Below are 57,671 nucleotides of genomic sequence, written 5' to 3'. Positions count from 1 at the left end.
AATTAAGTCCTGTGGCTTCAATTTATATTTGTTGACTAAGATATCATGCGAACGGCGGGCAATTTCCAATTTACGTTCTGCAGTAACCCCCATGCCGGTTTCATCAATAGTCCCGACAACAACGGCAGCCCCGTAGCGGTGAATTAACGGTACTACCGCTTGGAAACGCTCTTCGCCGTCCTCAAGGTTAATGGAGTTAATAATCGCTTTTCCCTGCGAGTACTTCAACGCCTTTTCAATAACCTTTTCATCTGTTGAGTCGATGACAAGCGGCACCTTTACCTTTTTGACGACTTCAGTGATGAATTTTTCCATATCGATAAGCTCTTCACGGTCCGGATCAGCAAGACAGATATCAATGACGTGAGCTCCGCCTTTTACTTGGGCCCGGGCGATTTCTGCCGCTTCTTCAAATTTACCTTCAGCTATCAAACGTTTAAATTTACGTGACCCAATAACATTGGTCCGTTCTCCAACCATGATCGGCCTTAAAGTTGGATCATCGTAAATGAACGGTTCAATTCCTGAAACCATATGATGGGAGGATGGCTGGAATTCCCTTAGCTTGTAATCCTTCATTGCATCGGCAATGGCGCGAATGTGATCAGGGGTCGTACCGCAGCAGCCGCCTACAATATTGAGCCAGCCATGAGCGGCAAAGTCACCCAGCTTTTTCGCCAGTGTTTCCGGTGTCTCATGATAGTGGCCCTCCTCGTCAGGCAGGCCAGCATTCGGATAGCAGCTGACTGCCGTTCCAGACAGATTGGCGAGCGAGCGCACATGGTCCTGCATAAACTCTGGTCCTGTTGCGCAGTTCAACCCAACAGCCACTGGATTCATATGTTCGATGGAAATATAAAAGGAATCAATCGTTTGTCCCGCCAAAGTCGTTCCCATTGGCTCGATTGTTCCAGAAATAAACAGCGGCAATGTTTTGCCGGTTTTTTCAAACGCTTTTTCGATGCCGACATAGCCAGCCTTAACATTCAGCATATCTTGAGAAGTTTCTAAAAGGAGCAGGTCAACTCCGCCGTCAATCAAGCCAATAGCCTGTTCCTCATAGGAGGCAGCGAGTTCATCAAAGGTTGTTCCGCCGGTAACGCTTAATGTCTTTGTCGTCGGTCCCATGGAGCCGGCCACATAGCGAGGCCAATCCTCGCTGGAAGCTGCCTGAGCTTCCTTCACAGCAATCATCGCAGCAATTTTATTGATTTCATAAGCTTTATATCCAAGCTCATACTCATCTAAGACGATGCTGGTGGCACCGAATGTGTTAGTCTCGATGATATCAGCTCCGGCCTCTAAATATTCGCGGTGAATGCGCGCAATAACTGCTGGAGCAGTTAAATTGAGATTTTCATTACAGCCCTCGTACTGTTCACCGCCAAAATCATCGGCAGAAAGACCTGCTTGCTGCAGCATCGTTCCCATCGCACCGTCCATGACAAGGATACGTCTTTTTAACTGCTCAATAAATGGTCTTTTCGACATAGCTGTTCCCCCTCAGTTCACACGCACGCTGCCTTGCATAAAGGGCCAGTTCAGCAGTAAGCTCATAGCGTAAAAATGGTGTGATTAAATAAATTCCATTAAATAAATCTAAGGCTGCATCGATTAGCCCCTTGGTAATTTCAACGCCTTCTTTTGCCGCTTGGAGCGGGTTATCATGAAGCGCGGCCATCCGTTCACGAATGGAGTCGGCAATTTTAATGCCTGGCACTTCATTATGAAGGAACTCCGCGTTTTTACTGCTCGTAAGCGGCATTAAGCCGATGTAGATTGGTGCTTTTAAATGTTTCGTATGTTCATAGACTTCAAGCAGTTTTTCTTCGGAAAAAACCGGCTGGGAGATAAAATAGTCGGCCCCATGCGTAATTTTCTTCTCCAACCGTTTGACCGCTTTTTCCACTGAGCGGACATTCGGGTTAAAGGCTCCGGCAATGCTGAACGCCGTTTTCTGGCCCAAGTCCTTTCCGGAAAAAGATAAACCTTCATTTAATTGTTTAATCATTTGAATCAGTTCAAATGAAGAAACATCATAAACGGAAGAAGCCCCCGGAAAATCGCCTACACGCGCAGGGTCGCCAGTGATTGCCAGAACATCATGCATTCCTAACGTGTGTAAACCCATCAAATGGGATTGCAGACCGATAATGTTGCGGTCCCGACAGGATATATGGATAAGCGGCCGTATTCCTAGTTCTTTTTTTGCTAAATAGCCTAAAGATTCATTGGAAATCCTCACTTGCGCAAGAGAATTATCTGCTAGTGTAATCGCATCAATTCCTGCTTCCTTTAAAACCTTTGCCCCTTCAAAAAACTTCGTTGTATCAAGCTTTCTTGGAGGATCTAATTCCACGATAACTGATGGCCGTTCCTGCACAATATCTTGAAGAGGGGTGTAGTCCCGCTTGGCAGGACGATCTTCAACTATGATTTTCTTTGGTTTTAATTCTACTATTTTATCTGTTATCGGAGTGCTGTTTTTTAATTCGGTGGCAAATGCCCTGATGTGTTCAGGTGTTGTGCCGCAGCATCCTCCTAAAAGTCGGACACCTTGCTTGCGGAATTCAGCCGCAGACCTGCGGAAGTAATCGGCATCACCATCATAATGAAACTTTCCATCCGTATAAGCAGGGAGACTGGCGTTTGGATAGGCTGAAAGAAAGGCTCGCTTAGGCAGCTCGATTTGTTCGAGCGCAACCAGCATATGATGCGGGCCAAGCCGGCAGTTTAGGCCGACAACGTCAGCGCCTAGCCCTTCAAGTCTCTGCAGAGCATCATTGACAGGAGTACGGTCCTGCAAAATTCCCGGTTCTGCAAGGGAAACTTGCGCAACAATTGGCAGATTGGTTTCCTTTCTGGCGATGGTCAGGACGGTTTCAAGCTCTTCCAGGTCGTAAAAGGTTTCGAGTAAAAGGCCGTCAACTCCCTCTAATAAAAGGCAATACAGCTGCTCGCGAAAGCTCCGTTTAATTTCTTCTATTGAAATGGATTTGGGCTTGATGCCGCGGTTGCCCCCCAAGGTCCCAAGCACATAGGCACGGTTCTCGGCAGCTTTTTTGGCATTTAGTACAGCGGCACTGTTGATGTCCTTGACTGAATCCTCCAGCCCGTATCGTCCAAGCTTTAAATAGTTGGCCGCATAGGTGTTCGTTTGAATAATATCGGCACCGGCATCTATATAGGCTTTATGGATATTCTGAATTTGCTCAGAGCGGGAAAGATTCAATTCTTCAAAACAGGAATCTTTGCCATAGGAATAAAGCATTGTTCCCATGGCCCCGTCGGCAATCAAAATTTGATTTTGTAATTTTTCTAAAAAACTCATCGTTATTCTCCTTGAGAGAGCTTATTCACCTGCAGCTTTTCCAAAGCTTGTGAAAAGTCCTTAATCAAGTCTTCAGGCTTTTCAAGTCCGACTGAAAGTCGCAGCAGGCTCCCAGAAGAGAAGGCAAACCCTTGGGTTCCGCCTTCGAGTTCTGCAATAATATCCTCCAGAGCTTCCCGGGTTGGATTTAAGCTGCGGGCGTAATCGTATTTTCCAAAACTGTCAATTTCAAACTGATGAAAGGTAGATGCATGCTGGATCGGGACACTGACTGCTCCTGTTTGTGCATCCATTTTATGCCGATTATGAAGAAGTCTAGTTTCAAAACTAAATTCTTCGTGTTCCATCACACATTAACTCCTTCAACTAACTTAGCAAAAGCCTGCTCTAGGTCAAAAATAATATCCTCTGCATCTTCAATTCCTACAGAAAAACGCAATAGACGGTTACAGACACCTTGTGCAATTCGGATTTCTTCCGGGATATCAGCGTGGGTCTGGGTCGCTGGATACGTGATAAAGCTTTCGGTTCCGCCAAGGCTTTCAGCAAACGAAATCAGTTTTATGTTTTGTAGGAACGGATTTACCCACGTTTCATCTTTAATACGGAAAGAAACCATTCCGCCTCTTCCTGGATAAAGGACATCTGTCACCGCATCGCTATTGGAAAGAAACTCAACAACAGCCTTAGCGTTTTTCTCATGCCGTTCCATACGGAGCGACAATGTTTTCATCCCGCGCATTAACAACCAGGAATCGAAGGGGCTTAAAACGGCACCCGCACCGTTATGATGGAAGGCCAATGCTTCACAAAGTTCCTTACCCTTCGCGACAATCAGTCCAGCTAGAACATCATTGTGGCCTCCAAGGTATTTCGTTGCACTATGAATCACGATATCTGCACCAAGTGCAATCGGCTGCTGCAGAAGAGGGGTATAGAAGGTGTTGTCCACAATTAACAAAATGTCATGCGATTTGGCAATTTTTGCAATGGCGGCAATATCGGCTTCCTGCATAAGCGGATTAGTTGGTGTCTCCAAGAAGATTGCTTTTGTATTTGGTGTAATGTTGTTTTCAACCTCTTCAGGACAACAGGTATTTACATATTGGCTTTTCAAGCCCCACTTTTGAAAGCCTTTTTCGAGCAAACGGTAGGTTCCGCCATATAAATCCTCGCTGACAAGCCATTCGTCACCAGACTGAAATAAGGAAAGAATTGTTAAAATGGCCCCCATTCCAGAGCTGCAGGCAAAGCCCTGATCTCCACCTTCTAAATCGGCGATGGTTTTCTCAAGCAACTGGCGTGTCGGATTTCCGGTTCGAATATAATCAAAGCCTGTTGATTGTCCAATCCCCTCGTGCCGGAATGCAGTTGAAAAATATACTGGGGGATTAACGGTTCCTGTTGTAGTTTCACTGCGGTTCCCAATTTGAGCAAGTTTCGTATCGATTTTATACATTGTTGTCTACACTCCTTTTTGATATTAAAAAAAGGCCTTCTATAAGAAGAAGACCTTTGCATGTACAATACATCTGTCACTCTTCTTATCTCGCAAATTAGTAACAATTTGCAGGACTTAGCACCGTTTCAATGTTAAAGACATTGAAGGTTGCTGAGGTGTCACCGGGCCCTTCCCTCAACCTCTCTTGATAAGAACATATTAATATTTTGACTATTTATAAAATTTACTACACTATATGAATGGTGTCAATGTATTTTCTTTATTTCTTGTTTAAGTTGTTGAAGTAAGCGTTTTATTGATTTTTTTCCCAGATTTTGAATTTAATATAGTTAATGTATTCTCGGAAATCATCTTTATTTATTCCGTCTTCAATTGCCTTTTCAATAATTTTCTTCCATTCTTCGTCCAGTTCATTTTCGCTGGGGGATAAATCATCATTATCAAGTCCAGTCAGCAAATATTCTAAAGTGACATCTAAAGGTCTTGCCACTTTTTGTAAAAAATAAATGGATGGGTTTTTATTAAGGTTCCGCTCGATGTAACTTAGATATGATTTTGAGACGTTCGCGAGTTCAGCAAGCTCAGTTATCGAAAAATTTTTTTGCTTTCGTAATTTTTTTATTCGTTCACCAATCATAGTAATCTCCCTTATTCCCTAATTTCAATTGATTGTTTGTTCCAGGAACCGGCCTGAAAGAAACTAAGAATAATTAATTTTGACTGAAACGATGAAGATCGCCAAAAGACTTGAATATAAGATTTAGAGGAAAAATTAATCTAAATAAATAGGTTTCTAAAAACTTTGATATTGGAAGGTCGAATTTGGTGAATATGTAAAATAATTATTTTTCCACAGTTAAGAATATTATAACTTACTTTTAGTTCTCTTTAAAGAACAAATCGAAAGAGAGCTATACAATATTTTTACTTGATTTTCATAAAGAAGAGGTTAAAGGCTGTGCAATATAAAGAATTGCAGTAAATATTTTATGGATATTTCAATAAAAAAGTGAGTCGAAAAATTTAACCTTAGTTGTTCTTTACCAAGAACTATTCGTTTGTTATAATGTTAATAATGAAAGAGGGATTCATATTAATAAAAGTTAGGAAAAAAGATTTAGGTAAAATTGACCAATTTATATTATTGGTATTTTTTTAATAATTACGTTCTTTATATAGCACGTGTTTTGTTGTCTAACGAACAATCGCAATTTCTATTAATAATGGGTGATGTCTCCTTACCACTATCAATGGAGGCACTCGGTCATGCTGTGGGTTGAGAAGAACCTTAGACGCTTGTCGTCGATAGTGTGATGTGAGGGGGGGTTGGATGCCCTGTTTTACCATTAAAGCTTTTGCTTAGGCGGGATTCAAGAACTCTTCTAATCAAAAGCTTTAATTTAATAATCAGCATTAACATGTTATTTATTGCACCTAAAAAGGGGGGGGATTATGACCTACCGACAGAGATTGTCTATATTTTTTTTGGTTGATTCTTGTATCGTCATTAGTGTTATCTTTTTCAGCCGATTTCTGGTTGATGCAACTACAAATGTGTTCACCGTCTTGAATTTATTTACTTCAATCGCCATTTTATTAAGTCATCATACTTTTTCATTTATATTTAGGCTTTATAAAAAAGCCTGGCAATATGCCAGTATAGGGGAATCCATCCTTATTTTAAAGGTAGTTACATCTACTATCCTAATGGCGGCTGTTTTGCAGAAGCTGTTTTTCTATAAAGTTGATTTCAGGCTCTTGGCTGTCATTTGGTCCCTTCATATTTTGTTTATTGGCGGATCCAGATTTTGCTGGCGGATGTTTCGTGATTCCCTCATTATAAAAAATCAAAATAAAAATCGAACACTCATTATTGGAGCAGGGGAAGCAGGAACAATGGTTGCAAGACAGCTACTAAAAAACCGCGACACAAATCTTCTTCCAGTGGGATTCATTGATGATGACACAAAAAAACAAAAGCTTGATATTCTGGGGATTCCCGTTGTCGGGGGAGTAGATTCGATAGAACAGTCTGTTCAAAATTTAAAAATTGAAAATATCGTCATTGCTATTCCATCACTTAGCCGAAAGCAATTGAACGTGATTTTTCAAGAATGTGCAAAAACGGCCGCAAAAACGCAAATCCTTCCAATGCTCGAAGACCTGGTTACTGGTAAGGTTTCAGTCAATCAATTTCGAGATGTTCTGGTTGAAGATCTTTTGGGAAGGGAGCCAATAGAGCTCGATATTACCTCAATTTCAAAAAACATCACGGGTAAAACAGTGCTAGTAACCGGTGCCGGAGGATCGATTGGGTCAGAAATTTGCCGGCAGGTCGCTAATTTTAATCCCAATACATTAATTCTTTTAGGTCACGGTGAAAACAGTATTTATTCAATTGAAATGGAACTAAGAGAAAGCTTTAGGGGAGCACCTATACAATTCTTAACTGAAATTGCAGATATTCAGGATGAAGTAAAAATGAAATCTATTATGCAAATTCATAAACCAGATGTTGTGTATCACGCAGCTGCCCATAAACATGTACCTTTAATGGAACGCAACCCTGAGGAAGCAGTTAAAAATAATTTAATTGGCACAATAAATATTGCAAATGCTGCATCTGCAAACAACGTAGAAACATTTGTCATGGTTTCCACCGATAAAGCGGTGAATCCAACTAGTGTTATGGGGTCAACCAAAAGATTAGCAGAAATGATTATTCAATGGATGGCACAAGAAAGCTCAACAAAATTTGTTGCCGTAAGGTTTGGGAATGTTTTAGGTAGCAGGGGAAGCGTTATTCCATTATTTAAACGGCAAATTGAAAGGGGAGGTCCTGTTACCGTTACCCATCCGGACATGGTCCGGTATTTTATGACTATACCGGAAGCTTCTAGACTGGTCATTCAGGCTGGGGCCCTTGCCATGGGCGGGGAAATATTTGTGTTAGATATGGGGGAACCAGTAAAAATAGTCGACCTTGCTAAAAATTTAATCAAGTTATCTGGAAATTCCGTGGAGGAGATAGGGATTGAATTCACAGGTATTAGACCGGGTGAAAAGCTGTTTGAGGAACTATTAAAAGATGAAGAAGTAGGTCAGGAGCAAATTTATCCGAAAATTTATATAGGAAAATCCTCAAATTTATATATCGAGGAAATAGAAGAATTGATTACTCATTTAGATAGCCTTGAAAGACATGAGCTTCGGGAATACCTTTTAAAAATTGCTAATTATAATGCTTACTCCCAACCGGTTCCTGTCCATTCGATTTCTTGATAGATTACGTGATGTTAAGCTTTTCAAAAACGGAGCATCATAGATTTATAACGGTTACAGGAGATTAAGTTTTGGGGGTGTTTATTTTGCTGAAAACAACCAAGAAAAGTAGAGTCCTTCTATCTCCTCCCCATATGAGCGGGGTAGAAATGAAATACATCCAAGAGGCATTCGAATCTAATTGGATTGCTCCGTTGGGTCCAAATGTAGATTCATTCGAAAAAGAAATAGCAAGTTTTGTAGAGGTCAATGGGGCTGTTGCCGTAAGCTCAGGAACAGCAGCCATCCATTTAGCTCTTTTATTATTGGGTGTTCAAAAAGGGGATATTGTGTTCTGCTCTAGTTTAACATTTGTTGCATCTGCTAACCCCATTTTGTATCAGGGGGCAGACCCAGTTTTTATTGACTCGGAACCGGACACCTGGAATATGTCTCCTGTAGCACTTAAGAAAGCATTTTTGGATGCTGTTTCTACAGGTAAACTACCAAAAGCTGTCATCGTTGTAAACCTTTATGGGCAATCTGCCAGAATGGATGAAATTGTTTCCCTTTGCCAGAACTATGGTGTTCCCATCATTGAAGATGCGGCAGAGTCCCTGGGAGCAAAATATAAAGGAAAAGCGAGCGGAACTTTTGGAGAGTTTGGAATCTTTTCATTTAATGGCAATAAAATTATTACTACTTCAGGCGGCGGCATGCTAATTTCCAATCATTTTGATGCACGAAACAAAGCCAAATATTTGGCAACGCAGGCCAAGGATCCTGCCCCATATTACCAGCATAGCGAAATAGGATATAACTATCGAATGAGCAATATTTTGGCCGGACTTGGGCGCAGTCAGTTAAGTGTTTTGAATGAAAGAGTTCATGCAAGAAGAGCTATCTTTAATACCTATCAGCAGGAGTTATCCCACCTTCCAGGTATTTCTTTTATGCCGGAATTAGAGAATACATTTTCTACTCGGTGGCTGACTGCATTAACGATAAATGAAGGTGAAACCGGTGTCTCCATAAAAGACTTACTTGCCCACCTCGAATCGGAGAATATTGAAGCAAGACATGTTTGGAAACCGCTTCATATGCAGCCGCTTTTCAGCGAGTGTAAGTATTATCCGCATGACGAACATGACAGTGTTTCGGAAAAACTATTTAAAACAGGAATATGCTTGCCTTCCGGTTCGAGCATGACATTAGAGGAACAAATGAGAGTGATTACCTGTATAAGACAAGTTATAGACTCTTAATTAAATATTTTGAAACCTGAAGTGGAAGGAAAATATTATATTCCGGTTTTTTTTATTTATAAGGCAACAAATCTATGTTTTAACTATTTAAGATTAGTTAGGAATTACTCATAAGGGGGCATGGATAAATGATTGATATACATTGTCACATTCTTTCTGGACTTGATGATGGTCCCCAAGGTATTACTGAGTGTCTTAATATGGTGAATGCAGCAGTAGAAGCTGGAATCACTCATGTATTTGCAACACCACATCATTTGAATGGACAATATGAAAATTCAAAGAATGTTATTATGGGCCGTGTCAATGAGTTAAATCAGTATTTACTTAAAGAAAATATCCCTCTTACAGTACATTTTGGTCAAGAGTTAAGGATTCATCGGGAAATATTTCTGTCGCTAGAAATGGATGAAATACTCACCCTTGATAATAAAGGTAAGTACTTATTATTAGAACTTCCTTCGGGTGAGATACCCACTTACACTCTGGATATTGTCTACGAACTGCTATTAAAAGGGATTACACCTATTATTGTACATCCTGAACGTAATAGGGGATTTATTGAGGACCACAATCGCCTATTAGAATTGGTTCAGGAAGGAGCGTTAACACAGCTTACGGCAGGAAGCATAATTGGTCATTTTGGCAAAAAGGTTAAATCCTTTGCTGAGAAAATCGTTGAACATAATTTGACACATTTAATTGCCGGTGACGCCCATAATACAACAACAAGGGGATTCCTACTTCAGGAAGCATATAAAACTATCAATAAAAAGTTCGGTATTGACCGCACTTTTTATTTTAGAGAAAATGCTGAACTTCTTCTAAACGGTCAACAAATATATATCGAAAAGCCAGTTTCTATAAGAAAATTTTTAGGTATCTTTAAAATCTAAATATATATAGATAAAAAACTCACTAATTTGAGATGGGTTACTTTTTGGGGGAAAAGGTACTTATTAATTTTTTGAAGGGAAAATTACAATTCTTCTAGAAGGAGCTCTTACTACTAATATACGAGGAGAATTAGTATGACAAGATTATTAATCGTTGGTGCCGGCGGTTTTGGTAAAGAGGTATTATTCTGGGCTAAACAAATTCAAAGGGAAAATAATTTATGGGAAGAAATAGGCTTTATTGATGATAACCTGGATGCTCTTAAAGGGATAGACATTGAAAATAGTGTAGTATCCACAATTGAGCATTATGAACCCCATGAAGATGATTATTTAATTTGTGCGATTGGGAACACAGCAGATAAAGTTCGTATTTGCGATCAACTTTTACAAAGAGGTGCCAAATTTACTAATTTAATTCACCCTACAGCGATAGTGGCAGAAAATGCGGTATTAGGGACAGGTGTCATATTAGCCCCTTATTCAAGTGTTTCTACCAACGCTGCGATTGGTAATTTTGTTACATTAATGAGTTACTCAATTATCGGTCATGATGCAAGAGTAGGTGATGGTTGCATAATTTGCGACCACTGTAATGTAATGGGCAACGTCAGTATAGAGGACTCTGTCTTTCTAGGTGGAAGTGCAGCCGTTTTACCAAATATTCATATACAAAATAATGCAACAGTAGGTGCTGGAAGTGTAGTAACACGTAAAGTAAAAGAGTATACAACAGTATTCGGCAATCCAGCTATAAAGGTTTTTTAATTATTTTAAATTAGAAAGGGAGTTCAAAATGAATAAAGAAGACTTTATTGTAAAAATTGCTGAAGCCTTATATGAGGAGGAAACGATCTTAACTAAAGATACCATTTTAGATGATTTGGATGGATGGGACTCCTTGGGCAGATTGGAGCTTTTTGCCCTAATTAAAGAGGAATTTGGAAGAACTATAGACCCTGAATCTCTTCGGAACTGTGAAAAGGTGGGAGACATTATTGACTTAGTAGAAGTAGGTTTAAAGGTTTAAAAAAAGATGATTTTGAAAGAGGAGAAATTTAATTTGAAAATCAATGCATTAGAATATTTAAGAGAGGCAGCAATAAAATTCCCCAATAAGCCGGCAATTATTGACGGAGAAAGAAGTATCACGTTTCATGAATTGAATTTAAGGTCAAAATGGTTAGGGTTTATTATTAGCTCGCAAATAACAAAGCGTAATCAACCCATTGGGGTTTTTTTGCCAAAAGGATTAGATGCGATTGTTTCCTTCATGGGTGCGCTCTATAGCGGGAATTTTTATGTACCTTTAGATGTTAAATCCCCCAATACAAGAATAAATGCCATAATATCTAATCTTAATCCTTCAATCATAGTTACAAATAAACATTATAAAAGTATGTTACTTTCTCATGGCGTACCAGAACATATAATAATACAAGTTGAGGAAATAGACGAGGAACCAGGTGACTTTGATCAGATATTTGGAGATGACATTACTTTTAATATTATTGATAAAGATCCAATTTATACAATTTTTACTTCCGGGTCAACGGGAATCCCGAAAGGTGTCGTCGTCTCACATAGGGGTGTTATTGACTATATTGATTGGGCAAAAACAACTTTTAATGTAGACGAGGAAACGATTATTGGAAATCAGGCACCTTTTTATTTTGATAACTCAACTCTGGATATTTATCTTTCCATAGCAGCCGGCTGTACTTTAGTAATCATTCCGGAACATTATTTTGCATTTCCAGCAAAATTAATGGAATACGTTTATGAAACGAATATTAACTTCATATTTTGGGTACCTTCCATTTTAATAAATATTGCGAACTTTGATATATTAAGTCAAATTCAGAATGGCAGCTTAACGAAAGTATTATTTGCCGGGGAAGTAATGCCTAATAAGCAACTTAATTACTGGAGAAAAAAATTACCTAATGCCCTATATGCAAATTTATATGGTCCTACTGAAATTACTGTTGATTGCACTTATTATATCGTAGATCGCGAGTTTGATGATAACGAACCATTACCAATTGGAAAGCCTTGCCGTAATACTAATATTATTATTGTAAACGATGACAACAAGGAAGCCGGGGTTCACGAAATTGGTGAATTATGCGTAAGAGGTTGTTCTTTGGCCCTGGGCTATTGGAACGATCCTGAAAAAACAAATGCAAGTTTTATCCAGAACCCTTTAAACAGCAACTATCAGGAAAGAATATATAAAACTGGTGACTTAGTCTATCTAAATGAAAATAAAGAAATTATTTATGTCGGTAGAAAAGATACACAAATTAAACATATGGGCTACAGGATTGAACTTGGGGAAATAGAAATGGCGTCTTTAAGCCTGGAAACAATTTTTAATACGTGTGCGTTATATGATCATGAAAAAAAAGAAATTATTTTATTTGTTGAATCAGAAAATCAATTACCTGTTTCTGAAATTAGAAAACAGTTGCTGAATTTGCTGCCTAAATATATGATGCCAGCCACAATAATCCAACTAAGTAAATTGCCCTTAAATTCTAATGGGAAAATCGACCGGGTTTTATTGAAAGAGACTTACATGAACAAGGGATTTCCAATTGTACGATAGTGATTGAAATGTGTGTAATAATTACTTGGCATCGTTTTATCTGAATGTATCAAGAATTATTGAAAGGGCAAACATTTATAATTTTATTTTTTTTAAAGGAGATTATTATGGAAAAGGTTTTAAGAATGTTAGAAGAGATACGGCCTGAATTTGACTTTCGAAATACCAGCAATTTCATTCAAAATGGGCTCCTGGATTCACTGGATATCATTACTCTTGTTTCAATGTTGGATGAATTTTTCCACATATCAATAAATGGAATTGATATAATTCCCAATAATTTCGAAGATATCGAATCTATCAACAAACTAATATTAAAATGTGGTGGTACTCTATGAACCTAACTTTCCATAATAAAAAAATAACTGGTATATTGACAGTTCTTCCAAAAAATGAAGTAAAGTTTGATGATGAAGCGGCTAATTATAACTTTCCTATAGAAAAATCCTTAAGATTGAAAAAAATCATGGGATATAATAAGCATCGAATCGTCACAGGAGAGACATGTGTTTCGGACTTATGCGTTTTTGGCATGGAACATTTAATCGAATCAAATCTTTTAAAAAAAGACGACATAGACGCTTTAATACTAGTAACACAGACTCCTGATCATTTCATACCTCCTACAAGTAACATTATCCAAGGGAAGCTTGGTTTAAAACATGACATGATTTGTATGGACATTAATCAAGGATGTGCAGGATATTTATTGGGCTTGATTCAGGCTTTTATGCTTTTAGATCAAGACTCCATTAAAAAGGTCGTGTTATTAAATGCCGATGTATTGAGCAGAAAGACTTCATCAAAGGACCGAAACAGTTATCCGCTAGTAGGGGATGGAGCTTCTGTAACGATTGTTGAAAGAGGAGATCAAAACGTTCCAATATATTGCAACTTAAAAATGGATGGAAGCAGAGGGGCGTCTTTAATTATACCTGCCGGAGGTTTAAGAATGCCTTCTACGCCGGAAACTAGCAACTTGGAAGACACTGGTGATGGTAACCTTAGGAGTAAGGATGATTTAATTATGGATGGAACAAGTGTTTTTAATTTTGTTCAAACAGAAGTTCCGCCAATGGTAAGAGATTTATTTGAAATAAGTGGAGTTAACAAGGACGATGTCGATTATTTTATGTTTCACCAACCAAATAAATTTATGCTTGAAAAGTTAGCGGATAGTATGGAAATTCCTTACGAGAAAATGCCAAATAATATTGTTTCAAATTTCGGGAACTCAAGTAGTGTGACGATTCCGACAACCATTATATTTAATCTCGGGGAGCAGTTGCTTGATAGATCATATAAGATTTGTCTAGCTGGTTTTGGTGCAGGGTTGACATGGAGTTCAATGATGATTGAATTAGGGAATTTAGAATTCTGTAATATCATTGAATATTAGATTTGCTTAATCTGGATTGGGGAAATTTTCTATGTATATTGGCATTGATATTATTGAGGTAAATAGAATTTCCAAGCTTCTTGATTATGAAAAATCATTAATAAATATTTTCACTAATAATGAATTGGACATTGCAAATAAGCTTGGGGCAAAAAGAAAAATAGAAACTTTGGCTGGAAAATTTGCAGCAAAGGAAGCTACGGTAAAGGCACTTGGAAGCGGATTTAATGAATGTATTCGTCCAAGTGATATTGAAATCTTAAATAATGAAAATGGAATGCCTTTCCTGATACTGCACAATGGACCTCTTGAACATTCAAAAAAAATGAAAATCCAAGAATATAAAATCTCAATTTCCCATAATAAAACAACGGCTGTTGCGGTTGTGGTGCTGTTATAAATTTAACTGAATATGAATCATTATAAAAAATGTTTGGTGGCCACTTATTTTGAACAAATATATTGGAGGACAATATGGATACCGCAGTGAGTTTAATGGATATTTTCAAAACCTTGAAGAAGCGCTGGAAGTTAATTGTGCTTTTAACATTGACGGCTGCATTAATAAGCGGTGCTGTTTCTTATTTCGTAATGAAACCTGTTTATCAGGTATCGACACAAATTCTGGTTAATCAAAAAAATGCGGATAACCAGCTTGATCTTACTCTATTACAAAGTAATGTAAATTTGATTAATACGTATAGTGATATTCTGAAAAGTCCAGTTATTTTAGAAAAAGTCATTAATAATCTTAATCTATCTCAAAGTGTGGAGGAACTGAATAAAGATATTTCTATTACCAATCAAGCAAATTCGCAAGTCTTTACTTTAAATGTAGAAAATGCAAATGCCAGTGTAGCTGTCAAAATCGCAAATACATTGTCTGAAACATTTCAGCAGGAAATTAAAGGAATTATGAATGTGGATAATGTGAGTATTCTTGCAAAAGCCGAACTAAAGAGGAATCTTGACCCTGTCAGGCCTAAGCCGTTGTTAAATATCTTAGTGTCGGTCGCATTAGGTTTAATGGCTGGACTAGGGATTGCATTACTTTTGGAATTTTCTGATAACACATTAAAGGATGATCAGGATGTTACTGAATTAGGGCTGCCGGTTCTAGGGTCAGTTCAGAAAATGCCAGTGGTTCATAAAAAGGTGAAAGGAAAATCAATTACACCTTCAGTGAGGAGTGAAACAGTTGTCTCGTCGGGGGAAAAATAATTATAAAAGAATGGTAAATTTAATTACACAGTATGATTCTAATTCAGCCATTTCTGAACAGTATCGGCTAATTCGAAATAATTTACACTTTTCCTCTGTGGATAAGGATATCAAAACAATCGTTGTAACTTCACCGGATGCCTCGGAAGGAAAATCTACAACGTCTGCCAATTTGGCCATTGTTCTTGCTCAGAAAGGAAAACGAGTAATACTTGTGGATACAGATTTAAGGAAACCCACTGTACATCATTCATTTAGTACAAGTAATTTGGATGGTCTCACTAGTGTACTTACAAAGGACATTAACTTAAAACAAGCAATTTCGAAGACATTTATAGCAAATTTGGACATTTTAACATGCGGACCGATACCTCCAAATCCCTCAGATTTATTGGATTCAAAAGCGATGGAACAGGTGACGGATAAGCTAAAACAAACCTATGATTATATTGTTTTTGATACTCCGCCAATACTTTTGGTTACAGATTCGCAAATTATTGCAAGTAAAAGTGATGGAGTCGTGATGGTTGTTACCAGTGGGAAGACTAGAAAAGACAGGGTAATAAAGGCAAAGGAAATATTAGAAAAGGCAAACACTATGATACTTGGTGTTGTTGTAAATGGGGTAGAGACAAAGAAAAGTGATTACTTTGGTCATTACGCTTAATGGAAAGCTCAAATGAATTATTATTATTAGAATTTCCTTTGGTGATGTCCATAAATCCCAACAATGATAGCTGAGATATGGTATTTGACAGGCGCTAAATAAAATAAAGGCGGCACTTTAATGAGAACAAAAAAAGCTTTTTATATAATAATTTCCAATCTGTCTTACCAACTGGTTTACACGCTAATTTGGCTGGTTTTACCAAGGCTGTTTATGACCGTTTATGGATCGATAATAAACGGTCTAATCTTATCAATTAGGCAATTTCTTAATTTTTTTAATATTGTTGAAGCTGGAATTGGACTTGCGTCGATAACCGCTTTGTTAAAACCATTAGCTTCTAACGATAAAACGGCTGTAAATCAGATTCTTTCCTCTACAAAAATATTTTACATACGGGCTGGTTATATATTTTTAGGTTTAATCACATTGCTCGCATTTATTTATCCTTTTTTCATTGCCAATCAAGTAAGCTTCCCAATATCATTTTCCCTGATTCTGATATTGGGAAGCAGTAATTTTTTGGATTTCTTCATTATCGGCAAATATAAAGTACTGCTTACAGCTGACCAAAGGGTTTATGTGCTAACAAATATCCAAATTATTAGTCAGCTATTAAATTTGGTATCCTACGTGGTCTTAATTAAATGTGGATTCAATATCCTTCTCGTAAATGGTATTGCAACCTTAATGTTTACATCGAGAACCTTTATGGTATTTGCCTATGTCAAAAAAAATTATTCCTACGTCAATTTTAAAGAAAAGCCAAATACCGCTGCATTAGCGCAACGCAGGGAGGTTTTTATTCAGCAAATTGCAGGTGTTTTTGTATATAATACCCCAGTTATTATCATTACAATCTTTTTGGGGCTTAAGGAAGTCAGCGTTTATACAACTTATAATATGGTATTTTCCGCGATTGTTTTATTGGTTAATTCCTTTTCTAGCGCATTATTCGCAGGTTTGGGGGATTTGCTGGTAAGAGGTGAAAAACAAAGAGTTATTGAGGTTTTTACTATTTTTGAATCGATGTTTTATGCGATTATTGCTTGGGTTTTTACGACGACTATTTTTCTAATCATTCCATTTATAAGAATCTACACTCATGGTGTTTCAGATGCCAACTATATACGGCCTAATTTAGCGATTTTGTTAATTGTTGTGGGGGTTATCAACAATATTAGAACACCTGCCTCTACACTCATTAATTCTGCTGGACATTTTAAAGAAACAAGGAATGGTGCAATTGCTGAAGCAATTATTAACCTTATGGCATCACTAATTTTAATTGGAAAATTTGGTACCGCAGGTGTACTGATTGGTGCATTTTGTTCTTCCATATATCGGACAGCAGATATCATTTTTTATGCTTCTAGAAAAATATTGAATCGTTCAGTAAAACCTACCATTTTTAAATTGGGTATCAATTTTGCTTTGTCATTAGTTGCTGTACTTCCTGTTCAATGGCTGTTAAAAATAAATCCGGAAAATGCTTATGAATGGGTTGTGTATGCTGTAATTCTATCCATATGGAATTTAATAGTCATACTGACCGGCAATATCATTGTCGACCTAAAAATGTCAAGAAACGTGTTCCATAGATGCAAGGTAGTTCTCTCAAGAAAAAGAGGCGTTACAACTGAAGAAATGTAAAGAATTAAGAAAGGATAAATATCCAAAATTCTAATATAGGAGGGGAGGTTGAGGGACATCTATAGTTTAACTGCCGTTAATCATAAGGAAATGGAAAGAAACCTCTTTTATTATTTTGTGGTTTTATTTTCCGTTTTTTTTAATCAAACGAGTATAGTTGGGGGAATTAATTTTTCATTAAGTGATTTAATTATTCCCTTTCTACTTTTTTTCGTGATCTGTAAAGGAATCAAAGTCCCCGGTTACCATTTCGTGTACTTTTTGTTTTTGTCTGTTGTTATCATTGCAACTTCTATTTTCTATACCCCTTATAAATTCGGCGTTGTATCAAACTTAAGTTCAACAATGAAAGAATATATAAAACTGGCTGTAGAATTTATGTATTTGTTAGTAGGGTACAATTTAATTCAAGAAAAAATGGTCCGCTTATCATTAAAGTGGTATTCATATGCTGCTCTATTCATAGGAATATTGGGGGTATTCATTTATATCCTGGGAATGAAATTTCTTTTTCATATATATAATTTTGGTATATTTGATCGTTATAACGGTTTTATGAATGATCCCAACTATTTTGCTATTATTCAAATCAGCGCTCTGCCTTATTTTCTACGCTCCAAAAATATTTCATTTAAGGCCAAAATAATCATTTATGCCATAATGACAGTCAGTGTTTTTCTGTCAGGATCAAAAACAGGGTTTATCACATTATTCCTCTATACAATGCTTTTTGTTTTAGGAGAGGTATTAAAAAACAAAATGAGCAAGAGGGCAATTTTATTTGGGTTTTCTGCCATATTCTTTTTACCAATCTTAATTGCGGCTGTACAATTTATCGGTTCAAATTTTAATATAAATTTGGACAAATTCGTACAATTTCAAAGAATTTCCCTTCTTTTCACCAATTTTGATGCAGCCTTAAATCATAATGGTTCGGGAAGATTACCAATATGGATGGCAGGTATTCAGCTTATTAGTTTGTCTCCTCTATTTGGAGTCGGAGTAGGGAAGTATTTGGAGGTTTCTGACAAAGTTTCAGGAATTGAAGAAGTTGCTCATAATACGTATATACAAATCTACTCTGAATGGGGAGGGGTATTTGCAACAATCCTTTTCTTGTATTTAGCAGCTATTTTGTTAAAAGTTACAATTAGCAAAAAAATCAAGAATGTGATCAATATTGTATTAAGGGATATATTAATCATTTTGTTGATTGGATCAATTGCTATCTCCTTAAATAATGCAAGAATGTTTTGGTTTTTCTTAGGTGTGTTGGCTTATAGGATGAATCAGATACAAGCAAAAAACTAAATTGCAATGTCGTATTATTTCTTAATGGAGGGCTATAAGTTGAAAAAAGTATTATTTGTTGCATCAGTATACAGCCATTTTGTTGCATTTCATAAACCATTTATGCAAATGTTTCAGGAAAAAGGATATGAAGTTCATGCGGCCGGCAGTAATTCCCAGACCCGCAAGGATGAACTGATTGAAATGGGTATTATATGCCATGACATCGAATTTGCCCGGTCACCATTCTCCAAAAATAATATAAAAGCCATAAAGGAACTGCATGCATTATTCCAAGAGAACCATTTTAATTTGATACATGTCCATACACCGACAGCAGCTTTTTTGACAAGATATGTTGCCTCTAAACATAAACAAGGAAAAGTTCTATATACGGCGCATGGATTTCATTTTTTTAAAGGAGCCTCTCTAAAGAATTGGCTCTTTTTTTATCCTGCAGAGAAAATGGCGAGACACTGGACTGACGGCTTACTAGTAATGAACGAGGAAGATTACCATTTGGGTAAAATGCTTGGGTTTAAAGAAAACGATAATATGTTTCACGTCCATGGTGTGGGTGTAGATTTACAAGAGTTTGGTGTAAGAACAGAAGAAGGGATGAATATTAAGAGCGAACTAGGTCTTGACTCATATGCTGTTATTATCAGTTGTGTAGCGGAGTTAATAGCCCGGAAAAATCAAATGTTTTTGCTGGAAAACTGGAGGAACATTGTAAAGTACTGCCCGAATGCACATTTATTATTAATAGGCAATGGAAAGGATTTTGAAAAAATTAAAATATTTATTCAGGAGCAGGGGATGAACAATGTTCACCTTCTGGGATATAGGCGTGATATACCAAAAATTCTTGCCGCCTCTGATATTGTAACACTTGTATCCAAACAGGAGGGGTTGCCCCGCTGCCTAATGGAGGCAATGGCCTGTGCAAAACCAATTATTACAACAAATGTTAGAGGGTCAAGAGACTTAATAGAAAATGGGCACTGCGGTATGGTCGTCAATCTAGGTGATCACGAACATCTTTGTAAAAGCTTTATTACATTAATCAACGATAAACAATTAAGGAATGTTTACGGGGAAAATGGTCAACAAAGAATCCAAAATTATAGTTTAATGAATGTATTAAGTGAAATGGAAGACATCTATACTCGTTATATATAATTCTTGGAATATGGAATTGATATCTACTACTTTAGGGAAATGCTTGATGTGATAACGCACATATATTTTTAAATAAAGAAGAATGACCTTTTTTTGTTATGTATCACCGAAGGTTTAGATTTAATAAATCAAAATTTGTGGTGATTTTTTTTGCAATTGCCCTGTGCAAGAGTGTGCCTAAGGATTACTTGAATTCGAAAAGAATGGAAGGTATTTTATGAAAAGAACAGTAGATATCTTTATCTCATTATGTCTTTTAATTATATTTTCAGAAATACTAGTGATAGTAGCTCTAATGGTTCGGTGGAAATTAGGTTCTCCAATATTATTTAAACAGCAGCGTCCAGGACTTTATGGGAAGCCTTTTTATATATATAAGTTTCGAACAATGACGGATGCTAGGGATCATAAGGGGGAACTTCTACCGGATGAAATTCGCTTAACTTCTTTTGGAAAATTTTTAAGGAAAGCCAGCTTAGATGAATTACCCCAGCTTTTTAATATCCTGAAAGGAGATATTAGTTTAGTAGGCCCAAGACCACTATTAATGGAATACCTTCCATTATATACTTCTGAACAGGCAAGAAGGCATGAGGCACGGCCAGGTATTACTGGTTGGGCACAGGTTAATGGGCGTAATGCGATAACTTGGGAAGAGAAGTTTAAGTTAGATGTATGGTATGTAGACCACCAATCATTATGGTTGGATATAAAAATATTATTTCTTACAGTTATAAAGGTTTTTAAATCAGAAGGAATAAATCAGCAGGGGCATGTTACTGCTGAATATTTTACTGGGAGTAAAGATAAAGAAGGGATCTCATGAGGAAAATTACCTTTATTGCAGCCATTAGTATTTTTCTTGTGTTACTAACAACTTTTATAGGATGGAAAATAAAAGTTGGAGAGTCATTTATTTCAGAGGTCAGAAATAATTTGATTCTGGAAAATCCCATTTCCCTTTCAGCAAACCATCAAACAAATGTTAAGGATTTTGGAGCTAAAGGGGATGGTAAAACAGAAGATACTGCAGCATTCCAATCAGCTATAGATGCGACGAGTAAAAAAGGCGGTGGGAATGTTTATGTTCCTGATGGCACATATATATTAAATTCGTTTTATTTGAAGTCGAATGTGAAGTTAATTGGTGAAGGTCGGGATGTAGTTACACTAAAACTCACAAAAAATGCAAATGCTAAGAAACAAACCAGGCTATTAAATATCAAGAACGTAGATAATGTATTAGTGCAAAATATAACATTTGACGGAAATTACGAAAACCACCGTAAAGGAACAGAACATATGCACGATGTTTTTGTTTGGGATAGTAATAATGTAGTAATTGATAATTGCCGCATGGAAAATGCGGTTGGAGACGGCATTTCTGTTACAGGGTCTAAAAAGGCAAGCAATAATGTAACTCTTTCCAATAATATTTTCATAAACAATCACCGTTCCAATATAGTTGTTGAACAGGTAAACAATATAAAAATATTCAACAATCTTAGCGAGTCGGATATAGGGAGGCCAACCTTGCATTTCGAGCCCTTTGAAGAAGTCCAGGTTTATAACGCCAAAATTTATAATAATACATTTGTTACGAATGCAACTGAAAATAATTCTATACATATTAATGGAGGGGATGATAATGGGAGGTTTCATGAAATCGAATTCTATAACAATACAGTTAAAGGTGAGAATTCAGGAATTTTAATCAATAGAACGGTCGATACTAAAATTTATAATAATGACATATCCACCGATAATGTGAATATTTGGTTTGAGAATGATAATTTGGAACTCTACAAAAATAATTTAAAAACGAAGAACGGGATTTTAATCGAAGGTAATTTTGGAAAATCGGTTGGGACCAAAATTTACGAAAATAAAATTTCCACCAATAACAACGCAATGGTGATTCGGACTGAATCAGCTGATACCTTAATAAAAGGGAATACCTTCATTGGAAAAGGAAATAAGGATGCGATCTTTTTATGGGCAATTGGTGCATCAATCAAAAATACACATTTTATTGGTAATACCTTTACCAATTTTGATAAAGTTTTGTCAACTGATTTTTATAAAGAATCAAGTATTAATGGTTTGGTGTTTAATGGGAATCAATTCAATCAATTTATAAATAAAACGACATATTCAAGCAGACCCATTCAAAACTTGGTTATAGATGATAAAACTTACAGTTCTATTCAAAATATAACACTAATAAAGTGAGTATTTAAATTTATCAAAAAAAGATATTGTAAATGAATATCATACATACAAGTTGGTATTCTAGAAAGAGCAATGTAGTTAGTAAAGAACGTGCCGTATTTGGTAAAGATTGATATGTAATCTATCGCTTTGCCTGATATAAAAGGTATAAGACCGCTGATGACCCCATGATGATGGTAGCTATAGAATTACCCTAAAACGGACAGAATAAATCTGTCCATTTTAGGGTGAAAGTCATAAAATCGCTCGGGTTGCACTTCTGCGTTGCCCAATCCTGATTTTATGGCAAAAGCCAATATTATTTTTTAAAGGATGACGCTTTTATAAATCTATTATATTTTTCTAAGCTAGGTTGTTGGATTTTCCATAAACAAGATTTTCCGCAGACCTTTCTAAATTGTAGGTTACATGATCCTTAAAATAGTGAATAACTTCATTATCAATATTCTCATCAAACTTCCTCGCAAAAAATTGGTTTGAGGTTTTTATAGATTTAATGTCGTCATTTTTTAAAATAATTGGATGTGTTTTATCTGTGTTTTTAAGTCCCCATTTTATGAACATTAAATTGTTATCCACTACTCTATTTTTATATGGCGAATTCATTAATAGCGTTTGAAAGAACCATTCATCTGGAATTAATGCATTTTGAAATGACTTGTAATACCAACTATTTTCCTTTAGAAAGTTCAATATATACCTAGCTGTTTCTAAAGGAATACAAAACCATTGGGATCCATGGTATAAAGAATAATCTTTTGGCAATTTATACTTATTGGGAGATAAATTAATGCCTCTTCTATAAAGGAAAAAAACTAAATTTCTAAAGATTCTAAACGGATGATAATAAGAATATTGATTTCTCATTACCGGACTCCATTGAATATCAAAATTAGGATGACGTAAATTCTTCTTAGCCGTCATAAAGATATTATTCTTATTATTGAATAAGTATTCTTTCAATCCATTTTTGACTACTAAGTCTTGGCCGCTCCTTAAGCAAACAAAATCATAGTCTACTCTCGAATTTACTACTTCTTTTAGCAGTAAAATTGTTGCGTCTACTTGACTTATATCCCCCCAAATAACATCTATAGGCTCCTTTAAAATATATACATTTTTATCTTTTAAAATTTGTTTAGAGACAGAATCATAATGTTTCCTATCTATGTGAATGTAAACGTCTGCTAAATCCTGAGCAATTAGCTGTTTAATAAAAACATTTACCTGCTCAGGATTCTTATGAACTAGTAATATAAAAGCTGTCCGTTTGTCAATAATTTTAATCCCCCCTACAAAAACTTTTTAAATGAATTGCATGTTAAAAAAAGCCTTCTTCCCTTTGTTCTTTATAATGAACTAATTTAATTTTATATCTAAAACTAATAGTTTTCAAGAAAAAGGAGTGGGGAAATTTAAATTATTTTCTTGCTTCAATAAATAATTATATCTATTATTTAAGAATCCTTTTTATACTAAATCTAAAGTGTCAAATGAAACACCGTTATTTCCGGTCTGCAAAAAAGGCGAATCGGTAATTCAGTGGTGCCAATCCCTCGATTCACATACAAGGGCATTTTTCTTTTGCCTAACAGATAAAATCCATCGGAATAGTTGCTTGCAAGTTCCGGTTTAAAAATCGGTCCATAAAAGGGAATTCGTACCTGTCCCCCATGAGAGTGGCCGGAAAATTGGGCGCTGATTGGATGGTTTATACATTCATCAGCAATATCGGGCTCATGAGACAGCAACAGCACACAATCTTGATTTGTTAAGCCCTTAACAGCCTTTTCGATATCGGGATTCCCATACAATACATCATCAATACCGGCAATATAAAGGCGCTGCCCGTTAATCTCGATAAAATCATGATTATTTTCCAATACTTTGAATTGTGATTTCTCCAATGTTTGAATCACTTCGTCCTTTGTATAAAAATCATGATTTCCAATGACAGCCCATTTTCCTCCATGAAGTCCCTTTAAAGATTGTAGTAATGGAATAGCAGCTTCAGGTTGCTGGTAACCCCTTTTGACGAGATCGCCTGTTAGGAATATAATATTGGGTTTTAATTCATTTATCTTACTTATAACCTGTTGAAATTCCTTCACCCCATAATGGAACCCCAAATGCACGTCACTGAATTGAACAATCTTCCATCCCTCAAAAGCCTTAGGAAGGTTGCTTATTTTCAACTGCACTTCATTAATTTGATACCAGAAACGTTCAACCTTGAATGAATAGGTTCCCGTCATGAATCCAGCCGCAAGGAGACCTGCAAACATTTTGAAAGATTTAGTTAAAAAAGTTCGGCGGCTTATCATCCACTGTTTTGATTCTAATTCACTCATGCAGGACTCCTTTTTATATAATGTTCTTATTTAAGAACATTATATAAAAAAGTCAAATATTACTCAACTTTTATACATGCAAAAACTTTACACACACCGGAAATGGGACCGTGATATCTGATTTTAACAATGAGAGTTTTCCTGTTTTGGGATCCCTTGCATATAAAACAAGATTCCCCGATTCTTGATTTGAAGCAACAATAAACTTTTCAGACGGATCCAGCGAAAAATCCCTCGGCCAATCTCCTTCGGTAGACGTATGTTCTAAAAAGGTAAGTTCACCTGTTTCCCCATTTACCCCAAAAACAGCTATGCTGTTATGTCCGCGGTTTCCCGCATATACAAACCGTCCATCAGATGAAATATGAATCGCACTTCCCTGATTATTTTCTGTAAAATCATCAGGAAGAGTTGAAATATATTGTTTTTCAGTGAAGTGGCCATTTTCCGGATGATAGGTCAAAACTATAACCTCTGAGCTAAATTCCGTCATCAGGTAGGCATATTGGCCGTTTGGATGGAATGTAAGGTGGCGCGGACCGCTGCCTGCTTTCAAGGGCAATATCTTTACTTTTGTCAATGTGCCATCCTCCTGCACTTCATAGGTGATAAGTGCATCCGTTCCTAATTCAACAACTGCCAAATACTTTTCATCAGGAGTAAGGGCAGCATAATGGGTATGGGCTTTCTCCTGCCTTGGGTCCGGTCCGCGGCCTTCATGATTTATGCTGGATGCTGCCGGCTGAATGGACCCGTCTTCACGGTTAATAAGATGTGACTCAACCATTCCCTTATGGTAATTGGCGGTAAAGACATATTTCGTTTTGCTGTCAACACTTACATGGCAGGGAGGAGATCCCAGGCTCATTTGCTGGTTTATGGCTATAAGCCCCCCGTCCTCGTTTATTTTAAATGCGGCCACCCCGCCAGCATCCCCATCTTTCCCCACGGAGTAAAGGAACCGATTGTCCTTGCTTATATTTATGTATGTAGGGTTCTCTAGCTCTGCTGCAACCTGAACATCTTCTATTTTTCTTCCCTCAGTGTTTAAAGTAAAAGAGTAAATTCCTTTGCTCTCTCCTTTTGTGTAGGTTCCTATATAGCCGATATAATTATTGTCACTAGTCATGTCTGAACTCCTTTTTATGTGATCCCATTTATTTTATCAATTTTAAGTGAAAAATATAAAGAATACCAACTAATCGCAAAATCAATTATTTGATTTATTACAGTAGATAAGTAATATTAAATCTATCTGGGTTTAAAATTCACTAAACATATAATAGTTTTCATTAAAGGAGTCTGATCATGGCAAATAATAAAAAAACAAATACGAAGAATTCATCATCGAAGTTTATCTTTTGGGTAATAGGGTTAATTGCTGTAGGTGTTTTGGCACTTATTTTTTTAGGCAATCACTCCAAGGATAAAGAAGCAGTTAAATCAAATGAGATTGACTACAGCCATCAACCGTTCTTAGGTAAGGAATCTGCCCCAGTATCCATCATCGAATTTGGGGATTATAAATGTCCTTATTGTAAAGAGTTTTCTGCATCTGCTGTCCCATATATTGAAAAGGAACTAGTGGATACGGGAAAAGCCAAATTCTATTTCTTCCATGATTCCTTCATTAACGTCGATTCCGAGCGAGCGGCCAAATTCGCGGAATCTGTTTATGCTGAACTTGGCAATGATACATTCTGGAAGTTCCATGACACTCTTTATAAAAAGCAGCCTGAGGATCAAAAGTATGAGAAAGTTGATCTTTACACAGAGGAATTCTTGGTTAATACGTTAAAAGAAGTAGCCAACGATAAGGACGTTGACAAGGTCGTTAAGCACTTCAAGGATGGAAAGTCCAAGGATGCCTGGCAAAAGGATATGGATTATGTGAAAAAGTTAAATGTTCAAGGAACTCCCGCATTATTTGTTAATGGTAAAAAGTTCGAAGGCGGGTCCATCGACGACTTAAAAGAGATGGTCGAAAACGCCGCGAAGGGGAAGTAATATGAACAAATCCCTGCTTCTTTCTTGGATTGCCGCGCTTATCGCCGCTTTAGGCAGCTTGTATTTTAGTGAGGTTATGCATTTTATTCCCTGTACGCTGTGCTGGTATCAGCGGATATTTATGTACCCATTGGCCATAATGTTAGGAATTGCTGTCTATCGAAACGATCTTGACATATATAAATATGTACTGCCATTATCAGTCATCGGTATGCTGATATCCGGCTACCATACGCTGCTTCAAAAGCTTCCTTTCTTACAAAGGTTTGAAATGTGTACGAGCGGCGTACCGTGCTCAAAGGACTACATTAACTGGCTGGGGTTTATTACTATCCCTATCTTAGCCTTTATTGCCTTTACTATCATAACAATCAGCATGGTAATTGTGGCGCGCAGCCAAAAAGAAGAGACTATCCGCGGATAGTCTCTTCTTTATAGGCGCTGCTGTTCCTGTTGTTTTACTTTTAATCGTTCTTCTAAAACATGCACGATTTGCAAGAAATGGTCTGCCTCTCTGACAACATGATCGGCTAATAGCGGATCAATGACATTTCTAATTTGGCAGGTCTTAATAAAATCCAGGCCGGCTTGCTTGAAAGCACGCAGTTCCTGAGTGACACTTTCACTGTCTTTATTGAGTTTTCCGATAATAGGATACGTAGGGCTTTTTTTATACAACATGGATTCAACATCTCGTGCCTGATTTAGGAGGACCTCAAAATCATCCCCAAATTTTCTGGCCGCAATCACCAAATTCCGTTCAGATTGATCGAGAAGGGAGGCGATAAAGCGCGAATGCTCCATCATAATTTTTAGCCAAAAGACATTTTCTTTGATTATTGCATCCTGGATAGGGTCTAATATTCCATCATTTAATTTTTTTAAAGTCCTCATAAAGTATTCAGCTTCACGGGCGATATGGTCCACAAGAAGCGGGAAGTTAAACCCCATGACTTTACAATTGATGATTAAGATGAGCAGGTTCCGCTTAAAATTCCGTAGACCTAATACTAACTGGATGGTATCTTCATTTAATTTCCGTACTGCTGTTACATTATAAGGAGTTTGATAAGCCCTTTTTTCCTGCTCTGCAAAGTATTGATAAAATCGGTCAGTCTGCTGAATAAGCTGCTTGTCTTTCCGGTTAAAGCCTTCCCCTAAAAAATAAGAATGCTCCTTCATAATCCGCAGCCAAAATTTATTCTCAGTTAGAGAACGTTCAATAAACATTTGCTCTGTAAGAGATTCGGGTGGTGCTGCAAAGTTTTCTGGGGCAGTTAACATTTTGTTGAATTCCTGTTCGCTAAGTCCTTGATAGACCATGAGCCGCCCTCCTTAAAACACGCATAGTACATTATATTAAGGGGTTTAGTGTTTATGTTAGGCTGCTTGGTCCAGTTTGAAAATTCTTACAGTAATCCAAGAAGCTTGTTCAATTTCTTCTCCTGAAAGCCCAATATCAGTTTTCCATCAATAAAGGCAGCGGGTGTCGCGTAAATTTTCTTTTCCTTTAATTGATCCAAGTACTCCTTATTAATAGAAGTATTCCGCTCTTCAAATTCAATTCCCTTTTCTTTTAAAAATGTTTTTACCTGATCGCAGTAAGAGCAGCCATTGCTGCTGTATACAATTACTTCATGACGGGACACCTGAAAAACCTCCATTTACAATCTTGTAATTAAAGATAATCAATCACTTACTATATTACAAGCTTGAAACATTATGTAAAAAAGGAACCGAAATCATCCATTTTCTCCAACCACTGGATTAAAAAATAAGTTGGTGATTAATACCAAAGAGCATGGGAAGCCAATTATGCTAGTTACTGCACAAGTTTACCATTTTTTAGGTAATGAATAAGTGTGTTACAACTGATAGCCTAGGTTGTAGAGAAAACGAGCTACGAATCTAGGAGGTTACTAAATGAATAAACTTAAAAAACTAGTGATTGCAGCCGGATTAATGTTATCATTGTCAGCTTTTTCATTAAATGGACAAACAGAAGCAGCAACAACTACTCACACAGTACAATATGGTGAGACATACTGGAATATAGCAAAAGGATTCGGTGTTCCTGTCAATAGCTTAATGGCTGCGAATAATAGCAGAACACTGATCGCGGGTAAAAATATTACTCTGCCAAACTCTCCAGTTACTGCGGCAGACAAAGAGTTAATGGCACGTTTAGTCCGTGCTGAGGCTGTTGGTGAGCCATATGCAGGTAAGGTCGCAGTGGCAGTTGTCGTCTTGAACCGAGTAAAAAGTGATCAATTCCCAAATAGCGTAAGGGAAGTTATCTATCAAATTTCAAATGGACACTATGCGTTTACTCCTGTAGAAAACGGTCAAATCAATCAAGCCGCTGATGCTGAGTCAAAACGAGCTGTCAACGAAGCAATAGCTTTAATGGGTAAAGGAAATGGTTCTCTATTTTTCTATAATCCTAATACTGCTCAAAGCTCTTGGATTAAATCACGTCAAGTGACTGTAAAAATTGGCAACCATGTATTTGCAAGATAAAGCTTAGTATTTCCAATAAAATAATTTTTTAATAAAAAGCAGCGTATTCCAACAATTGGAATCGCTGCTTTTTTATTCCTTAATTTAGATGCTTCTAATAGCCGTGTGATTGGATGAGTTGATATAATGGAAGCAGTACAAAAGGGAAGGGGAGAATGCAATGGATACTTTAGGACAGAAATATCAAATTTACCCAATGTATCTTGATGGTAAATGGGTAGGCCAAGATTATGAAACGTTAACGGAAGTCGTAAACCCGGCGACCAAGGAAGTCATAGGAGCAGTACCAACCGGAGGTGCTTTTGAAGCGGAGCAGGCAGTCGATGCGGCCCACAAGGCATTTAAAACCTGGTCGAAAAAAACGGCTGAAGAACGCTATCAGCTCCTCATGAAATGGTACCAGTTGATTGATGAGAACAAACTTGAAATCGCTAAAATTATGACAATGGAGCAAGGCAAGCCGTTAAAAGAGGCAGTTGGTGAGGTCCAGTACGCCAATAGTTTCATTTCTTGGTTTGCTGAGGAAGGCAAGCGGGTTTATGGGGAAACGATACCTGCAACACATCCCAACAAGCGCATTCTCGTACGCAAGGAGCCTGTAGGTGTTATTGCGGCGATTACTCCTTGGAACTTCCCTGCTGCGATGATTACTAGAAAAGTGGGTCCTGCGCTTGCAGCCGGTTGTACGGCGGTAGTTAAACCAGCTAATCAGACGCCTCTAACCGCGTTAAAGTTAGCTGAACTTGCCCATGAAGCGGGAATACCAGAAGGCGTATTAAATGTGATAACCGGAAGATCCTCAGAAATCGGCGATGTTTGGTTGAAAGACCCTCGTGTTACTAAAATTACTTTTACCGGTTCGACCGAGGTCGGTAAAACATTAATGAGAGGCGCTGCCGAAACTGTGAAAAAAGTATCCCTTGAGCTTGGCGGAAATGCACCGTTTATCGTTATGGACGATGCCAATTTAACAAAGGCAGCGGCAGGCCTTGTCCAATCAAAATTCCGCAATGCCGGACAAACCTGTATTTGTACGAACCGTGTCTATGTACAAGAGGGTGTCGCAGAGGAATTCACGAAGCTATTCCAAGCGGAATTAGAGAAGCTTAAAGTTGGAAATGGGCTTGAAGACGGCGTCGATATCGGGCCATTAATCGATCAAGCAGCCCGCAGCAAGGTAGAAGAACTTTTACAAGATGCAGTCGAAAAGGGCGGCAAAGTCGTTTATACAGGACTAAAACCGGCAGAAGAGAATGGCTATTTCTATGCCCCAACAATTTTAACAGATGTGCAGGATGACATGGAATGCATGAAGGATGAAATTTTTGGTCCGATTGCACCAATTGCGACCTTTAAGACGGAAGAAGAAGTGATTGAACGTGCCAATAATTCAAACTATGGTTTAGCTGCTTATGTCTATACCGAGAATTTGAGCCGTTCGTTTAGAATCACGGAGCAGCTTGAATACGGTATTGTCGGTCTCAACGATGCACTGCCTTCCGTAGCGCAAGCACCGTTCGGCGGATATAAAGAAAGTGGGATAGGCCGTGAAGGTGGTCATTTCGGAATTGAAGAGTTTTTAGAAGTGAAATATATTTCCATCGGTTTGGACTAAAATAAAAAACAAGCCATGCGCCAGAATGAAGACCGGCGCACGGCTTGTTTTTATTTATGCTATCACTGAATCTTCTCTCTTTTTACTTTTATTCAGTTCGTTTACTGTGGTACGATAACGTATAAAAGCAGACAGGGAAATGGGGTAATAGGAAATTGATTAAAACGATTTTATTCGACGTTGACGGGGTTCTATTAAGCGAGGAACGTTACTTTGATGCATCGGCGCTAACCGTCTGGGAGATGCTTATAAGCAGTAATTACTTGGCTTTATCACCTGAAAAATTCAAAACAGATTATAGCGATAAAGAAATAGAAGAAATTCGAAATGTTGTATTTGAAAATGATAAAATCCTGAAATTCCAAAAATCACGCGGCCTAAATGCCAACTGGGATATGATTTATTTATCATTTGCCCACCAGCTAATTCATCTACTTTCACAAATCAAAGAATATGAAATTGAAAACATTAAAAAATGGTGTCAAGCACCAATCAATCATAAAACCTTACTTGAGATTGGTGGGGTGTTGAATAATTATTCGGTTGAACTGGATTTCGGTTTGTTTGTGAAGGAGTTTGAGAGGTCCGAGGCAACTAAGCAAGAACTGCTTGATTATTTGAATGTGCTGACCTTTGAGAAGCTTGGTGTGGAAACCTCTAGTTTTCAAAAAGGGGAGCTTTGGTCTGTATGTGAGCATGTTTCTCAGGAATGGTATGTGGGCGATGACAATATTATTGCTTCAACCGGCAAGCCTTCTGTTCAGAAAGGCAAGAAAGGCTTTTTAGTTAATGAAACAACATTAGCTCCTAAAGAAGATATAGGAGAGCTATTTCAATTTTTAACAGCCTCGGGGATTGAGATAGGGATTGGAACAGGCCGTCCCGAATTGGAAACGATTCAGCCATTTCAACACTTGGATTGGTTAAAGCATTTTGATGTGAATCGGATTGGGACTGCGGATGATGTCGCCAAGGCTGAGCAGGAACTTCCAGAAGGGAAATCTTTATCAAAGCCGCATCCCTATACCTACATATTGGGTCTGCATTGCAAAGGTCTGACCGTTCAGGAGTGTTTGAACACGCCGCTGCCAATCAAAGCTGGCGATTCTGTCCTAATTGTGGGGGATTCATTGGCAGATCTTCTCGCTGCAAGGCAAATGGGTTGTCAATTCGCCGCAGTGTTAACTGGACTCTCAGGAAAAGACGCGCGGGGGGAATTTGAAAAGCATAAAGCGGACTATATTCTCGAATCTGTGCTTGATTTAAAGGGAATTTTATAGAAAATAACAGGGCTGCCCCTACAAAAAGGGTGCAGCCCTTAATAAAAATCCTAAAAATCAAACACTCTCCACAGCCTGCGGCTCAACGCGGCCTGCCTCAAACGTATCTACATTTGATAACTCTAAAAATTGTGCTTCGTCTAAACCAGGAATTTGGACAAGTTCACGGCTGACTTCAGTACCGAGCGTCTTATCAAGCGTTAACACCATGATGGCCTCGCCGCCAACTTCTGTACGGCCCACCTGCATCGTACCGATGTTGATTTGATAGTCTCCAAGTAAAGATCCTACCTTACCAATCATACCCGGCACGTCCTGATGTTTAATATATAATAGATATTTCTCAGGCTTCACGTCAATCCGGTATTGATTAATCTTTACAATCCGGGCACCGTAGCCGTTCAACACAGTAGCCCCAATCCGAGCAGACTCATCACCTTGCGAAACTGAAAGCTCCAAATAGTTGGCAAAGCCTTTATTCGTAGCATTTTTCTGCACATTGTAGGAAACGCCCTGCTCTTTCAATAAATGAAGCACGTTGATGAGATTGACAGAATCGCTTAAATGATAGGATAAAACACCTCTAAGCATTGTCCGTGTCAATAATTCTGTATCCTCATCGATTAGATCACCATAATAATTGATTTCTATTTTTGTAGGTGCAGAGTTTTTCAATAATTGAATAACAAGCTGGCCCACTTGGTCGCCAAGTACTAAATAAGGCTGGAGCTTGGCTTGCGTTTCGCCTGACATTTGCGGCATATTTACCGCATTTTGGATGGATTGATTTTCAAAAATCTCAACGATTTCCGCGCTGACTTCCTCAGCAACCTTTTCCTGGGCTTCCACGGTAGAAGCGCCAAGATGCGGAGTAACGATAATATTCGGATTCTGCAATAACTCTGGGTCACCAACCGGTTCTTTTTCAAATACGTCAAGGGCAGCACCGGCAACATGGCCAGACTGAATCGCCCGGACCAACGCTTTTTCGTCAATGATACCGCCGCGGGCACAGTTCACGAAGCGGACACCTTTTTTCGTTTTGCTTAAAAATTCATCATTAATAATTCCGCGAGTATCATTAGTCAGCGGTGTATGGATGGTAATAAAATCAGCCTCGGCCGCAATTAAATCAAGGCTTGCTTTGGTAATGCCAAGCTTTTTCGCGCGGTCTTCAGTCAAATATGGGTCAAAGCCCAAAATATTCATGCCGAAGCCTTTTGCCCGTTTGGCCACTTCAGTACCGATCTTGCCCATACCAACAACACCAAGTGTCTTTTTGTACAGCTCCACTCCTTTAAAAGAGTTGCGGTCCCATTCACCGCCGGAGGTCTTTTGGTGGGCCTGCGGAATTTTTCTTGCCATCGCCAGCATCATCGCCAATGTGTGCTCAGTTGCAGCAATCGTGTTGGCACCAGGTGCGTTAATGACGATGATCCCTTTCTTGGTAGCAGCGTTGACATCAATGTTATCCACGCCGACACCTGCTCTAGCAATGACACGCAGGCGGCCTGCTGCCTCAAGAAGCTCTCCTGTTACCTTTGTTTGGCTTCTCACAATAAGGGCGTCGTAATCACCGATAATCTTTTTTAATTCATCAGTAGGCAGTGTTGGTTGTCTTTCCACAATGAAATTGGCATGGTCGACTAAGCATTTTAAACCTGTCTGGCTGATTCCGTCGGTTACAAGCACTTTGTACATTTTTAAAACCTCCAGTTTGTTTTTTTATAAAAATTTTAATAGCTTACGGTATTTCATAGATAAATAAAAAACGCCCCTCATAACAGACACAGTGGTCGTGTTATGAGGGACGTAAGTTAACGTGGTGCCACCCTCTTTTGCCGCAACACAGGTGCGGCCTCTAAGCAAATAACGGGTTGGTTATACCCGGGCTAGCCTACTAAAATTTCAGCAGCCAGTTCAGAAGGGCTGGGCATTATAGAAATTAGCACCGGTTCGCAGCGTCCACCGGCTCTCTGAAACTATTTCCTATTGCCGTCTTCATCATCACTTTTTCATTAATAGAATACACCCAATTGAGTGAAATTTCAAAATTCAACTGAATATAGGCATTATTCTACATCCCGCTTTCAGGCTTGTAAAGGGGTTAAATTCAAAAAAATTTGCCAGTTTTCTCTGAAAATTTTTACTCAAAATGAGGAACCTTGCTATAATGCATTAGTAAGCGATTACAGTAAGAAAAGTCAGAAATAAATCTATTGTAAAAAAATGAATAGACCCTTATAATGTCTACAATAGAAATACAATTGTTCACACCAGAAGGACATAGGAACGGAGGGGAAATGGGTGAAAGCAATTTCGATTGGATTACTGGGTTTGGGTACCGTTGGCTCAGGTGTTGTCCAAATTATTAAAAAAAATCAGGATAAATTAATGCACCAGGTGGGCTGTCCAGTAACGATTAAAAAAATTCTGGTTCAAAATTTAATTAAAACTAGACCTGTTGAAATCGAAGCAGGATTATTAACGAATAATGCTGATGACATCTTATTGGATGAAGAAATAGATGTTGTCATCGAGGTTATGGGCGGCATTGACGCCACAAAAGACTATTTGATTACGGCCCTCCGTCAAGGCAAGCATGTTGTGACTGCCAATAAGGATTTAATGGCGCTTCATGGCTCCGAACTGTTGACGGTGGCATCGGAGTATGGCTGTGATTTGTTTTATGAGGCGAGCGTGGCTGGCGGTATCCCGATTCTCAGAAGTTTGGTGGATGGTCTTGCTTCTGATCGTGTTACGCAAATGATGGGGATTGTCAATGGAACAACAAACTATATTTTAACGAAAATGAGCAATGAAGGCCGCTCCTATGATGAGGTGCTGAAAGAGGCGCAGGCTCTCGGTTTTGCTGAGACTGACCCGACATCTGACGTTGAAGGATTGGATGCAGCACGTAAAATGACCATCCTTGCTACATTGGGCTTCTCCATGCACATTGATTTAGAGGATGTAAAGGTGAAGGGCATTTCTGGCGTAACGGAAGATGATATCCGCTATGGGAAACAGCTTGGCTATACGATGAAGCTGATTGGATATGCCCACCGTGAAGGAGAAAAGGTCGAAGTCAGTGTCGCGCCTACCTTCTTGTCTGACAATCATCCGCTTGCTTCCGTTCAAAATGAATACAATGCTGTTTATGTGTACGGTGAAGCTGTGGGGGAAACGATGTTTTACGGGCCTGGAGCAGGCAGTCTGCCAACAGCAACCTCCATTGTTTCTGACCTTGTCGGTGTAGTGAAAAATTTGCGGCTCGGCGTGAATGGGAAAAGTGCAGTCACTCCGCAATATCCAAAGCAATTAAAGGATGATAACGAAAAATATTCGAAGTACTTCCTGCGTATCCACGTCCGCGATGAAGTTGGTGTTTTTGCCGATATAACGACGATTTTTGCTAAGTATGGGGTCAGCTTTGAAAAAATTCTTCAGCTGCCAATCAAGAAACATGAAACATCAGAAATTGTCCTAGTAACCCACAAAGCTTCTTTAACAAGCTACGATGGAATTCTACAGGAGTTAAATGACCTGCAAGCTGTAAAAGAAATAAAAAGTGCATATAGAGTGGTGAGGAAAACGATATGAGATGGCCAGGATTAATTGAAGCATATAAAGAATTTTTACCAGTAAATAATGAGACACCAAGGCTAACGCTAAATGAAGGAAATACTCCGCTAATTCACTTGCAGAATCTTTCCAAGGAATGGGGAGTAGAGCTTTATGTAAAAGTAGAAGGAGCCAATCCAACTGGTTCCTTTAAGGACAGAGGAATGGTAATGGCGGTTGCCAAAGCAATTGAGGAAGGCAGCAAAACTGTCATCTGCGCCTCTACCGGAAACACTTCAGCTGCCGCTGCAGCATATGCAGCCCGGGCGGGTATCAACTGTATCGTTGTGATTCCGGAAGGGAAAATTGCCATGGGCAAACTTGCTCAGGCGATGATGTATGGGGCCGAAATCATCTCCATTGAGGGAAATTTTGACCAGGCTCTTAAAATGGTGCGAGATATCAGCGAGGTAGAGCCAATCACATTGGTTAACTCAGTTAACCCTTTCCGTCTGGAAGGGCAAAAAACAGCTGCATTTGAGGTTTGTGACCAGCTTGGTTCAGCACCTGAAATTTTAGCGATCCCGGTTGGAAACGCCGGTAACATCAGTGCTTATTGGAAAGGCTTTAAAGAATATAACAGTAAAAAAGAAACTGGTCTGCCAAGAATGTTCGGTTTTGAAGCTGCAGGGGCCGCCGCTCTCGTACATAACCGCGTGTTTGAAAATCCGGAAACAATCGCAACAGCGATTCGGATTGGAAACCCGGCCAGCTGGGATTTGGCGGTTAATGCAGTAAATGAATCTAACGGGCAGTTTGATGAGGTTACCGATGATGAAATCGTCGCGGCTTATAAAAAATTAGCTTCCACAGAAGGTGTTTTTGCAGAGCCGGCATCCTGCGCTTCCATCGCTGGTGTTTATAAATCATTACAAAACGGGAAAATCGTCAAAGGCACCAAAATTGTCGCTGTTCTTACAGGAAATGGCTTGAAGGATCCGGACACAGCTATTCAGAGCAGTTTGGTGAAACCTGTTGTATTGCCAAACGATGAAAAGGCTGTGGCAGAGCATATTCGAGGGGTTGTCGGGCATGCCGCTGAATAATCAATGGATGATCAAGGTTCCGGCAAGCACAGCCAATCTTGGTCCGGGATTTGATTCCATGGGACTTGCGGTAGATCTGTATTTAACTTTAGAGGTGGAGAAAAGTGACCATTGGGAATTCTTTTCTCCTAACCCTGAATTAAAACAGCTTCCAACTGATGAAACCCATTTTATTGCACAAATTGCCCTTGAGACAGCTAAGAAATATGGAAAAGAGCTAACTCCCTGCCGTGTAAAAATGGAAAGTGAAATTCCCTTGGCACGGGGACTCGGTTCCAGCGCTTCTGCTATCATTGCAGGGATTGAACTTGCTGATATCGTGGGTGGCTTAAACCTGACAAAGGAGGACAAGCTTCTATTGTCAACTGATATAGAGGGCCATCCGGACAATGTCGGGGCATCCCTTTATGGGGGCCTTGTCATTGGAAGTTATCGACAAAACGAAGTGGAGATGCTGAGCTTTACCAATCTTTCCTTTGAAATGGCTGCGGTTATTCCAAAAGAAATCTTATTAACTAAGGATTCACGTGGAGTACTGCCAAACAGCTTTTCGATGAAAGAAGCGATCGAGGCTTCTTCAGCTGCGAACGTATTGGTGGCATCCCTGTTAAGTGAAAATTGGGAAATGGCCGGAAAAATGATGGAACGAGATCGGTTTCATCAGCCTTATCGGAGACCGCTGATTCCTTTTTATCAAGACGTTGAACAATTTGCAAAAGAGAATGGGGCATTCGGAACAGCATTAAGCGGCGCAGGTCCAACTGTCCTTTGCTTTGCTGAAAAGGGCAATGGCCGTCAGCTGGTTGCAGATATCCAAAAGGCTTTCCCGGAAATGACCGTAAAGCTCCTGCAAATTGATTCCTCCGGCAGCAGAGTCTGTGAAACAGCGAAACGGAAGTAATTTAAAACAAAGGCAAAAAGAGGCTGAATCATTCAGCCTCTTTTTGCTTTCTCAAATATTCCTCAAAATCGCTTTTATTTAATGGCCTGCTAAATAAATAGCCCTGCATTAAACAACAATCTCTAGAAAGTAAAAATTCCTTCTGATATTCCTTTTCGACTCCTTCTGCAATTACTTGAAGCTTTAAGCTTCGGCCCAGATTAATAATCGCTTCTGGAATCTCGGAGTTCTCAAAATCTTCTTCGATATTCTGAATAAAGGATTTATCGATTTTTAAGCAATCGATCGGTAAATCTTTTAAATAGCTTAAAGACGAATAGCCCGTCCCAAAATCATCAATAGAAATGGAGATTCCTAAACTTTTAAGTGTGCGAAGTGATTGAACAATTTCTCGTGAATTATTCAAAAGAATGCTTTCTGTAATCTCAATTTCAAAACAGTCAGGACGTAATTCACTATTGGCAAGAATTTCTTCGATCATTGTGACCATCTTGCGTGGTTCCTGAAACTGCCGGGCAGAAAAATTCACGCCTACTGATAACGGAATAGGCCTTTTCCTGTTCCAGACGCTTACCTGACTGCAGGCTGTTTTCATCACAAATTCCCAGATTGGCTGAATTAATTCTGTTTCTTCGGCAATCGGGATAAATATTTCCGGCGAAACAACACCCAATTCATCATCCGTCCATCTCAGCAATGCTTCAACACCAAAGATGGTACCTTCTTTTACATTCATTTTTGGCTGGTAATAGACTTCTAATAATTCATTTTCAATCGCTTTTCTTAAGCGAGCCTCAAGATGTGGTCTTTTTATATTCGCCTTTCTTAACTGTTCTGAAAAAACAACAACTTTGTTTCCTCCCATTTTCTTTGCCGTATACATGGCGGTGTCTGCGTAGATAATGAGACTTTCGATATTATCTGTGTGCTCGGGGTAGATGCTGACACCACAGCTGGCACCCATATAAATTTCTGTTTCATCAAGAAAATAAGGGGCTTTTAAGTTGGAAATGATTCTCTCAGCAGCACTCTTTGTATCTTGTAAATTATAATTGAACAATAAAATAATAAATTCATCGCCGCCTTGCCTGATGATGAAATGATTTTCATTATTGGGCAGGCTATCCTTTATACGACTGGCAGTCATTTTGAGGATTTCGTCCCCTTTGGAATGCCCAAAGGAGTCATTAACTTCCTTAAAACGGTCCATATCCATGAAAATAACCGATAAGGTTTCTCCATTTTGATTCGCCCTATTTACTATCGAAGGCAGTTTTTCTTGAAAATATCTTCTGTTAAGCAGTCCTGTTAACGCGTCATGATTCGCTTGGTATTCGATAAATTCCCTGCTCTGCTGGAGGTCCGTTACATAGTTGTGGAGGTCCTTAGACAAGGCATTGACGTTTTCCGCCAGCATGCCCAGCTCATCCTTGCGTTTCAAATGAAGGTTTTTTCCAAAATTGCCTTTGGCTATTTCATTGACCCGATCCACGATGTAACCAATCGGCCTGGTAATGGAGTTTGAAAAAATAAAGCTGATAATTAACACGATAATCATAATGATAATGGAAAGCAGGATATGAACCTTCAGTTCATGCGCCAATTCATTTTCTATCAGTCCATAATCATAAACGAGGCCCGTCACAAAAGCTGTACCATTGGCTGAACCGGGGACGAAGGTTTTCATAACGTTTTTGCCATTTAAGTGGCCCTTGTAGGATTGCGTTTTCCCTGTTTTCATCGCCATTTTGATTAAAGCAGCATCTTTTTTATAGTTTTCGTATTTATAGTCACCGTACCACTTAGGACGCGCTGAAATGCGCATATAGGAGTTTCCGTTTAAATGAACGTATTCGTCCTTTTTTCCGAAATTCTTGGGATTGAAAACAGTTAACTCCAAAATACCTTTTTGCTTGGTATAATCTTTTATAATTTTTTTAGGGCCAAAAAGATCCTCATATTCTATTGCTTCACTGTCCCGGAAATAAGGGTTTATGATATAATTCGTTGTTCCATCATAATAATAGCCCCATTTATCAACGTGATCCGGATCCGAAGAGGCTACTTCGATCGGTCCCGACCAATAATTTGGCAGTGTTAACCCCTTTCCGACCGTAACAGGCTTTAACGCAAAAAGCTGCTGATAGGCTTCATACCAATAACCCCATCCCTTGGTGGACATGTTAATTTCCTGAGGGTCAGATGATTTCACACCAATAATGTCATCTTCTGTCTTTGCCATTAAAGTAATGTGTGAGACCCCGACGTCCTTGGCTATTTTTTTGAGCTGCTCGTTTGAGACAACCTCCCAGCGGGGCGGAAGCTGATCCTTGATGGCGAGGGAGGCAATCCGTAAATCCCTGCCAAGAATATCTTCAACATATAAGGAACCCTTGGTTGTATTTTTGACATGATAGGAAATTTCCTTTGTGATCATGGAAATCTCTCGATTGTTAGTACTAATGAGCTGATTTTTTGAACGAATATAATGAAAAGCATTATTCGTGACTAAAATGATAAATACAAGTAAACAAAATAATAGCGGAAGTTTTTTCTTAATGGACAAGCTGAACACTCCAATGGGGCAGCATACACCTTCTTTGGGACGGAAAGTGTATGCCGCTGTTAATTACAGATGATTAGCCCTTTATTCCATGGAGCCATTCTTCATAGCATTCATCACATAGCGTTTCGTGCCTTTCTTGAGTGGCTGAGACAAAAGAAACTTGATGAAGATGTTTTTCTTCAAATTCATTTGTACAATAAAAACATGTTTCAGGCATTACTAATCCTCCTCTATAAATATAGATAATTTAGTTTCTTCCCGCAATGTAAGTTTTATGAAATAAAAAAATCTTTTAGTTAACTCGTACAGCTATATTCCAGTATGGTAAAATAGTGTAAAAATTGGGAATTTTTTTAGAGGGGGAGGCCTTCAAGTATGAAGCTTCCAATTATTCAAACGAAGCTGCGGGTTCCTGCGGTGAAAGATGAGTTTCTAAGAAGAGCAAATCTTACGAGGAAGCTGAAGAAAATACCAGAACATCCCTTAACTATTATTCATTCCGGGGCTGGCTTTGGAAAAAGCACTGCTCTTGCCTTGTTCATGAAGGACGAAAATATTAATGGCTGCTGGTATTCCATCTCTTCTATGGATGATGATATCCTTCCGTTTCTATCTCATATTATCCATTCCATTCGAAAAGCTGCCCCTGAGTTTGGCAGAGAGTTGTTAACCTTTGTGGAAACCACAGATCGTTATATCCGCAATGAAGAAATAGGTTTCCTCTGTTCTTTGTTTATTAATGAAATCCTTGAAACCAGTTCTGAAATCATTTTGATTTTGGATGATTTTCACCAAATTGAACAGTCCTATACCATTAATAGTTTCATGGAAAATCTTCTCGAGCATATCCCTGCCAATTTGCATATTGTGATCTCCAGCCGAAGCCGTCCGGTTTGGAAGCCTCTTACAAAAATGAAAGTGTGCGGACAATTGCTGGAAATTACCAAAGAGGACTTAATTCTGACCATCGAGGAAATGGAATTGCTCTTGTTGGACTTATATGGCCTGGAGGTGGAGCATCATCATTTATTAGCTATTTATCAAGTAACAGAAGGATGGATTATTGCTACATGTATGATTGCCCAGCAAATTCCCTTGAAACAGGACATTTCCGCTTTAATTGAGCAATCTTCCCTGTCCCTTCATGACTTTTTTCAGTATCTAGTTTTGGAAGTGTTTTCAAAGCAGCCGCCCATCATTCAGCAATTTCTTGAACAAACATCTATTTTTGAGGAGATTGAAGAGGAATTATGTGACGAGGTCATCGGCATTCAAGCGGCCTCAAGTATGTTGGAACAGTTAAAAGACCGAAACCTGTTTATCCAAAAAGTCGACTCGAAGCATTATCGTTACCACGCCTTATTTAAGGATTTCTTAGAAAATCATTTTGAAAAGAACCATCCGGAAAACTTTATCTTCCTGCACGAACGATGTGCCCGTTTTTATGAAAAAAGAGAGCTTTGGGAAAAGGCACTTTATCATTACAAAAAAATAAAACAGTTTAAAGCAATTGCCTCCATATTGCAGGAAAAGGGCTTTCACATGCTAGAAAGCGGTAAATTGGAAAGCTTAGCGGATTTGTTAAAAAAAATCCCTGAGGATGAGTTCGATACCTACTATCTTCTTTGGCTATTGAAAGCGGAGGTATACCGATACCGTTCCCAATATCTTGACGCCGAAGTATGTTATCATGAGGCTTACGAAGGTGCACGGAGGAGAAATGATTTCCTCGGAATAAGCAGGGCTTTAGAGGGAAAAGCAAAGATTTACTTGGACACGATTCAGCCTCAGCATGCAGAACAGCTTTTATATGAAGCGATTGCCCACCGCGAAAAAAGCAATAGCCCCGTGGAGGAGAGCGGCAGACTTTATGAATTATTATCCGAGAATCTGCTTAACTCCGGGAAAGCAAAAAAAGCGGAGGTTTGGCTAAAAAAAGCCAAGGAATCGACTATTTCCAAGCTTGACGGAAGCCTCGAGGCAAGATTGTATCTACGAACAGGACGGTTTGAGAAAGCAAAGAAATTTCTATATATGAAAAAAGCTGAAGTGAAGAATGTTCAACTTTCTTCCTTGCCGCAGGCACACCGTGAAATTGACTTATTACTTTCCATTATCGAGGCGTTTACAGGAGAAGGGAATAAAGCAAAAGAGCTTGCCCAGGCAGGCATCCAGCAGGGAATCAGCTTGAAGGCTCCATTTGTAGAGGCCTGCGGGTGGATTAGGATGGGGCACGCTGTTCAAATTTTGAATAAATATGATTCTTCGTTAGCGGAAAACTGCTATCAGACGGCACTAGAATTGATGGATAAATTGCAAGTCGACCGTGGTAAGGCAGAGCCATTAATGGGACTTTGCATTTTATATGGCGTCAGAGGGGAATTCGAACGGGCGATGACGGCCGGTAAACGTGCTTTGCAGGAGACGGAAAGAGTGAATGATCTTTGGCTTTCGGCCATGATTACGCTTGGTATGGGAATCACTTGCATTCATAATGAACGATTCTCGAAGGCCCTGGATTACTTGGAACAAACGAATACCATGTTTGTACATTGTGAGGACTCTTATGGTCAAATGCTCAGCAATTTCTGGCTGGCCTATTGTTTTCACATCGAGAAAAATTGGAAACAATTCAGGACTGCCATGCTTGAGTTTTTAAATATTGTCCAAACACACGAATATGAATTCATTTTTCATAAAAGATCTGTCTTTGGTCCAAGAGATTTGCAGGTGTTCATTCCTATGTTAATAGATTGTTTAAAAGAAGACGGACAAACAGGATTTGCGGCCAAAATTCTGCAGGATATGGGAATTGCCGCCTTGGAATCCCACCCCGGTTATTCCATCAGAGTCCAAACCCTTGGGCAATTCAGAATTTGGCTGGCGGATAAGGAAGTCGGTGAAAAGGAATGGCAAAGAGAAAAGGCAAAGGAACTATTTCAATTATTGATGACTACTGGTGAATTAATTTCAAAAGAAGAGATTATTGCAATCCTTTGGCCAAATCAAGAGAGAAAAAGTGCTGACCGGGACTTTAAGGTGGCCTTAAACAGCCTGCAGAATGTCCTTGAACCGGCACGGAAGGCAAGGGCTGCCCCTTTTTTTGTGATAAGAGAAGGAAGCTTCTATGGATTAAATCCACTGGCGGTGATTGAATTGGATACAGTCCTTTTTCAGGACTTGATTCAAAAAGGGCTTCAGGAAGCAGAACCTGAGAAAGGGCAGCTTTTTTTGGAAAAGGGCTTAAAGCTCTATCAGGGGGAGTATTTGCCTGACCGCCGCTACGATGATTGGTGTATTAGCAAAAGGGAGAGGATGCTCGTTTATTTCCTAAGAGGAGCGGAAAAAATGGCTCAAGCCTATGTTCGTCAGGAAAATTATGATGGGGCCATTTTCTGGTGTGAAAAAATATTGGAGCGGGACCGTACCTGGGAAGAAGCATACCGGCTGCTCATGTACTGCTACTATCGTAAAAATAACCGGCCGCAGGCCTTAAAATGGTATCAAAAATGCACCGAGGTCCTCGAAAAAGAACTAGGTGTTTCGCCGCTTGAGCCAACAAGGCATATGCGTGACATGATTATGGAATCTGACAGCTATATACAGCCAATCTGACAGCCTGAAAAAAAGGCTGTTTTTTTTGTAACTTCTTTGTAACTCCTATTTCCTATGATGAAGTCAAAGCATTTCCATGATTGACCTGAAAAATTTTAAGGGGGAAGAGATGTGAAGGGAAGCAGAAAAAGATGGGCATTTTTAGGATTACTAATGTTTGTGATGCTGTTTGCCAGTGCGTGCAGCTCGGACAAATCATCATCAGAGCCGAAGGACAACGGTGGAAAGAAGGAAGAAAATAAAGCCCCAATTAAGATCGGTGTGCTTGCATCAAAAACTGGAGCCTTGGAGTCCTACGGTAAACAAACATTAAGAGGCTTTGAGCTGGGACTACAATATGCTACAGACGGAAAGATGGAAGTGGATGGCAGAAAAATTGAATTCTATGTGGAAGATACCGAAACGAAGCCGGAAGTAGCTGTACAAAAAGCAACGAAACTATTAGAAGAAGATAAGGTAGATTTCTTGGTTGGATCGTCTAGTTCGGCTGATACATTAGCAGTACTTCCGCTGGCTGAGGAATATAAAAGAATTATGGTGGTTGAGCCAGCTGCAGCGGATACGATTACTGGGTCCGAGTTCAACCCTTATATTTTCCGAACAGCACGGAACTCTTCACAGGATGCAGTTGCAGGTGCAGCAGCTATCGCGAAAAAGGGTGTTAAAATTGCGACCCTAGCTCCTGATTATTCATTTGGACGTGACGGGGTAGCAGCATTTAAAGAAGCGGCTAAGAAATTAGGTGCTGACATTGTAAAGGAAGAATATGCAGATCCGGCAGCAACGGATTTTACCTCTAATATTCAAAAAATCATTGATGCCAAACCTGATTACCTATTCGTAGTCTGGGCGGGTGCTAACTCTCCATGGAAACAGATTGCCGATATGAAGGTTCAGGAAAAAGGCATCAAAATCTCAACCGGAGCACCGGATATTGCGGCCTTATCTACAATGGCACCACTTGTAGGAATGGAAGGCTTCACTGTCTATTATCATGATCTGCCAAAAAATAAAATCAATGATTGGCTTGTCGCTGAACATAAAAAGAAATTTAACAATGAGGTTCCCGACCTATTTACACCAGGAGGTATGAGTGCAGCGATCTCCATAATGGAAGCTGTCAAGAAAACAAAAGGCGATACTGACGCCGATAAATTGATTAAAGCGATGGAAGGAATGAGCTTTGAAACACCGAAAGGAAAAATGACCTTCCGACCTGAGGATCACCAGGCACTGCAGTCATTATATGCGATTAAGCTTGAGAAAAAGGATGGCGTGAATTATCCGGTTCCGGTATTAATGCGCGAGCTGACTCCTGAGGAAACCGCTCCGCCAATTCGTAATAAATGAAAACTCGCCGATTGGCGAGTCCGATAGGATGGTTCATGAGGCGTAGTTGAATTTATGCGTTAGGAAGTTGGAAATTTTGGAAAAATTTCTAATTTCCTATTAGCTAAATAAATTTCACAGGTGAGTGGGGGGATTAAGGTTTAATCGGGTCCCCCTCTTCCTATTTGTAATCTAGGGTGGTGATATGTTTGGCAGCATTGATCGAAACAAATGATTTATCGATAACCTTTGGCGGCCATACCGCGGTTGATTCCGTTACATTAACAGTTCCTGAAAAACACTTTAAGTCAATTATCGGGCCGAATGGCGCCGGAAAAACGACCTTTTTTAATCTATTAAGCGGGCAGCTTACACCGACAAAAGGGAAAATTTATTACCGGGGGAAAGACATCACTGCTTTTTCACCGACGAAACGAACCAGGGCAGGAATTGGCCGTTCCTTTCAAATTACAAATGTATTTCCGAATTTAACCGTTTTGGAAAATGTCCGGCTCGCTGTCCAATCGCAGGCGGGAATCCGCTATCAAATGCTCTTTCATTATAAAAAATATCGCCAATTTGAAGAGAAGGCACTGGAATGGCTAAGGCTGGTGCTTCTCGATGACAAACAGGACTCACTTGCGGCTAACCTTGCCCATGGTGAAAAGCGGAAGCTGGAAATTGCCATGCTGCTGGCATTGGAAACAGAGGTTTTACTACTGGATGAACCGACCGCGGGGATGTCCCTGGAGGAGGTTCCAGCGATTTTGGAAGTCATCAAGCGGATTAAGCAGCAAGGGGATCGAACCATCATTCTAATTGAACACAAAATGGATATGATTTTAGATTTGTCCGATTCTGTCATGGTTTTGTTTAACGGCAGGCTTCTGGCTGACGGCACGCCAGAGGAAATCATGAAAAATGAGACGGTTCAGTCGGCCTATTTAGGAGGGCTTTACGAATGAGCGAACTACTGCAGCTAAAGGACATAGAAACACATATTGGCCAATATCATATTCTTCAGGGTGTTTCGTTGGAAGTGAAAAAGGGAGAAGTGACCGTTTTGCTTGGCCGAAATGGAGCAGGTAAGACGACCACTTTACGGACTATCATGGGGTTTACACCTGCTTCCAAAGGAAGTGTGATCTTTAAAGGAGAGTCCATTCAGACTCTTGCCCCCTATACCATTGCCAAAAAAGGGATTGGCTTTGTACCGGAAGACCAAGGGATTTTTTCAGGCTTAACCGTTGAGGAAAATATGAAGGTGGCAATGCAAAAGGAAAATACAGAAACCTTGAAGAGAATGGATTGGATCCTGGAGCTGTTTCCTGACTTGAAAAAGTTTTGGAACAAGCCGGGAGGGCTGTTAAGTGGCGGGCAGAAGCAAATGCTGGCCATTGCCAGGGCCTATATTAATGAAAATGAATTGCTGTTAATCGATGAGCCGAGCAAGGGACTGGCTCCAATCGTTGTGGAAAAGGTGATGGAATCCATTACCCAAATGAAGGAGCAGACAACCATTGTTTTGGTCGAGCAAAATTTCATGATGGCGAGTACGATCGGTGACCGTTATTACATTATCGATGACGGCCAGACAGTAAGCCATGGAACAATGCAGGAATTGAAAGAAAACGAGGAAAAGAAACGAAAATATTTAGGGATTGCCTAGGAAAGGGGAAGACCTTTGTGGATTTATTCTTCAATTTGGCCTTAAATGGGCTGGCGACTGGGATGCTCATTTTCCTGCTGGCAGCCGGATTAACGCTAATATTTGGGTTAATGGATGTACTGAACTTTGCCCATGGCGGGTTATTTGCCTGGGGAGCTTACAGTGGTTTATGGATTTATGGGAAAACGGGGAGCTTTCTGATTGGCATTGCCGGTGCCGTCCTGACTGGATTCCTTTTAGGCATCATCACGGAAAAATGGATTATCAAACCGGTTTATGGCAATCATGTCCAGCAAATTTTAATTACACTTGGGCTCATGCTTGTGCTTTCGGAAATGCTGAAGGTGATTTGGGGACCTAATCAAATTACCGCCACGCCACCGGATTATTTAAAGGGAAGCTGGGAACTAGGCGGCGTGATTATCATTAAATATCGGGTATTTATTATTTTGGCTGGCCTGCTTATTTATATGTGCGTGCAATTTTTGCTCAAAAAAACAAAAATCGGCCTTGTCGTCCGAGCTGGCGTAATGAATAAGGAAATGGTCCAGGCATTAGGTATCAATATTCAAAGGGTATTTATGTTTGTATTTATGATTGGTGCAGGAATGGCTGCTCTCGGCGGAGTTCTTTTGGGGCCATATTCCGGAGTCATCCATGCCGGGATGGGAATGGAGTTTGCCATTTTAGCCTTTATTGTGGTAGTCATCGGGGGCATGGGCAATTTCAGTGGTTCCATTTTGGCGGCCATTCTGGTGGGGCTGTCCGGTTCTTTTATGGCGTACTATGTTCCGGATTTGTCGCTGGCTGTTAATATGCTGTTGATGGCAGTTGTATTGATTATTCGGCCGCAAGGGCTATTTGGGGCAAAGGGGTGAGAATATGAAGTGGTTACGGACCAATAAGGGGACAACATTATTTTGGATAGTTGCAGCATTTCTCTTTCTCTTGCCATTTGTCTATGAATCTCGTAATCTGATGATTTTATTAACGCAAATATTTATTTTTTCGGTATTTGCAATGAGCTATGACCTGCTCCTTGGTTTTACCGGTATTGTTTCTTTTGGTCACGCGATGTTTTTTGGAATTGGAGCTTATTCGATCGGGATTTTTATGAAGCGATTTGAGCCGACGATGCTGAATTTCCTGCTTGCACTATTGGCAACACTTGCTTTAACGGCGCTGGTCAGCTTTTTAGTCGGTCTTTTGACGCTCCGCTTAAAAAGCCACTTTTATGCGATGTTAACGTTGTCTTTATCGGGATTGTTTCTAGTAGCGGCAGAAAAATGGCGGAGCCTGACCCATGGGAATGATGGCTTTACATTTCGTGTTCCGGAGCAATTTATTGACCGGACTGATTACTATCTGATTTGTCTGCTGATTATGGCGGCGGTGTTTATGATTTTAAAGCGGTTTACCAATTCACCGTTGGGACGGGTGCTTCAAGCGATTCGCGAGAATGAGCAGCGCACCGAGTCTCTTGGCTTTCATGTCCTCCACTATAAAATTGCCGCAAGCATTGTTTCCGGAGTATTAGCTGGTGTTGCGGGTATTCTTTATGCGATGTCACTACGGTTTGTCAATACAAGTGTTTTTTCGATGGACATCACATTGGATGCGTTGTTAATGACGATTATCGGCGGTGTCGGCACACTATATGGCGCGATGATCGGTGCGGGATTAATTGAATTTGCCCATGACTGGCTGACAGAGCTGGCGAAAGAGCATTGGATTTTTGAACGCTGGATTATCTTTTTTGGCATTATTTATATTTTAGTGGTCATGTTTTTCCCGAAAGGAATTGTCGGTACGTTAAGGACCATAACCTGGAAGCGGAAAAAGCAGCAGGCAGTCAATAAAAAAGAAAAGCTGGCGGGCTAGAAGGAGGCGGCGATGGATACGAATCAAGTTACCTCCTTTGTCGTTCGTTTTCAATTGGCTGCAGTCGAAAAGGAGACTGGGTCCCGGCACTGGAGGATTAAAGTGACCCATGTGCAGGAAGACCGGGAAACTTTATTCGAAACGATTGAAGAGGCGATGTCGTTTATGAAGGAAATTGCGGAAGATTCATAGAGTAGGTGATCGTTTTGCAAATAGGCATAGTAAGTACAGGGATATACTTGCCGGAAAAAACAATGACTGGTCGGGAAATCGCCGAAAAGGCAGGCATTCCGGTGACCGTTGTAGAAGAAAAAATGGGGATTAGGAAAAAGCATATTCCAGGTCCCGATGACCATACCTGTGAAATGGGCATCCTTGCTACAAGAAAGGCGCTTGAGAAAGCCTCGTTTAATCCTTTGGATATTGACCTCGTCATTTATATCGGTGAGGAGCATAAGGAATATCCACTCTGGACGGCGGGAATCAAACTGCAGGAAGCAATCGGCGCTTTTAATGCCTGGGCGTTTGATACGGCTTTAAGGTGCGGCACAACCGTGATGGCGTTGAAGGTAGCGAAAAGCATGATGCTCTCTGACCCAGGTATACGTACGGTTCTTCTTGCCGGGGGTTACCGAAATGTTGATTTCATAGATTACGAGAACCCTAGAACAAGATTTATGTATAATCTTGGTGCTGGCGGCGGGGCCATTCTTCTTCAAAAAGATTATTCGGAAAATCTTTTGCTGGAGACGGAAATCCTGACGGATGGTTCTTTTTCCGAGGACGTCGTCGTCGTTGCCGGCGGCACTAAACATCCGATCTCGATCGAGGCGATTGCCAAACGCTTGAACATGCTCGATGTACTTGACCCTGAGGGGATGAAACAGCGCCTTGAGGAAAAATCAATGAGCAATTTTTTAAAAGTCATTCGCGAATCGGTTCGGAGGAGTGGGTATACAGTGGATGATATTGCGTATTTAGCGATTCTTCACATGAAAAAATCCGCTCATGAATATGTTTTAAGAGAACTGGGCTTGTCCGACGAGCAGGCAATTTATTTGGAGGATTACGGTCATATTGGGCAGATAGATCAAATCTTGTCGTTGGAGCTGGCTTTACGGGAAGAGAAAGTGAAGGACGGTGATCTTGTCGTTTTTGTCAGCGCCGGTATTGGCTATGCGTGGGGAGCGACAACCATTAAATGGGGAAAGGGATGATAGGGATGGTAAACGTATCAGTGAAGAGTGTCGAGCTTTCAAACGGAGAAACGCTTTTCTACCGGGAAAGGGAAGGCGGAGAAATAAAGGTATTATTAGTTCATGGTAATATGACTTCATCCAAGCACTGGGATCTCGTTCTTGAAAATATGGATGAGAAATATAAATTGTTTGCCGTTGATTTGCGGGGATTCGGCCTGTCTACCTATAACAACCTAATTATGTCGATTAAGGATTTCGCTGATGATGTCAAGCTGTTTGTAGACGCGATTGGTTTGAAAGACTTTGCGCTTGTCGGCTGGTCAACCGGAGGTGCAGTGGGTATGCAATTCGCCGCTGATTATCCTGGATACTGCAATAAATTAATATTGCTTGCTTCCGAATCCACGAGAGGCTATCCTTTTGACGGGAAATTGAGTGATGCTGATGAGCTGCGCCGATTTACCTTGCATGAAGAGATAAAGCGGGACCTCGTCCGCACGATTCCTGTGCAAGCCGCCTATGATACCAATGATGCCGCTTTACTGAAATTAATTTGGAACGCAGTCATTTACACTCACAATCAGCCGGCACCTGCTCTTTATGATGAGTATGTTCAAGACATGCGGACGCAGCGCAATTTAGCTGAAGTCCATCACGCCAACAATACCTTTAATATCAGCCATTTTCATAATGGACTTGTTCCTGGAAATGGCAAGGTCGACGACATTCATGTTCCTGTTCTAGTCTTATATGGTGAAAGGGATATGGTCATTACCAGAGAAATGACGAATGAGCTTTTAGCAGATTTGGGAGATAAGGCGACCTATGTGGAATTGAAAAACTGTGGCCACTCCCCATTAGTGGATGACCTGCCGCAATTGTTGGAGGAGATGACAAAGTTTTTGGAGAAAGAAGTGCAGGTATAAGGGGTGAGTTAAGGGAACGGCCTTTCTGGGTCGTTTTTTTATTTAACTTTTCCTGTTTGTTCCAAAATGTGTCGTGAAAGTCCGGAATTTTGTAGTAAAAACCTGAAATTATGTAGTGAGCACCCAAATTTACGTTGTGAAACCGTGATTTTATGTAATGGACTCTTATGTAACTCCTCTGTAACCACTCCCAGCTAAAATAGCACCATCTAGTAGTGAAGGAGCGAGTTTTGGTGAGGTGGGAACTGGATTGGCTGGAAAATAGAGCGAGATTATCGCCAAATAAAGCTGCCATAATCGATGTTAAGACTAACGAGACTTGGACTTACGAACAATTGAGCGCACGGGCGAACAATACGGCAGCAAACTTGCAAAACAGAGGCGTAAAAAAGGGCGATCGGGTTGCTCTCTTGGCCCCAAACGATATATGCTATTTTGATTTATTATTTGCCTGTGGAAAAATTGGCGCTATTTTTGTACCGCTGAACTGGAGGCTTTCTGTTCATGAAATAAACGAAATATTGCAGGACTGCACACCGATTCTGATCTGGGTACATGAACAATTTATTCATAAATATGATCAGCTTCCTGGGGAAAAACCACACTCTTTTATGGTCAGAGGCCCTAATTATTCTGAAATTAAATGTCTCCAAAAAATAGAAGAAATTTCTGAAACCGACCCATTAGCGATGATTTACACGGGCGGTACAACCGGCAAGCCAAAAGGTGTTGTGTTAAGCCATCGCTCCATCCTCTGGAATGGGATCAATTCCATTTTGAGCTGGGGGCTGACGGATCAAGATGTCACAGTCAATTATATGCCCATGTTTCATACCGGCGGCTTGAATGCGTTAAGCATTCCCATCCTTATGATGGGCGGGACCGTTGCCATTGGGAACCATTTTGATGCGGCGGAAGCAGTAGAATCCATCAATCGTTACCACTGCACAATCATTCTCCTAGTACCAACGATGTATCATATGTTAATCCAATCGGAAGAATTTAAAAGCAACCATTTTCCTTCTATGAAAGTCTTCTTATCTGGGGCGGCGCCATGTCCCATGCAAATTTATGAGGCGTTTCAAAAAAAGGGCTTGGCTTTTAAAGAAGGATATGGGTTGACAGAAGCGGGACCGAATAATTTTTATATAAGCCCCGAGGAAGCGCAGATAAAGCGCGGCTCAGTCGGCAAACCGATGATGTTTAATTCAATCACTCTTGAAAAGACAGATGGCAGGGAAGCAGCAGCAAACGAAGTAGGCGAACTATTAATCAGGGGCAAGCATGCTTTTTCGTTCTATTGGAATAATGAACAAGCGACGAACGAAACAATGACAGATGGGTGGATCCGCACCGGGGATTTAGCCAGAAGGGATGAACAGGGCTATTATTATATTGTCGGCCGGAAAAAGGATATGATCATCACCGGCGGTGAAAATATTTATCCCTTGGAAGTTGAGCATTGGCTTGCGGAACATCCAGCTATCGAAGAGGCTGCTGTCATCGGCCAGCCAGACGAAAAATGGGGCGAAGTGGTAGTGGCTTTTATAGTTTTTAAGGAATGGAGCATAACTGAAGGTGAACTAAAAACATATTGTGAAGCCAAACTAGGCCGCTATAAAATTCCTAAAAAATTTATTCAAGTAAACGAACTTCCGAAAACCCATGTGGGAAAAATTGACAAAAAGAAATTAAAGGAAATGGCCATCAAAATATAAAGGAGAACCGAAGTGTTCTCCTTTTCTATTGCTGACCCATTTTTTGAGCAAGATTTATGGACGTGTCCGCAACAGTTAAATCAAGGTTCAATTGTTCACTTAAATCATGTGGATGATAAAAGCCTTTTGCCAACATATAGTTTGTTATTTTCTCATGCGTGGCGATTGCTTCGTTTAACTGTTCGCGCAGTGCCGCTTTTAATTCAGGTGTGGCGGTTTCTGTAATCGCTGCAGCATAATTTCTTATAGCCGCTTTGGCTGAAACAAGAAAATCGGTCGCGATGACCTGGTCTGTCAATCCGCCCATGCCCATCAGGTTTTGGATTAATTGATTCACTCATTTTCCCCCCGATTTGTTAAAAACTCCTTTAGTCTTTCGATGTGCCGGATTCCTGCAGCGGCATCAGCCGTAAGAATGGCCTGCAGCTCCTCATCCTGCGCCAATTTACTCATTGTTGCCGTTTTCGTAAGGCAAAGATTTTTAAAAGCGATTATTTCATGGAGATCCACAGTTTCATGGAGTGCTAATCGTTTAATCACATAACTCCCCCCAATCGTACCTAATCGTTCTTTTTTATCGTTTCTATCCTTCCTGATTGTTATACACCTTCTGGTTTTGCATAAAAGAAATTGTCCTATGGAGAAAATAACAAGGTATCAAATTGGAGGTGAATCCATGGACAGGTTGGCTTTGCATGAAACGATGGAAACGCATGAATTAATAAATTTTAAAACTGTCTGCTTATTGAAATCAAAATTAATGCAAGGTGTCTGCTTTGATAACGAATTAAAAGCCTTAATGGCCAAGGATGTAAAGCAGTCCATTCAGGATATGAACGAATTACTTCGATTTTATCAACAAAGCCAGTTACTGCAGTAAAGAGAGGTGAATGGAATGGAGGACTTTTTAGACCCAAGGAATGCGGAAGGGATGCCGAATCTGGCAGATTCAGCAATTGCGATGGACTTTTTGCTGGGCATCAAGACTGGAATCCGGACGTATAGCTTTGCCATTACCGAAACAGCCAACCCGGAGCTGCGGAGGACTTTACATCGGCAAATGGAAGCGGCCATTGATTTGCATACGGAGATTTCAGACCTAATGATAAAAAAGGGATGGTTGAATCCCCATAGCGTTAAAGAACAGTTTCCGGTCGATCTTAAAGCGGCAGAAACTGCCATCCAGATTGCGGAGTTGGATATATATCCTAGTGACACAGATCGCCGCGGGATGTTTGCAACTCCAAACAAATAGGGAGGTGAATAATAAATGAAGGCTGTTACATACCAAGGTATAAAAAATGTAGAGATCAGGGAGGTGAAGGACCCGTCCATTAAAAATGCTGATGATATTATCGTAAAAATCACCACTTCGGGGATTTGCGGCTCTGATTTACATCTCATCCATGCGATGATTCCGAATTTGCCTACCGATTATGTGATCGGCCACGAACCGATGGGGATTGTCGAGGAGGTCGGCCCGGAGGTAACCAACTTAAAAAAAGGAGACCGGGTCATCATTCCTTTTAATGTCAGCTGCGGGCACTGCTGGTATTGTACTCACGACCTTACAAGTCAATGTGATAACGGCAACCCGCATGGTCAAGGGTCGGGCTTTTTCGGCTATTCGGAAACAACGGGCGGGTATGCCGGCGGTCAAGCAGAATATATGAGGGTTCCGTTTGGGAACTTTACACCCTTCAAAATACCGGAAAACTGTGAAGTGGAGGATGAAAAACTGGTCTTACTGGCAGATGTTATGCCGACCTCCTACTGGAGTGTGGACCATGCAGGTGTAAAACCCGGTGATACTGTTATTATTCTTGGCTGCGGGCCAGTTGGCTTAATGGCGCAAAAATTTGCCTGGCTTAAAGGGGCAAAACGGGTTATTGCTGTAGATTATGTGGGCTACCGCCTTGAGCACGCAAAACGCACGAATAAAGTAGAAATTGTCAATTTTGAGGATCATGAAAATGTCGGGGATTACTTGTTGGAAATCACCCAGGGCGGAGCGGATATTGTCATTGATGCAGTAGGGATGGATGGGAAAATGACCCCATTGGAATTCCTAGCTTCAGGGATGAAACTGCACGGCGGGGCGATGGGGGCGGTTGTTATAGCCAGCCAGGCGGTAAGAAAAGGCGGTACGGTACAACTTACCGGAGTTTATGGCGGCAGATACAATGCCTTTCCGCTGGGGGATTTCTTTCAGCGCAATGTGGATATTAAGATGGGACAGGCACCAGTAATACCTTACATGCCGTTTCTGTATGACATGGTAAACAGGGGGGAATTTAACCCATCTGACATTATCACACACGTTCTTCCGCTAGACCGAGCCAAGCACGGTTACGAAGTATTTGATACTAAAACCGAAGACTGCATCAAAGTAATCCTTAAACCTTAAATCATTAAAGAACTTGGGAACTGCCGGACGTAATACTTTACAGCAGCGGGGGCATGCCCCCCGTCAAAGTTTTTTAGAGCAATTCAGCGGCTTTTTCAATAAATAGTTTGGCTAGGATGGATTGGGTTTTATGGATGTTATAGGTGAGATAAAAGTATCTTTCCTCATCAAATCCAGGAATTTCATACATTTTAAGTCTGTTTTGGGCAGCATATTCTCGTGCGGCTATTTCGGAAATAATCGAGATGCCAATATCTTGTATGACAAACTGTATTAAGCTCTGACTGGAATCTGTATAAGCAATAATATTCAATTTATCCTTTGATATTTTATGTTTCTTTAGAACTCTTTCAAGAATGGCATTTGTGCCAGACTCGGAGTTCCTCATAATAAATGGATACTTCAAAATCTCTTGAATGTTTACCGGTTCTGTTATATTCCGTTCATTTGCTGTAATCAGAACAAGCTTCTCCTTTAATAGCGGTATATAGTGAAGTTTATAGCTTTCATACTTTTCTCCTAAGACCCCAACTTCGACGGATCCGTTTAGTACTTTTTCCACGACATTTTTTGAGGAGGACTGGCTAATATGAAACATGGCATTTTCGTAATCTTCTCTAAAACTCTTGACCATTTTCGGCAGAAGGAACTGCCCCGGCACCGAGCTTGCGGCAACCCGAATCATGCCTCGAAGTTCAGTCATTCCTTGTTTTAAATCCATTAAAGCCTGGTCTTTTAAGAGCAATAGTTTAAGCGCCCACTGATAAAGCCGCTCACCGTGGGGAGTCAATATACTTTCACGACCAACGCGATCAAAAAGCTGTACATTCAATGTTTTTTCCAAGGCCTGAATATGGGAACTGACAGTAGATTGACTTAGAAAAATATCCTCAGCGGCCTTCGAAAAGCTTTTATGTTCAACCACCTTAGTAAATACATATAACTGGTGTAAATCCAACGAGAGTTCCTCCTATGTTCCATTCGTGAAACCGATAATCGGTACCCGAATTAATAGATAGTTTAAATATATCATTGATATTTATGAATCCAATATTTCAAGAAGCTAATTTTTTTATTAGGTAGTTTAAAGAGTTCATAAAATTGTCACTTTATCCTTATGATACGAAACAGTAAAGAACCTTTATAAAAATACCAGGCTGCCTAAGATAGCTCAGCAGCCTTTTGCTTTTTTGCTGGTAAATTCAATTTTCGCAAATGAATAATTGAAATTATTGTGGAAAACAATCATTATTAGTGGAAGGTAATACAGAAAGTAGGCGGTTATTTGTCAGAATTTTTATCATTAGGGATTTCAACCACAGTAGTAGATAAATTACTCAGGTATGGGATTGCAACCCCAACACCGATTCAACACCGGGCGATTCCGGTTATTATGAAGGACATGGATACAATTGCCCAAGCACAAACAGGTACAGGCAAGACGCTGGCCTTTATCCTGCCCATCCTTGAAAAATTGAATCGAAATGACGTTCATATTCAAGCCCTTATTGTGACGCCAACGAGAGAATTGGCTTTGCAAATTACGGATGAAATTGAAAAATTGATTCATGATTTCGATGATGTTAATGTTCTAGCTGTTTATGGCGGGCAAGATGTTGACAGACAATTAAAGAAATTGAAGAACCATCCACAGATTGTTGTAGGGACTCCGGGCAGGCTTCTCGATCATATTCGAAGGGAAACAATCCAATTAGCGAATGTATCTTATCTTGTTCTGGATGAAGCAGACCAAATGCTTCATATTGGTTTTCTCAGCGAGGTTGAGGATATCATTAAAGAAACGCCCGCAAGCAGGCAGACCATGCTGTTCTCAGCAACAATTCCTCCTGAGGTTAAAAAGCTTGCAAATAAATACATGCGGACCCCGGAATATATTCAAGTCGAAAAAGTTCAGGGACCCGCTGACAATGTGAAACAGATTGCCATTCATACGATTGACCGTGCGAAGCAGGCAACTCTTATCCAATTAATTGAAACGCATCGGCCATTTTTAGCAGTGATTTTTTGCCGGACAAAACGGAGAGTTTCCAAGCTTTATGAAATTCTAAAAAGCCATGGATTTCCCTGCGATGAGTTGCATGGTGATTTGTCACAGGCAAAACGAGAGCAGGTCATGAAACGGTTTCGGGATGCGGAAATACAATTGCTAATTGCCACCGATGTAGCAGCAAGAGGACTTGATGTAGAAGGTGTAACCCATGTGTTTAATTACGATATTCCTCAGGATCCCGAGAGTTATATTCATAGAATTGGCAGGACCGGACGGGCAGGGACGAAAGGACTAGCTATCACCCTTTATTCTACTAAGGACCGGCCGACTCTTGATTTAATTGAAAAAGAGCTAAATATTAGAATAAATAAACAAAATCTAGGGAATGAGAATAAGGAAAAAGAAACTCAGCGGGACACTTCTGCAAAAAAACGACAAGATGGACAACAAATGAAAAATGTCCATCAAAAGAAAAATGGTGAAAGAAAACATCAGAAGAAGAATTTTGCAAGAAAAAAACCCCATTAATGGGGTTT

At 39.7% G+C, this 57,671-nt stretch carries 53 protein-coding genes, 1 pseudogene, 1 riboswitch and 1 other annotated feature (1 of these 56 running past the window's edge); of the genes and pseudogenes, 38 read left to right on the top strand and 16 right to left on the bottom strand.

Annotated elements, in window-relative coordinates:
- From metH to ACNQGS_RS20410, 5 genes and pseudogenes are all read right to left on the bottom strand, one after another.
- A protein-coding gene (gene metH, locus ACNQGS_RS20430; protein ID WP_491488964.1) for a methionine synthase crosses the window boundary here: on the bottom strand, positions 1–1,491 show its 5' portion. It extends 1,959 nt beyond the left edge of the window; only the first 1,491 of its 3,450 coding nucleotides appear in the window; its start codon is at positions 1,489–1,491; the stop codon falls past the left edge of the window.
- Positions 1,469–3,331, bottom strand: a complete 1,863-nt coding sequence (locus ACNQGS_RS20425; RefSeq protein ID WP_491488963.1) for a bifunctional homocysteine S-methyltransferase/methylenetetrahydrofolate reductase — start codon at positions 3,329–3,331, stop codon at positions 1,469–1,471. The genes metH and ACNQGS_RS20425 overlap by 23 nt, the downstream gene beginning before the upstream one ends.
- 110 nt (positions 3,332–3,441) lie before the next feature.
- Positions 3,442–3,678, bottom strand: a pseudogene (locus ACNQGS_RS20420) (PLP-dependent transferase); the annotation flags it as partial.
- The gene (locus ACNQGS_RS20415; RefSeq protein ID WP_491488962.1) at positions 3,678–4,790 is read right to left on the bottom strand and encodes a methionine biosynthesis PLP-dependent protein; all 1,113 of its coding nucleotides are present in this window, start codon (positions 4,788–4,790) and stop codon (positions 3,678–3,680) included. The pseudogene ACNQGS_RS20420 and the gene ACNQGS_RS20415, both read right to left, overlap by 1 nt.
- 82 nt (positions 4,791–4,872) lie before the next feature.
- Positions 4,873–4,987: riboswitch (SAM riboswitch) on the bottom strand.
- Between the two features lie 98 nt (positions 4,988–5,085).
- Positions 5,086–5,430: a helix-turn-helix domain-containing protein gene (locus ACNQGS_RS20410; RefSeq protein ID WP_491488961.1), complete on the bottom strand. Its 345-nt coding sequence runs from the start codon at positions 5,428–5,430 to the stop codon at positions 5,086–5,088.
- An 815-nt stretch (positions 5,431–6,245) separates the two neighbouring features.
- On the opposite strand from ACNQGS_RS20410, the gene ACNQGS_RS20405 reads away from it, so the two are divergent.
- From ACNQGS_RS20405 to ACNQGS_RS20330, 16 genes are all read left to right on the top strand, one after another.
- Positions 6,246–8,075 carry a polysaccharide biosynthesis protein gene (locus ACNQGS_RS20405; RefSeq protein WP_491488960.1) on the top strand — a complete coding sequence of 610 codons (1,830 nt, stop codon included), beginning with the start codon at positions 6,246–6,248 and terminating at the stop codon, positions 8,073–8,075.
- Between the two features lie 86 nt (positions 8,076–8,161).
- Complete coding sequence (locus ACNQGS_RS20400; protein ID WP_491488959.1) at positions 8,162–9,319, top strand: aminotransferase class I/II-fold pyridoxal phosphate-dependent enzyme; 1,158 nt, start codon at positions 8,162–8,164, stop codon at positions 9,317–9,319.
- Positions 9,320–9,447: 128 nt separating this feature from the next.
- Complete coding sequence (locus tag ACNQGS_RS20395) at positions 9,448–10,215, top strand: tyrosine-protein phosphatase (RefSeq protein WP_491488958.1); 768 nt, start codon at positions 9,448–9,450, stop codon at positions 10,213–10,215.
- A 135-nt stretch (positions 10,216–10,350) separates the two neighbouring features.
- Positions 10,351–10,983 (top strand): acetyltransferase, encoded by a 633-nt coding sequence (locus ACNQGS_RS20390; RefSeq protein WP_464491353.1) that lies wholly within the window; start codon positions 10,351–10,353, stop codon positions 10,981–10,983.
- Positions 10,984–11,011: 28 nt separating this feature from the next.
- Positions 11,012–11,245 carry an acyl carrier protein gene (locus ACNQGS_RS20385; RefSeq protein ID WP_491488957.1) on the top strand — a complete coding sequence of 78 codons (234 nt, stop codon included), beginning with the start codon at positions 11,012–11,014 and terminating at the stop codon, positions 11,243–11,245.
- 33 nt (positions 11,246–11,278) lie between these two features.
- The gene (locus ACNQGS_RS20380; RefSeq protein ID WP_491488956.1) at positions 11,279–12,826 is read left to right on the top strand and encodes an amino acid adenylation domain-containing protein; all 1,548 of its coding nucleotides are present in this window, start codon (positions 11,279–11,281) and stop codon (positions 12,824–12,826) included.
- Positions 12,827–12,933: 107 nt separating this feature from the next.
- Positions 12,934–13,164 carry a hypothetical protein gene (locus ACNQGS_RS20375; RefSeq protein ID WP_464491350.1) on the top strand — a complete coding sequence of 77 codons (231 nt, stop codon included), beginning with the start codon at positions 12,934–12,936 and terminating at the stop codon, positions 13,162–13,164.
- Positions 13,161–14,225 (top strand): 3-oxoacyl-ACP synthase III family protein, encoded by a 1,065-nt coding sequence (locus tag ACNQGS_RS20370; protein WP_491488955.1) that lies wholly within the window; start codon positions 13,161–13,163, stop codon positions 14,223–14,225. Before ACNQGS_RS20375 ends, ACNQGS_RS20370 begins: the two co-directional genes overlap by 4 nt.
- A gap of 31 nt (positions 14,226–14,256) precedes the next feature.
- Positions 14,257–14,625: a holo-ACP synthase gene (gene acpS / locus ACNQGS_RS20365; protein ID WP_491488954.1), complete on the top strand. Its 369-nt coding sequence runs from the start codon at positions 14,257–14,259 to the stop codon at positions 14,623–14,625.
- Between the two features lie 74 nt (positions 14,626–14,699).
- On the top strand, positions 14,700–15,446 hold the full coding sequence (locus tag ACNQGS_RS20360) for a YveK family protein (RefSeq protein WP_491488953.1): 747 nt from the start codon (positions 14,700–14,702) through the stop codon (positions 15,444–15,446).
- Entirely contained in the window at positions 15,415–16,113 is a 699-nt protein-coding gene (locus ACNQGS_RS20355) for a tyrosine-protein kinase family protein (protein WP_464491346.1), read from the top strand. The genes ACNQGS_RS20360 and ACNQGS_RS20355 overlap by 32 nt, the downstream gene beginning before the upstream one ends.
- Before the next feature lie 120 nt (positions 16,114–16,233).
- On the top strand, positions 16,234–17,766 hold the full coding sequence (locus ACNQGS_RS20350) for a lipopolysaccharide biosynthesis protein (RefSeq protein WP_491488952.1): 1,533 nt from the start codon (positions 16,234–16,236) through the stop codon (positions 17,764–17,766).
- 48 nt (positions 17,767–17,814) lie between these two features.
- A complete protein-coding gene (locus ACNQGS_RS20345; RefSeq protein WP_491488951.1) occupies positions 17,815–19,077 on the top strand; it encodes an O-antigen ligase family protein in 1,263 nt (420 codons plus the stop codon).
- A 39-nt stretch (positions 19,078–19,116) separates the two neighbouring features.
- A complete protein-coding gene (locus ACNQGS_RS20340) occupies positions 19,117–20,238 on the top strand; it encodes a glycosyltransferase family 4 protein (protein WP_491488950.1) in 1,122 nt (373 codons plus the stop codon).
- Positions 20,239–20,455: 217 nt separating this feature from the next.
- Positions 20,456–21,064, top strand: a complete 609-nt coding sequence (locus ACNQGS_RS20335) for a sugar transferase (RefSeq protein WP_491488949.1) — start codon at positions 20,456–20,458, stop codon at positions 21,062–21,064.
- Positions 21,061–22,470 carry a glycosyl hydrolase family 28-related protein gene (locus ACNQGS_RS20330; protein ID WP_491488948.1) on the top strand — a complete coding sequence of 470 codons (1,410 nt, stop codon included), beginning with the start codon at positions 21,061–21,063 and terminating at the stop codon, positions 22,468–22,470. Before ACNQGS_RS20335 ends, ACNQGS_RS20330 begins: the two co-directional genes overlap by 4 nt.
- Positions 22,471–22,812: 342 nt before the next feature.
- On the opposite strand, the gene ACNQGS_RS20325 is transcribed toward ACNQGS_RS20330, so the two are convergent.
- From ACNQGS_RS20325 to ACNQGS_RS20315, 3 genes are all read right to left on the bottom strand, one after another.
- Complete coding sequence (locus tag ACNQGS_RS20325) at positions 22,813–23,727, bottom strand: beta-1,6-N-acetylglucosaminyltransferase (protein ID WP_464494566.1); 915 nt, start codon at positions 23,725–23,727, stop codon at positions 22,813–22,815.
- 224 nt (positions 23,728–23,951) lie between these two features.
- Entirely contained in the window at positions 23,952–24,821 is an 870-nt protein-coding gene (locus ACNQGS_RS20320) for a metallophosphoesterase (RefSeq protein ID WP_491488947.1), read from the bottom strand.
- A 70-nt stretch (positions 24,822–24,891) separates the two neighbouring features.
- Positions 24,892–25,950 (bottom strand): lactonase family protein, encoded by a 1,059-nt coding sequence (locus tag ACNQGS_RS20315; protein ID WP_491488946.1) that lies wholly within the window; start codon positions 25,948–25,950, stop codon positions 24,892–24,894.
- A gap of 179 nt (positions 25,951–26,129) precedes the next feature.
- Between ACNQGS_RS20315 and ACNQGS_RS20310 the strand changes: the two genes are divergently transcribed.
- Both ACNQGS_RS20310 and ACNQGS_RS20305 read left to right on the top strand, forming a co-directional pair.
- Entirely contained in the window at positions 26,130–26,828 is a 699-nt protein-coding gene (locus ACNQGS_RS20310; RefSeq protein ID WP_491488945.1) for a DsbA family protein, read from the top strand.
- Between the two features lies 1 nt (position 26,829).
- Positions 26,830–27,252, top strand: a complete 423-nt coding sequence (locus ACNQGS_RS20305) for a disulfide oxidoreductase (protein ID WP_491488944.1) — start codon at positions 26,830–26,832, stop codon at positions 27,250–27,252.
- 8 nt (positions 27,253–27,260) lie between these two features.
- On the opposite strand, the gene ACNQGS_RS20300 is transcribed toward ACNQGS_RS20305, so the two are convergent.
- Positions 27,261–28,151 (bottom strand): DUF2935 domain-containing protein, encoded by an 891-nt coding sequence (locus ACNQGS_RS20300; protein WP_491488943.1) that lies wholly within the window; start codon positions 28,149–28,151, stop codon positions 27,261–27,263.
- A gap of 86 nt (positions 28,152–28,237) precedes the next feature.
- Positions 28,238–28,477: a glutaredoxin family protein gene (locus ACNQGS_RS20295; RefSeq protein ID WP_491488942.1), complete on the bottom strand. Its 240-nt coding sequence runs from the start codon at positions 28,475–28,477 to the stop codon at positions 28,238–28,240.
- A 274-nt stretch (positions 28,478–28,751) separates the two neighbouring features.
- Here ACNQGS_RS20295 and ACNQGS_RS20290 point away from each other — a divergent pair, with 274 nt between their 5' ends.
- The 3 genes from ACNQGS_RS20290 to ACNQGS_RS20280 all read left to right on the top strand — a co-directional run bounded on the left by ACNQGS_RS20290 (position 28,752) and on the right by ACNQGS_RS20280 (position 32,243).
- Complete coding sequence (locus tag ACNQGS_RS20290) at positions 28,752–29,348, top strand: cell wall hydrolase (protein WP_491488941.1); 597 nt, start codon at positions 28,752–28,754, stop codon at positions 29,346–29,348.
- Positions 29,349–29,544: 196 nt separating this feature from the next.
- Entirely contained in the window at positions 29,545–30,963 is a 1,419-nt protein-coding gene (locus ACNQGS_RS20285; protein WP_491488982.1) for an NAD-dependent succinate-semialdehyde dehydrogenase, read from the top strand.
- A gap of 155 nt (positions 30,964–31,118) precedes the next feature.
- The gene (locus ACNQGS_RS20280; protein ID WP_491488940.1) at positions 31,119–32,243 is read left to right on the top strand and encodes an HAD family hydrolase; all 1,125 of its coding nucleotides are present in this window, start codon (positions 31,119–31,121) and stop codon (positions 32,241–32,243) included.
- Positions 32,244–32,300: 57 nt separating this feature from the next.
- On the opposite strand, the gene serA is transcribed toward ACNQGS_RS20280, so the two are convergent.
- Positions 32,301–33,944 (bottom strand): phosphoglycerate dehydrogenase, encoded by a 1,644-nt coding sequence (gene serA / locus ACNQGS_RS20275; protein WP_491488939.1) that lies wholly within the window; start codon positions 33,942–33,944, stop codon positions 32,301–32,303.
- Positions 33,945–34,046: 102 nt separating this feature from the next.
- Positions 34,047–34,260, bottom strand: a binding site (T-box leader).
- Positions 34,261–34,550: 290 nt separating this feature from the next.
- On the opposite strand from serA, the gene ACNQGS_RS20270 reads away from it, so the two are divergent.
- The 3 genes from ACNQGS_RS20270 to thrB are packed head-to-tail and all read left to right on the top strand — an operon-like array spanning position 34,551 to position 37,814.
- Positions 34,551–35,846 carry a homoserine dehydrogenase gene (locus tag ACNQGS_RS20270; protein WP_491488938.1) on the top strand — a complete coding sequence of 432 codons (1,296 nt, stop codon included), beginning with the start codon at positions 34,551–34,553 and terminating at the stop codon, positions 35,844–35,846.
- On the top strand, positions 35,843–36,913 hold the full coding sequence (gene thrC / locus ACNQGS_RS20265) for a threonine synthase (protein WP_491488937.1): 1,071 nt from the start codon (positions 35,843–35,845) through the stop codon (positions 36,911–36,913). Before ACNQGS_RS20270 ends, thrC begins: the two co-directional genes overlap by 4 nt.
- A complete protein-coding gene (thrB, locus tag ACNQGS_RS20260) occupies positions 36,900–37,814 on the top strand; it encodes a homoserine kinase (protein WP_491488936.1) in 915 nt (304 codons plus the stop codon). The genes thrC and thrB overlap by 14 nt, the downstream gene beginning before the upstream one ends.
- A gap of 28 nt (positions 37,815–37,842) precedes the next feature.
- On the opposite strand, the gene ACNQGS_RS20255 is transcribed toward thrB, so the two are convergent.
- Together ACNQGS_RS20255 and ACNQGS_RS20250 are read right to left on the bottom strand one after the other, a co-directional pair.
- Entirely contained in the window at positions 37,843–40,380 is a 2,538-nt protein-coding gene (locus ACNQGS_RS20255) for a bifunctional diguanylate cyclase/phosphodiesterase (protein ID WP_491488935.1), read from the bottom strand.
- A 73-nt stretch (positions 40,381–40,453) separates the two neighbouring features.
- Positions 40,454–40,597 carry a hypothetical protein gene (locus tag ACNQGS_RS20250; protein WP_491488934.1) on the bottom strand — a complete coding sequence of 48 codons (144 nt, stop codon included), beginning with the start codon at positions 40,595–40,597 and terminating at the stop codon, positions 40,454–40,456.
- Between the two features lie 158 nt (positions 40,598–40,755).
- On the opposite strand from ACNQGS_RS20250, the gene ACNQGS_RS20245 reads away from it, so the two are divergent.
- The 10 genes from ACNQGS_RS20245 to ACNQGS_RS20200 all read left to right on the top strand — a co-directional run bounded on the left by ACNQGS_RS20245 (position 40,756) and on the right by ACNQGS_RS20200 (position 52,717).
- Positions 40,756–43,995: a winged helix-turn-helix domain-containing protein gene (locus ACNQGS_RS20245; RefSeq protein WP_491488933.1), complete on the top strand. Its 3,240-nt coding sequence runs from the start codon at positions 40,756–40,758 to the stop codon at positions 43,993–43,995.
- Between the two features lie 153 nt (positions 43,996–44,148).
- Positions 44,149–45,345 carry a substrate-binding domain-containing protein gene (locus tag ACNQGS_RS20240; RefSeq protein WP_491488981.1) on the top strand — a complete coding sequence of 399 codons (1,197 nt, stop codon included), beginning with the start codon at positions 44,149–44,151 and terminating at the stop codon, positions 45,343–45,345.
- A gap of 188 nt (positions 45,346–45,533) precedes the next feature.
- Positions 45,534–46,289 (top strand): ABC transporter ATP-binding protein, encoded by a 756-nt coding sequence (locus tag ACNQGS_RS20235; protein WP_491488932.1) that lies wholly within the window; start codon positions 45,534–45,536, stop codon positions 46,287–46,289.
- Positions 46,286–46,993 carry an ABC transporter ATP-binding protein gene (locus tag ACNQGS_RS20230; protein ID WP_491488931.1) on the top strand — a complete coding sequence of 236 codons (708 nt, stop codon included), beginning with the start codon at positions 46,286–46,288 and terminating at the stop codon, positions 46,991–46,993. The genes ACNQGS_RS20235 and ACNQGS_RS20230 overlap by 4 nt, the downstream gene beginning before the upstream one ends.
- Before the next feature lie 17 nt (positions 46,994–47,010).
- Positions 47,011–47,871: a branched-chain amino acid ABC transporter permease gene (locus ACNQGS_RS20225; RefSeq protein WP_491488930.1), complete on the top strand. Its 861-nt coding sequence runs from the start codon at positions 47,011–47,013 to the stop codon at positions 47,869–47,871.
- Between the two features lie 4 nt (positions 47,872–47,875).
- Complete coding sequence (locus ACNQGS_RS20220; RefSeq protein WP_378582662.1) at positions 47,876–48,874, top strand: branched-chain amino acid ABC transporter permease; 999 nt, start codon at positions 47,876–47,878, stop codon at positions 48,872–48,874.
- Between the two features lie 12 nt (positions 48,875–48,886).
- Complete coding sequence (locus ACNQGS_RS20215; RefSeq protein WP_213117939.1) at positions 48,887–49,066, top strand: hypothetical protein; 180 nt, start codon at positions 48,887–48,889, stop codon at positions 49,064–49,066.
- 14 nt (positions 49,067–49,080) lie between these two features.
- On the top strand, positions 49,081–50,091 hold the full coding sequence (locus ACNQGS_RS20210) for a 3-oxoacyl-ACP synthase (RefSeq protein ID WP_491488929.1): 1,011 nt from the start codon (positions 49,081–49,083) through the stop codon (positions 50,089–50,091).
- 5 nt (positions 50,092–50,096) lie between these two features.
- Complete coding sequence (gene phaZ / locus ACNQGS_RS20205; protein ID WP_491488928.1) at positions 50,097–50,999, top strand: intracellular short-chain-length polyhydroxyalkanoate depolymerase; 903 nt, start codon at positions 50,097–50,099, stop codon at positions 50,997–50,999.
- 233 nt (positions 51,000–51,232) lie between these two features.
- Positions 51,233–52,717 (top strand): class I adenylate-forming enzyme family protein, encoded by a 1,485-nt coding sequence (locus ACNQGS_RS20200; protein WP_491488927.1) that lies wholly within the window; start codon positions 51,233–51,235, stop codon positions 52,715–52,717.
- 25 nt (positions 52,718–52,742) lie between these two features.
- Here the strand turns inward: ACNQGS_RS20200 and ACNQGS_RS20195 are convergent, their stop codons facing one another.
- Positions 52,743–53,054, bottom strand: a complete 312-nt coding sequence (locus ACNQGS_RS20195; RefSeq protein WP_491488926.1) for a spore coat protein — start codon at positions 53,052–53,054, stop codon at positions 52,743–52,745.
- A complete protein-coding gene (locus ACNQGS_RS20190) occupies positions 53,051–53,257 on the bottom strand; it encodes a hypothetical protein (protein ID WP_464491325.1) in 207 nt (68 codons plus the stop codon). Before ACNQGS_RS20190 ends, ACNQGS_RS20195 begins: the two co-directional genes overlap by 4 nt.
- A 136-nt stretch (positions 53,258–53,393) precedes the next feature.
- Between ACNQGS_RS20190 and ACNQGS_RS20185 the strand changes: the two genes are divergently transcribed.
- From ACNQGS_RS20185 to ACNQGS_RS20175, 3 genes are read left to right on the top strand one after another with little or no spacing between them, the layout of a single operon-like run.
- Positions 53,394–53,597 (top strand): spore coat protein, encoded by a 204-nt coding sequence (locus tag ACNQGS_RS20185; protein ID WP_464491324.1) that lies wholly within the window; start codon positions 53,394–53,396, stop codon positions 53,595–53,597.
- A 15-nt stretch (positions 53,598–53,612) separates the two neighbouring features.
- Positions 53,613–53,972, top strand: a complete 360-nt coding sequence (locus ACNQGS_RS20180) for a spore coat protein (protein WP_464491323.1) — start codon at positions 53,613–53,615, stop codon at positions 53,970–53,972.
- 15 nt (positions 53,973–53,987) lie between these two features.
- The gene (locus ACNQGS_RS20175; protein WP_491488925.1) at positions 53,988–55,124 is read left to right on the top strand and encodes a zinc-dependent alcohol dehydrogenase; all 1,137 of its coding nucleotides are present in this window, start codon (positions 53,988–53,990) and stop codon (positions 55,122–55,124) included.
- 73 nt (positions 55,125–55,197) lie between these two features.
- Here the strand turns inward: ACNQGS_RS20175 and ACNQGS_RS20170 are convergent, their stop codons facing one another.
- On the bottom strand, positions 55,198–56,082 hold the full coding sequence (locus ACNQGS_RS20170) for a selenium metabolism-associated LysR family transcriptional regulator (RefSeq protein WP_491488924.1): 885 nt from the start codon (positions 56,080–56,082) through the stop codon (positions 55,198–55,200).
- A gap of 327 nt (positions 56,083–56,409) precedes the next feature.
- Between ACNQGS_RS20170 and ACNQGS_RS20165 the strand changes: the two genes are divergently transcribed.
- Positions 56,410–57,663 carry a DEAD/DEAH box helicase gene (locus tag ACNQGS_RS20165; RefSeq protein ID WP_491488923.1) on the top strand — a complete coding sequence of 418 codons (1,254 nt, stop codon included), beginning with the start codon at positions 56,410–56,412 and terminating at the stop codon, positions 57,661–57,663.
- Positions 57,664–57,671 lie beyond the last annotated feature (8 nt).

It is taken from the genome of Neobacillus sp. PVCKKU3 (assembly GCF_058323225.1).
Note: the sequence above shows the minus strand (reverse complement) of the source record. Positions and strands in the feature narration are given on the sequence as shown.

Bases quoted from the DNA above. Each gene is read 5' to 3' on its own strand.
- thrB (WP_491488936.1), top strand. From the start codon at position 36,900: ATGCCGCTGAATAATCAATGGATGATCAAGGTTCCGGCAAGCACAGCC.
- ACNQGS_RS20390 (WP_464491353.1), top strand. From the start codon at position 10,351: ATGACAAGATTATTAATCGTTGGTGCCGGCGGTTTTGGTAAAGAGGTA.
- serA (WP_491488939.1), bottom strand. From the start codon at position 33,944: ATGTACAAAGTGCTTGTAACCGACGGAATCAGCCAGACAGGTTTAAAA.
- ACNQGS_RS20285 (WP_491488982.1), top strand. From the start codon at position 29,545: ATGTATCTTGATGGTAAATGGGTAGGCCAAGATTATGAAACGTTAACG.
- ACNQGS_RS20375 (WP_464491350.1), top strand. From the start codon at position 12,934: ATGGAAAAGGTTTTAAGAATGTTAGAAGAGATACGGCCTGAATTTGAC.
- ACNQGS_RS20385 (WP_491488957.1), top strand. From the start codon at position 11,012: ATGAATAAAGAAGACTTTATTGTAAAAATTGCTGAAGCCTTATATGAG.
- ACNQGS_RS20360 (WP_491488953.1), top strand. From the start codon at position 14,700: ATGGATACCGCAGTGAGTTTAATGGATATTTTCAAAACCTTGAAGAAG.
- ACNQGS_RS20245 (WP_491488933.1), top strand. From the start codon at position 40,756: ATGAAGCTTCCAATTATTCAAACGAAGCTGCGGGTTCCTGCGGTGAAA.
- ACNQGS_RS20405 (WP_491488960.1), top strand. From the start codon at position 6,246: ATGACCTACCGACAGAGATTGTCTATATTTTTTTTGGTTGATTCTTGT.
- ACNQGS_RS20335 (WP_491488949.1), top strand. From the start codon at position 20,456: ATGAAAAGAACAGTAGATATCTTTATCTCATTATGTCTTTTAATTATA.
- ACNQGS_RS20350 (WP_491488952.1), top strand. From the start codon at position 16,234: ATGAGAACAAAAAAAGCTTTTTATATAATAATTTCCAATCTGTCTTAC.
- ACNQGS_RS20305 (WP_491488944.1), top strand. From the start codon at position 26,830: ATGAACAAATCCCTGCTTCTTTCTTGGATTGCCGCGCTTATCGCCGCT.
- ACNQGS_RS20215 (WP_213117939.1), top strand. From the start codon at position 48,887: ATGGATACGAATCAAGTTACCTCCTTTGTCGTTCGTTTTCAATTGGCT.
- ACNQGS_RS20310 (WP_491488945.1), top strand. From the start codon at position 26,130: ATGGCAAATAATAAAAAAACAAATACGAAGAATTCATCATCGAAGTTT.
- thrC (WP_491488937.1), top strand. From the start codon at position 35,843: ATGAGATGGCCAGGATTAATTGAAGCATATAAAGAATTTTTACCAGTA.
- ACNQGS_RS20370 (WP_491488955.1), top strand. From the start codon at position 13,161: ATGAACCTAACTTTCCATAATAAAAAAATAACTGGTATATTGACAGTT.
- ACNQGS_RS20415 (WP_491488962.1), bottom strand. From the start codon at position 4,790: ATGTATAAAATCGATACGAAACTTGCTCAAATTGGGAACCGCAGTGAA.
- phaZ (WP_491488928.1), top strand. From the start codon at position 50,097: ATGGTAAACGTATCAGTGAAGAGTGTCGAGCTTTCAAACGGAGAAACG.
- ACNQGS_RS20315 (WP_491488946.1), bottom strand. From the start codon at position 25,950: ATGACTAGTGACAATAATTATATCGGCTATATAGGAACCTACACAAAA.
- ACNQGS_RS20175 (WP_491488925.1), top strand. From the start codon at position 53,988: ATGAAGGCTGTTACATACCAAGGTATAAAAAATGTAGAGATCAGGGAG.
- ACNQGS_RS20320 (WP_491488947.1), bottom strand. From the start codon at position 24,821: ATGAGTGAATTAGAATCAAAACAGTGGATGATAAGCCGCCGAACTTTT.
- ACNQGS_RS20180 (WP_464491323.1), top strand. From the start codon at position 53,613: ATGGAGGACTTTTTAGACCCAAGGAATGCGGAAGGGATGCCGAATCTG.
- ACNQGS_RS20410 (WP_491488961.1), bottom strand. From the start codon at position 5,430: ATGATTGGTGAACGAATAAAAAAATTACGAAAGCAAAAAAATTTTTCG.
- ACNQGS_RS20250 (WP_491488934.1), bottom strand. From the start codon at position 40,597: ATGCCTGAAACATGTTTTTATTGTACAAATGAATTTGAAGAAAAACAT.
- ACNQGS_RS20230 (WP_491488931.1), top strand. From the start codon at position 46,286: ATGAGCGAACTACTGCAGCTAAAGGACATAGAAACACATATTGGCCAA.
- ACNQGS_RS20240 (WP_491488981.1), top strand. From the start codon at position 44,149: ATGTTTGTGATGCTGTTTGCCAGTGCGTGCAGCTCGGACAAATCATCA.
- ACNQGS_RS20300 (WP_491488943.1), bottom strand. From the start codon at position 28,151: ATGGTCTATCAAGGACTTAGCGAACAGGAATTCAACAAAATGTTAACT.
- acpS (WP_491488954.1), top strand. From the start codon at position 14,257: ATGTATATTGGCATTGATATTATTGAGGTAAATAGAATTTCCAAGCTT.
- ACNQGS_RS20395 (WP_491488958.1), top strand. From the start codon at position 9,448: ATGATTGATATACATTGTCACATTCTTTCTGGACTTGATGATGGTCCC.
- ACNQGS_RS20425 (WP_491488963.1), bottom strand. From the start codon at position 3,331: ATGAGTTTTTTAGAAAAATTACAAAATCAAATTTTGATTGCCGACGGG.
- ACNQGS_RS20220 (WP_378582662.1), top strand. From the start codon at position 47,876: ATGAAGTGGTTACGGACCAATAAGGGGACAACATTATTTTGGATAGTT.
- ACNQGS_RS20185 (WP_464491324.1), top strand. From the start codon at position 53,394: ATGGACAGGTTGGCTTTGCATGAAACGATGGAAACGCATGAATTAATA.
- ACNQGS_RS20290 (WP_491488941.1), top strand. From the start codon at position 28,752: ATGAATAAACTTAAAAAACTAGTGATTGCAGCCGGATTAATGTTATCA.
- ACNQGS_RS20330 (WP_491488948.1), top strand. From the start codon at position 21,061: ATGAGGAAAATTACCTTTATTGCAGCCATTAGTATTTTTCTTGTGTTA.